This is a genomic window from Streptomyces sp. NPDC048288 (assembly GCF_043201555.1).
Taxonomy (GTDB): Bacteria; Actinomycetota; Actinomycetes; order Streptomycetales; family Streptomycetaceae; genus Streptomyces.
In genome coordinates this window covers 1-57,154 of the sequence record NZ_JBICZD010000012.1, presented here as the reverse complement: position 1 = coordinate 57,154, position 57,154 = coordinate 1, and the positions used below count along the sequence as shown (strand labels likewise).

Genomic DNA, 57,154 nt, shown 5'->3' with positions numbered 1-57,154 from the left:
GCCGGCCCAGACGACCTCGATCGAGTGCGCGCACAGGGCGGTGACCGCGCCCGCCGCCGAGAACAGCAGCCCGGCCTGGAAGACCTTCTTGCGCCCGTGGACGTCGCCGAAGACGCCGGCGGTCAGGATGAACGCGGCCATGGGCAGCACGAACGCGTCCTGCACCCACGACAGTTGCGCCGTCGAGGCGTTCAGCGCCGCCTGCAGGGCGGGCAGGCTCACGGAGACGGTGGTGACAGGAAGATAGGCGACGAAGACGCCCAGGCAGGCCATGACGATGGTGGCCGCCCGCCGCTCGACCGGCGCGCTCGCCGGTGTCGTCACGTTCACGGAGATTCTCCTTCGCGGCGCACCGCACCGCGGTCGAGGCCCCCGGAGAACCCGGTGGCCTGTGTCGTACGGGCCGCCGAGGGGAAACCCGCCGCCACAGCATCCGGCCTGCCCGCCCGCAACCGCCAACCAAGTGCCCCTCGGCCTGCAAAAGCCTCCAAATACACCCGCCGTCCGTGACACACTTCCGCCATGTTCGACCACGTGGACAGAAAGATCCTCCGTGCCCTGCAGTGCGCTCCCCGGCTGCCCTTCCGCAGGATCGGCGAGGTGGCCGGCGTCTCCGAGCAGACCGCGGCCCGCCGCTACCAGGCCCTGCGCCGCAGCGGCACCCTGCGCGTGCTGGGACTGGTCAACCCGCGGGTGTACGGCTCCGCGCAGTGGGTGGCCCGGATCCGCTGCCGCCCCGACCGGGTCGGCCCGCTCGCCGACGCCCTGGCCCGCCACCCCGACATCGCCTACGCCCATCTGGCCTCGGCCGGCTCCGAGATCTTCTGCGTGATCCGCGCGCCGCTCGACACGGAGCGCGACGACTTCCTGTTCCGGCAGCTGCCCAGGTCGGGCTCGGTGCTGGACGTGAGCATCGATCTGCTGCTCCACGAGTACGGCGCTCCCGGCACCGCCGAGTGGACCGGCTACGGCGACAGCCTCGACGCCGAGCAGGTACGGCGGCTCACGGCGGAACGGCCCTCGCCCGCCGCCACACCCCCGCCGGCCCCCACGCCCGAGGACGCCCCGCTGCTCGACGCCCTCGCCCAGGACGGCCGTGCCACCCACACCCGGCTCGCCGAACTCACCGGCTGGTCGCTGTCCCGGGTGGCGCGCAGGCTGGAGTCGCTGGAGAGCTCCGGCACCCTCGAATACGAGGTGGAACTGCTCCCCGAGAACCTGGGCCACCCCCTCAACGCCACCCTCTGGCTGCGGGTGGCCCCCGCCCTGCTGGAGCGGGTCGGCGAGGAGTTCGCCGGCCATGAGGAGGTGCCGTTCGCCGGGGCCGTCACCGGCGAGTACAACGTGATGGTCAGCGTCGTCACCCGCGACCCCGACGACTTCTACCGCTATCTGACCACCCGTGTCGCCGCCACCCCGGGCATCGACGCCTACAGCGTCAGCATGCGGGTCCGCCCCCTCAAGAAGGCGGTCTCCCTCATCTCCCGGGGTCGGCTGGTGCCGGTGACGCCCCTCTAGCCTCTAGGCGGAGTCCACGCCGACCGCGACGGACCGGGGGAACCCGCCGGAATTGCTTGAGCACGCTAATCTCGTGGGATGACCGCCGAGGATCCGTTGACCGCCCAGGAGCAACGCCTCTGGCGCGCCCTGATGCGTCTGATCGTCGCGCTGCCGCGGTCGCTGGACGACGATCTGCTGCGGTCCACGGGGCTGACGCTCACCGAGTACGTCGTCCTGATGAACCTCTCCGAGGCCGAGAACCAGGAACTCCGCATGGCGGAACTCGCCTCGGCCACCGCCCTGTCCGCGAGCCGCATCACCCGCGTCGTGGACGCGCTGCAGAGCCGCGGTCAGGTCGTCAAGCGGCGCTACGAGGGCGACGCCCGCGGCAACGTGGCGACGCTCACCCCGGAAGGGCTGAAGCGCCTTCAGGACGCGTACCCCGTACACCTGGCGAGCGCCCGCGGGCGGGTCGTGGACCTGCTCGACGGGCGGTCGGTGCCGGCCCTGGTGCGGCAGCTCGAAGCGGTGGTCGAGAAGCTCGACTGAGCACCACCGCCGGCAGCGGCGGCCGTGCCGCCCGCGTCAGGCCCGGCCGGATGCCACGGGCGGCGCGAAGGAGATGGTGCCCTGGGCGACCGCGCACACGCTCTCGGTGCCGTCCGCGCCGACGTTGGACACCTCGCAGCGGCAGACGGCGAGCGCCCGGCCGCGCCGGACCACCCGGGCCCGGGCCCGCAGGAGTTCGGCGCCCGCCGGGCGGACGTAGTCGATGGTGAACCCGGCCGTGAGGGGCCGGTCGCCGGGCTCGGTACCGGAGGCGAAGGCCATCGCGTTCTCCGCCACATAGGCGATGACCCCGCCGTGGACGGATCCGTAATGCTGGCGCAGCTCCGGCCGGTTCACCAGCTCCAGCGTCGCCTCGCCGCCGCCGAAGGCCGTCAGCCGCGTACCCACCAGGGCGCTGAAGGGCTGGGCCGCCAGGATCCGCTGCGCGAAGGCCATGTCGGGCATGTCGTCATCGGGCGTGTCGTTCACACTCGCCACCCCACCGAGTATTCGGTTCATTATTGAATTCACTAGTGAAGTGAGAATGGCGCGCGGCCGTGGAGTCTGTCAAGATTCCGCCCATGTCCGAGCCCGACCAGCGTCTTTTCTTCCTGCTGCAACGCGCGGCGCACCAGATGCGCACCACCGCGGACCGGCGTCTGCTGTCCGTCGCCGGGATCACCACGGCCCAGCTCGGCGCCCTGCTGGCGCTCGCCGACGAGCCCGGGATCACCCAGCAACGGCTGGCACAGGCCCTCCAGCAGCGCGAGTCCGGTATCACCGCGCTGGTGCGGCGGCTCTCGGAGGCCGGTCTCGTCACCCGGCGCAGGCACCCGGACGAGCACCGCGCGGTCGTCCTGGAACTGACCGAGCACGGGGTCGGCGTACTCGCCCTGGCCCGCCCCGAGATCGACCGGTTCAACGCCGAACTGCGTGCCCTGCTGGGCGCCGACGGCTTCACCGAGACCTCCGCGGCCCTGCACCGCCTGGCGCACTGGGAACCCTGAGGCGAGGGCGCGGGCGGGGTCAGCGCCGACGGCGCGCCTGTGCCAGCAGGGGCAGCAGGGAGAGGACGACGATCACGCCGACCAGCGGCAGCAGGTAGTGGTCGATGCCGGAGAACGACGACCCCAGGGCGTACCCCGCGAGGACGAAGCTCTGGGACCAGAGCACCCCGCCCACGATCTGCCACAGGGTGAACGTCCGCACGGGCACCCCGAGCGCCCCGGCCGCCGGGTGCAGCACCGTCCGCAGCAGCGGTACGAAGCGGCCGATCACCAGTGCCTTGCCGTATCCGTAGCGGGCCAGCAGCAGCTCCGCCCGGACGGCCGCCGCGCGCACCCGTGGCCGGGTGGTCCGGGCCAGCAGCGGACGGCCGCCGTGCCGTCCGATGAGATAGCCCACCTGCGCGCCCACGACGGCACCGACGGCCGCGCACACCAGCACCTGCCACAGCTCCAGCCGGGGTGCGCGGTCCGCGTTCGCCGCGCACAGCACACCGGCCGGGAAGAGCAGGGTGTCACCCGGCAGGAAGAAGCCGACGACCAGCAGGCCCGACTCGGCGAAGATCACCACCAGGACGGCCAGCGCCCCGAAGGCAGCGAGCAGTGAGGCGCTGTCCGTCGGATTGACGGCGATCACCGCCCTCGCCTCCATGGTCCTCGCCGGTCGCTTCCCTCAAGTGTCACGTGACACGGAGCCGCGCGCAGGCAGGGGGAGAGGCGGGAGGGGGCAGGAGGGGACGGAGTCAGGCAGCGCTGTACCCGAGCTGGCGTCTCATGTAGGGGGTCATGAGGGTCTTGGCCTTGGCGATGGCGGTGGTCCGGGTGCCCAGCACCGCGCTCTCGCCGAGCGGTACCGGCAGCACGGTCACGCCGTCGGCCGGTCCGAAGGGCACGATGAGCGGGGTGCGGTGGACGGCTCGGTAGGAGCGCGGCTTCTTGCTGTGCCGTCCCGAACTGCGCAGGTAGGACGTGATGTTGTGGGCGGCGACCTCGGCCTGGGCGAGCGCGGCGGGGGTGACCTTGAGCTCGCTGACGTCGTTCACGTCGCCGACCGCGAACACGTCCGGGCGGCCCTCGACCCGGAGCGTCCGGTCGACCTTCACGTGCCCCGACCCGGTCAGCCAGTCGCCGTGGCCGGCCAGCCGCAGCCACAGGGTGTTGGGGGTGGTGCCGGTCGCCCAGAAGGAGAGGTCGGCGGCGAGGACGGTGCCGTGGGCGTCCCGGTAGGTGCCGAAGTCGTGGCCGGGGGACATGAAGGAGTCCAGCCGTACCGCCACCTCGTGGGACTCCAGCCAGGCCCGGGCCTTGCGGCCGGCCCGGGCGCTGCCCGTGGAGTGCAGCAGCTCCTGTCCGGAGTGCGCGAGGGTCACCCGGGCGTCCGGCCGGGCCAGCCGGATCTCGGCGCTCAGCTCGACACCGGAGGGGCCGCCGCCGACGACGAGGATGTGCTCGGCGACGGCGATGTTGTGCTGGTGCTCGGCGAAGGCCTTGGCGGCCTCGTCGGGGCTGGCGCCGACGAAGCGGGCCGGTTCGGGGTAGTCGGCGCCGGTGGCGATCACCACCACGTCGTACGGCAGCCGTTCGCCCGTGGCCAGGACGGCCTGGCGCTCGACGGTGTCGACGCGGACCGCCTTGCCCACGGCGACCCGGCCGTTGGTGAGCAGCCTGTCGTAGGGGATGAACGGGGCCCCCGTCCACTCCGGGCGCACTCCCGCCCGCAGGGACGCGATGCGGTGGAAGAAGACCTCCTTGCGGTCCACGAGCGTGACATGGGCCGTCTCGTCCAGCTTCTTCGCCAGCCGTATGCCCGCGTAACCGCCGCCTATCACCACTACATTGCCGTCCCGCACAGCGATACTCCTGAGCCAGGGTGGGGGGAATGGCCGTGAGCGTAACACTTGAAACATCAAGCGTAGGGTGGGTTGTGTGAGAGTGCTGTAAAGAGCCCCCGCGCCGGGCGCGGGCCGCCCCCGGACGGCCGCGGGCCCGGCACGGCCCCGAACGCGTCCCGGATCAGGGGGTGTTGAGCGCGGCGAGCGGCGGTGGGGGTGTCGGCCGGGCGGTGTACATCCGGCGGGTGACCTCGGTCAGGTCGGCGATGAACATCCCCGCGAGTTCGGCCGTGAACCCGGTGCGGACGACGAGACGCAGGACCGACACGTCCTGGCAGGGCGCGGGGAAGGTGTACGCGGGCAGGTGCCAGCCGCGGGCGCGCATGGCCTGGGAGACGTCGAAGACCGTCGGGCCCTCGGTGCCGGGTGCCAACCGGAAGGCGAAGGCGGGCAGTTCGGAGCCGTCCGTGACCAGCTCCCAGGGCGCGATGCGCTGGATGCGGGTGGCCAGCGCACGGGCCGTCGTACGGCTCTGGGCCGCCAGGTCCCGCAGCCCGTCGAAGCCGTACCGCAGGAAGCTGTAGTACTGCGCGACGACATGGGCGCCCGGCCGGGAGAAGTTGAGGGTGAAGCTGGGGGAGCGGCCGCCGAGGTAGTCGACCTCGAAGACCAGGTCGTCGGGGAGGGCCGCGGCGTCGCGCCACAGGGCCCAGCCGAGCCCGGGGAAGACATGGCCGTACTTGTGGCCCGAGGTGTTGATGGAGGCGACGCGTTCGAGCTGGAAGTCCCAGAGCAGGCCCGGGTCGAGGAACGGGGCCACCAGGGCGCCGGACGCGCCGTCGACATGCACGGGGATGTCGGTGCCGGTGGCGGCCTGGTAGCCGTCCAGGGCCAGGCAGATGTCGGCGACGGGCTCGTAGGAGCCGTCGAACGTGGACCCCAGGACGGTCACGACCCCGATCGTGTTGTCGTCGCAGTAGGCGGTGAGCGTGTCCGGCGTGAGGTGGTAGCGCCCGGGCTCCATCGGGATGTAACGCGGCTCCACCTCGAAGTAGTTGGCGAACTTCTTCCAGCACACCTGGACGTTCGCCCCCATCACGAGGTTGGGGCGCGCGGTGTCCTTGCCCTGGGCCCGCCGGCGCTCCTGCCAGCGGCGCTTGAGCGCGAGGCCGCCGAGCATGGCCGCCTCGCTCGACCCGGTGGTGGAGCAGCCGCGGACCTGCTCCGGGTACGGCGCGTGCCAGAGCCGCGCGAGCATCCGCACACAGCGCTCCTCCATCGCGGTGATCTGCGGGTACTCGGCGCGGTCCGCGAGGTTCTTCTCGGCGGTCTCCGCCATCAACTGCCGTGCCTGCGGCTCCATCCACGTGGTCACGAAGGTGGCGAGGTTGAGCCGTGCGTTGCCGTCGAGCATCAGCTCGTCGCGCACGCGGCGGCTGACCTGTTCAGGCGGTGACGAGGACTCGGGGAGTTCGTCGACCGGCAGCAGGAGATCGTCGGCGGGCGGGCGGTCGGGCCCGGGAGGAGGGGTCGGGATGTCGAACTCGACAGCGGTCATGACGTCGGTATGCGGGATGGGCATGAGTGCCTCGATGCCTTTCTGGTACGTGCGGCCCCGTGCCCTTTGAAGCTAGATCGCTTTTCCGTCCGGCATCCGTGCAGATTCCACCGATCCAGTGATCGATTTGCGGACTGATGAACTGGATTTTCCCATCCACATACTGGCCGCTCCGGCCCGGCCGCACCCCGGCCCCCTGCCCGGCCGCGCGCGTCACAGACTGCGGGCGGTGATGTCGCCGTAGGAGGTGGTCGCGGTGATACGCAGGGGCGCGTCGGCGCCGTCGGCGTTCTTGAGGCCGTTGTCGATACGGCCGTGGCCGGTACCGGCGTCCAGCGCGGCCGAGACACCGCGGGCGGCGCCGACGGAGATGTCACCGTGCCGGGTGTCCAGCGCGACGGTGCCCCGGACGGCCTCGGTGACGGTGAGGTCGCCCTTCAGGGTGCTGATCTCCGCGGCGCCGCCGAGGCGGCCCACCGTGATGTCGCCGGCCTGGACGGTGAGACGGGCACCGGCGGTCTCGTCGAGCTTGACGGTGGCCTGCGCGCCCTCGAAGGCGACCTCGCCGAGCCGGCCGACACCCCGGAGTTCCGCGAGGGCCGCCTTCGCCTCGACCCGGGACCCGGCGGGCAACTGGACCGTCACCTCCACGGAGCCGGAGTCGCCGAGGATCCGGTTCTTCGCCTCCGGGGCCGTGATCCGCAGGACGCCGTCCCCGTAGACGACCTCGATCCGCTCCGCCGCCTTCACATCACGGCTCCGGGCCGCGTCCGAGGGCAGGACCTCGACCGTGGTGTCGGCCCGGTCGGCGGCGATGAGCCGGATGTGCCCCGCGGGGATGTCGAGGACCGCGGAGACCGGGGTGGGCGTGTCGAACTTCTGCATGGTGCGCTCCTTCGTCTTCTTGTTTCTTACATTGGAAACGCTACGTTGCGTTCGCTGATTGGGCAATTGATTCGCTGCGTCAAATCATCGTCTCTGCAGGTGGAGTGCGGAAATTCGTTGCGACGAGTGTGAATCTAATGCAACGCACACCCTCCTACTTCATTGCAATGAGCTGAGAGCGAATGCTACGACCCACCGGTCGTACGAGGGGCGAGGGGCCGTTGACAGTCCTCCGGATCGGCGCGACGGTGAGGGTTCCGCCGTGGCCCGAGACCGGAGGTCGCCCCTTGGCCGGTTCGTCAGCACCTCGTCCGGACAGCGACCTCGTCGCACGGGTACGTGAACTCCAGCCGCTCATCCGCTCGCACGCCCTGCGCGCGGAGCAGGGACGCCGGGTGACGGGTGAGGTCGTCGAGGCCCTCGCCGGCGCCGGCCTCTACCGCATGAACGTCCCCCGCCACTACGGGGGTTACCAGAGTTCGTTACGGACCCAGGTCGACGTGCTGAGCGAGGTCTCCGCCGCGTGCGGCTCGGCCGGGTTCATGGCGTTGATCCAGGCCGGATGCGCGTTCATCGCGGCCCTGTTCCCCGACGAGGCCCAGGACGAGATCTTCACCGGTCCCGACGTCCGGGTCGGCGGCACGCTCATCCCGGGCGCGAAGGCCGTCGCGGCGGACGGCGGGTACGTGGTGAGCGGCAACTCCCCCTTCGCGACCGGGTGTCAGGACGCCGACTGGCATCTGCTGACGGCGCTGTCCGACACCGGAGACGCCGGGGACACCGGGGGAGGCCCGCCGGAGATGCTCTGGCTGGCCGTCCCCATGAGCGATCTGAAGGTGCTGGACGACTGGAACGTCACCGGCCTGGCCGGGAGCGGCAGCAACACCGTCGTCGCCCAGGACGTGCATGTGCCCGCCCATCGCGTGCTGCCGCTGGGGCCGTTGCTGGCGGGTGCCTTCCCGTCCCGGCGCAACAGCGCCGACCCCTTCTACCGGATGCCGGTGCTGCTGCTCTTCTGCGTCTGGACGGCCGCCAACGCCCTCGGTCTGGCCCGGGCGGCCCTGACCGAGTTCGGCGAGCGCATCCACCGGCGGGGCATCACGTACACCTTCTACGAGCGCCAGCACGAGGCGCCGGTGACCCATCTCCAGTACGCCGAGGCCGAGATGAAGGTCTCCTCCGCGGAACTGCTCACCGCCGACTTCGTGGAGCTGATCGAGGCCAGGGCGGCCGACGGAACGCCGTACACGGCGCGGGAACGCGCCCGGATCAGGGCGCAGTGCGGCTATCTGGCACGGCTGTGCAAGGAGGCCGCCGACCTGATCGGGTCCGCCTCGGGCGCCTCCTCCCTGCACCGTGAGGTGCCCGTCCAGCGGATCGTGCGGGACCTGAACGCCCTGAGCCTGCACTCGTTCGTCAACCCCACCGCCAACCTGGAGCTCTACGGCAGGGTGCTGTCGGGACTGGACGCCGGGACGCCGTTCCTCTGAGGCCGCCCGGGAACGCCGTCGAAGCGCGCCCGCATGATCAGGGCGCGCCCGGAGGACCGACGGCCCGCGTCGGCTGCGGCCGGACCTCCCTGGCCGAGGACCGGCGGACCGGCGGGTCGGGAACTACCGGCCGGGAACTACCGGCCGGGAACTACCGGCCGGGAACTACCGGCCGGGAACTACCGGCCGGGAACTACCGGCCGGGAACCACCGGCCGGGAACCACCGGCCGGGAACCACCGGCCGGGAACCACCGGCCGGGAACCACCGGCCGGGAACCGCACCGTGGCGGGCCGCCGACAGCCGCGCGGCCGTCGGCGGCAAGTCCCCCGCAGGGCGCGGCTGCCCGACCGGGGCCACGGGGGGGAGGGTGGTACGAGCCGGAGGCCGACCCAGACCCGAGGGCGCCGGGGGAGTACCCGGAGGGGTACGGCGAGCGCGGGCAGGCGGACCGGCCCCGGAGCGCAGGATCCGGGACCCGGCCGACGCGGACGCCGGCGGCCCGGGGTCCCGGCCGATGCGGACGTCGCCGGCCGCGGCCGGTGCGGACGATGCCGAGCGACTCCGACGCCGTCAGTGCGTGATCACGGTCAGCCCCTCAGGCGCGGTCACGTTCACCGTTCCGTCGGCGGCGAGCGCGATGTCCAGCCGCTCTCCGGCGACTTGGAGCCCTGCCACGGTGAGCGGGGCATACCGGGCCGCGAAGGCGGGGGCCACGGTGACGGTGCCCGCGGGGACGTCCGCGTCCAGGCCGAGGGCGGCCTGGAGCACGAGGACCGAGGCGGCGGCGGCCCATGCCTGGGGGCGGCAGGAGGCCGGGTAGGGGGCGGGCCCGGGTCCGGCCTCGCTGCCGTGGCCGGCGAAGAGTTCGGGGAGCCGGGCGTCGAAGGCCACCGACGCGGTCAGCAGCCCGTTCGCCAGCGACCCGGCGACGTCCGGGAAACCGGCCCTGACCAGGCCGTGCACGGCGATCGCCGTGTCGTGCGGCCAGATGGAGCCCACGTGGTACCCGTACGGGTTGAAGCCCACCGCGTCGCTGCTCAGCGTCCGCAGCCCGTGGCCCGCGTCGAGGTCCGGTGCCGCGAGCCGGGCCGCCAGCAGCGCGCTCTCCCGCGCGTCCAGCAGACCGGTGCCCAGCAGGTGGCCGAAGCCGGAGGTGACCGAGTCGACCGGCTTGCCGTCGCCGTCCAGCGCGACCGCCGGGTACGGGCCCCGGTCGTCGCTCACCCAGAAGCGGTCGCGGAAGCGGGTGGCCAGCCGCTCCGCCCACTCCTCCCAGGCGTCCGCGCCCGGCCGGCCGAAGGCGCGCAGCAGGGCCGCTCCGCCCCGGGCGGCCTCGTAGGCGTACGCCTGGACCTCGCACAGCGCGATCGGCGCGTGGGCGCGGCTGCCGTCGCGGTAGCGGATGGAGTCGTCGGAGTCCTTCCAGCCCTGGTTCGTCAGGCCCTGTCCGGTCCGGTCGACGTACTTGAGGAAGCCGTCGCCCCCGGCCTCCGCCTGGGCGCCGAGCCAGCCGAGGGCCGCCTCGGCGTGCGGCAGCAACTCTTCTACCCGCGCCGGGTCGAGTCCCCAGCGCCAGGCGTCGTGGAGCAGCGTGATCCACAGGGCGGTGGCGTCCACCGTGCCGTAGTACACCGGCGGCAGCGAGCGCCGGTCCGAGAGCTGGAGGGTGCCGCGGCGGACTTCGTGCAGGATCTTGCCCGGCTGTTCCTCGGTCGCGGGATCGGTGCCGGTGCCCTGGCGGCGCGCGAGCGTGCGCAGGGTGCCGGCGGCCAGGTCGGTGCCGAGCGGGAGGAGCATCCGGGCGGCCCACAGCGAGTCCCGGCCGAACAGGGTGAGGAACCAGGGGGCGCCGGCGGCCAGGAACTGGTCCGGCCGGTCCGCGCGCGGTGACCGCGGGTCCGCCAGGCGCAGCCGGTCCAGGTCTTCGAGGGACTGGGTCAGCCATGCGTCGAAACCGCGGTCCGTGCTGCGCAGCGCGGGGACGCGCCAGGGCAGCCGGCCGGCGGGCGGAGCGGGGAACTGGTCGCCGTCCGCGTAGCGGGCCGTGCAGGTCAGCGTCACGCTCCACGACGTACCGGGCGGGAGGTCGATGTCGTACGACAGCCGGCCGGCCGGTGCTTCGAGCGTGTCCGGCGCGGGCTCGCCGGCCAGCCGGACGGTGAAGTCGTCCCCGGTCCAGGACAGCCCGGTGCCGTCGGCGTCGGCGTCGGCGGCTTGGGGCGGGGTCGCCGCCAGGGCCTGCCCCGACTTGACCTGTTCCATGGTGGCCAGGTCCGTGGCGGCGGTCACCGTCAGCCGGCAACGGACGTGCTCGCCGCCCGCGTTGGTGACCTCCAGGACCTCCTCGTACCGGCCGGCCGCCGTGCCCCGGCGGCGGTGCAGGGCGACGGCCGGATCGGGGGTCAGCTCGCCGAGGCCGCGCAGGACGGACCGGAACTCCGCGCGATCCGCGCCCCGGAAGCCTCCGGCGACGGGCGCCAACTGGATGCCCTCGACGCTGACGTCGAGCCGGGACAGTGCCCTGCGGTCGCCGTGATAGAAGCCGTCCGCACCCTCGGCGACCTGCCCGCTCGCCCGCGAGATGACGAGGCTCGGCGCGTGCAGCGTGACGACCGCGTCCTGCAGGAACGGCTGCAGCCCCGCGGCCGGGGATGTGGGTGCCGTGACCGGGCCGTCGGTGTCCTGGGTCTTGACAGTGGCGTCCAAGGAAGTAGAACCTCTCAGTGTTTTAGCGTTCCAAAAAAGCTAAGTGACTCTTCAGGGTCATGGCAATGGGTTTTGGAACGCTAAAACGAAGTCCTCACGTCCTCGTCCTGTCGGAGAGCCGCATGCCCCGCTCCAGCAACACCCCCTCGGCCAAGGGCGGCCCGGTGACCCTCGCGATGGTCGCCCGGCGGGCCGGCGTCTCGTCGCAGACCGTGTCGAACGCCCTCAACTCGCCCGGCATGCTGCGGCCCGAGACCCTGGAGCGGGTCCGCCGCGTGATCGACGAGATGGGCTACCGGCCCAGCCGCGCCGCACAGACACTGCGCAGCGGATCCAGCAAGCTGATCGGCTACGGCATCCAGCCCACCCCGCCCGGCACCGCGGGCGCGGTCATGGACCGGTTCCTGCACGCGCTGTCCGACGCGGCCGACGAGGCCGGCTACCGGATCCTGCTGTTCGCCTCCCCGACCGGCGGCCCGAGCCTGGAGGGCTACGAGGAACTGCTGGCCCAGCACGAGGTCGACGGCTTCGTGCTCAGCGGCACCGAGCGGGGTGACCCGCGACAGGCGTGGCTGGCCCAACGGGGCGTGCCGTTCGTCGGGTTCGGCCGGATGTGGTCCGGGCGGCCCGTCGGGGACTGGGTCGACGTCGACGGCGCCTCGGGCACGGACGCCGCGGTCGAGCACCTGGTCGCCCTCGGGCACCGGAAGATCGCCTTCCTGGGCTGGGGACGCGGTACCTCCGGGGCCGGCGACGACCGCGCCGAGGGATGGTCGCGGGCCATGCGCCGGCACGGACTGCCGACCCGCGGGCGCCGCGCGCAGAGCGTGAACGAGATCGACGCGGCCCGGGCCGCCGTGAAACCGCTCCTGGACGGGGGCCCGACCGCGGTGGTGGCGGCGAGCGACATGCTGGCGCTCGGCTGCTACCAGACACTGCGCGAACGCGGCGCCGTACCCGGCCGTGACATGGCTGTCGTCGGCTTCGACGACTCGCCGACCGCCGAGATCCTCTCGCCCGCGCTGACCTCCGTCGCCCAGCCGCTGGAGGACGTCGGCCGGGAGTGCGTACGGCTGCTGCTGGCGCGCATCGCCGCTCCCGAGGCACCGCCCGAGCGGCTCCTGCTGGAGCCGTCCCTGATCGTGCGCGACAGCGCCACGGCCGCTCCGCCGGCCGGCGCGTAGAGCCGGTGCGCAGACCAGGTCCGTAGGGCCGGGTCGGTAAAGGCCGGCGCGCAGAACCCGTCCGGCGGGCCGTGCCGTTCCGCCGCCCGGCCGGTGCCACCTTCCGAAACGTTTCTTCTCCTCCACCCCCACACCCCTGGCCCACGCCTTCGTGCGCCAGGGAGGAGCCGCAGGTACCACCCCGTAACCCTCGGAGGAAGCAATGCCCAACCGTTCGGCCGTCGCGGCCCTCGCCACCTGTGCGGCGCTGCTGGCCGCCACAGGCTGCTCGTCGAGCTTCGACAGCGACAAGAAGACCGCGCAGGACACCAGCTCCCGGCAGCACCTCACGGTGCTCATAGCCTCCTCGGGGGACGCGGAGACCAAGGCCGTGAAGGAGGCGGCGGCCGCGTATGCCGAGCAGTCCGGCAACACGGTCACCGTGGACGTCGCCAAGGACATCAACCAGCAGCTCGCCCAGTCCTTCGCCGGGCACAAGCCGCCGGACGCCTTCTACGTCGACTCCAGCCAGTTCGCCAACTACGCCCAGGGCGGCTCCCTCTACCCCTACGGCGACCAGATCGAGGACGCCGACGACTTCTCCGCCCAGCTGCGCGCCTCCTTCACCCGGGACGGGAAGCTGGTGTGCCTGCCCAAGGACACCTCCACCCTGGCCCTGGCCGTCAACGCGGACCTGTGGAAGAAGGCCGGGCTGACCGCGCGGGACTACCCGACCACCTGGGCCCAGCTGAAGACCGTCGCCGCCAGGCTGACCAAGGGCGACGTCACCGGGCTGGTCGTCAACGGCGAGTACGCGCGCCTCGGGGCCTTCATGAGAGAGGCCGGCGGCTGGATCACCGACAGCGCCCAGAGCAAAATGACCGCCGACAGCACGCAGAACACCGAGGCCCTGGAGTACGTGCGGTCGCTGCTGAAGGCCGGCTCCCTCAAGTACGCCAACCAGGTCGACACCAACTGGGGCGGCGAGGCCCTCGGCAAGGGCAAGGCCGCCATGACGATCGAGGGCAACTGGCTCACCGGCGGCATGAAGGCCGACTACCCGGACGTGAAGTACACCGTGGTCCCGCTGCCCGCCGGACCGGCCGGCCAGGGCACCCTCGCCTTCAGCCAGTGCTGGGGCGTCGCCCAGGACAGCGCCCACCGCGAGGCGGCCGTCGACCTGGTCAAGTACCTCACCACCGGCACGCAGATGCTGAAGAACGCGGACGCCTTCGGCGTGATGCCCTCCCGCACCAGCGCCCTCGCCGAGTACGCGAAGAAGTACCCGTCCGCCAAGGCCTGGGCCGACGCCACCGGTTACGCGCAGGGCCCGGTGACCGTCGCCGGATTCGACAAGGTGCTCACCCAGTTCAACACCGACCTCGCCGCACTGGCCACCGGCGACCCGAAGAAGATCCTCGCCGACCTGCAGAGCAACGGCGAACAGGCCCTCACGAAGGGCGACTGAGCCGCCATGTTCCCCCGCACCTCACCGACCCCCCGCCCGGCCGCGCGCTCCCGCGCGGGCGGGGGTCCCCGAACGGCCGTCCCGCCGGGCGAACCTGACACGCCCGGCGGGGCGGCCCCGGCCGCGGCGCCCCGCACCCCGCACGCCCCGCGCGTGGGGCGCCGCGCCGAAGGAGCCTGGGGCTGGCTCTTCGTCAGCCCCATGGTGATCATCCTCGGGCTGTTCCTGGTGCTGCCGACCCTGATGGCGCTGTGGGTGAGCCTGCTGCACTGGGACGGCCAGTCCAACCCCTTCGGCGGCCAGGCGGACTTCGTCGGACTCGACAACTACCGCGCCCTGCTCACCCGCCCCGGCCTCGACCGCACCCTCTTCGCCACCTCCTTGCGCAACAACCTCTACTACGTCCTGCTGACCGTGCCGCTGCAGACGGTCCTCGCGCTGACCCTGGCGCTCATCGTCAACCAGCGGATGCTGCGCGGCCGCGGCGCCCTGCGCACCGCGTTCTTCTTCCCCTCGGTCACCAGCTCGATCGCGGTCTCCACGGTCTTCCTCTTCCTGTTCCAGGGCAGCGGCGCCGTCAACACCGCGCTCTCCTGGATCGGGGTCAAGGGCCCGAACTGGTTCAACGACTCCCGGGGCGTGCTCTCCCTCGTCCTCGGCGGCCTCGGTGTCGTCGACACGAACCACCCCACGGGCGCCCTCGCCGACCACTCCTTCATGGGGCTGTCCTGGTTCGAGTGGCTGTCCGGACCGTCCGTCGCGATGTGCACGATCATCCTGCTCGCCGTGTGGACCACCTCCGGCACCTTCATGCTGATCTTTCTCGCCGCCCTCCAGGACATCCCGCGCGAGCTGGAGGAAGCCGCCGCCATCGAGGGCGTCAGCCGCTTCCAGATGCTCCGTCATGTGACCCTGCCCGCGCTGCGGCCGGTGCTCTTCCTCGTCCTCACCCTCGGCCTGATCGGCACCTGGCAGGTCTTCGACCAGGTCTACGTCATGAGCCAGGGTGCCCCCGGCAACACCACCCTCACCCCGGCCTTCCTCTCCTACTCCTCCGCCTTCGGCGACGCCGACTTCGGGCAGGGCGCGGCCATCGCCTTCATCCTGCTCACGCTGATCCTGACCATGACCGCCGTACAACGCTTCCTCTTCCGGGAGCGCGGCCCCCGCACCCGGAGGACCCGATGAGCGCCGACACCCAGGCCGCCGCCCGGGCGCAGGGGCGCCCCGTGCTCGGCCGTTTCGCCCTGCCGCTGCGCGTCCTCGGCTACACGGCCGTGGCCGCGCTCGGCCTCCTGTACCTCGTGCCGTTCCTGATCCAGCTGGTCACCGGCTTCAAAACCGACCCGGACGCGGCCGCCCACCCCCTCGGCCTGCTCCCCACCACCCCCACGACAGCCGCCTACCAACGCCTGTTCGGCCTCGGCCGGGCGGACGACGGCGTCCCCTTCCTGCGCTGGCTCGGCAACTCCGCCTTCGTCGCCGTCGTGGTCACCGCCGGACGCGTCCTGTTCGACTCGATGGCCGGCTACGCGCTGGCCCGGCTCCGCTTCCCCGGCCGCACCCTGCTGTTCGGCTTCGTCCTCGCCGTGCTGGCGGTGCCGAACGTGGCGCTGCTGATCCCGCGCTTCCTGGTGCTCAACACCTTCGGGCTCTTCGACACCTACACCGGCATGATCCTGCCGCTCATGGTGGACGCGGCCGGCATCTTCATCATGAAACAGTTCTTCGAGTCCATCCCCCGGGAAGTGGAGGAGGCCGCACGCGTCGACGGCGCCGGCGTCCTGCGCACCTTCTGGTCCGTCGTCCTGCCCATGGCCCGGCCCGCCCTGCTCACCCTGACCATCCTGTCCTTCCAGGGCTCGTGGAACGAGTTCACCCACTTCCTCGTGGCCACCCAGTCGAGCCAGTACGAAACCCTCACCACGGGCCTCGCCCGCCTCGTCTCCGGCGGCCTCGGCGGCGGCACCCAGTACCCCCTCAAACTGGCGGCGGCCCTGCTGGCGACCCTCCCCGTCGCCGCACTCTTCTTCTGCTTCCAGCGCTACTTCGTCCAGGGCGCCAACGCCGGGGCCGTCAAGGAGTAGCCCGGCACGCCCGCGCACACATCCAGGCCCAACTGCGCGGCTTCATCGGGCAATTGACGCGATGGTCGGGGACTGCTTCACTGGTCCGGTGGCTCAGCCACTGGACCAGTGAAGCAGCCGAACCACTCACCGAAGCCTGGGAGATCCTCCGTGGCCGTCGAGAGCATTCCGCGCCGAACCGTGGTCGACCTTCTGGAAGCACGCCTGCGTGACGACATCCTGAGCGGCACGCACGAACCCGGATCCCTGCTGCCCCCCGAGCGGGAACTGGCCGCCGGGTACGGGGTCACCCGCACGACGTTGAAGCACGCGCTGACCCGGCTGGAGCAGGCGGGACTGCTCAGCACCCGGCACGGCATCGGCACCCGCATCCTGGACTACCTGCGGGTCGGCGGCGCCGACCTGCTCCCGATGCTGGCCGCACAGGACCCCACGTGGCTGCGGGAGGTCTTCGAGGTACGGCGCCAGATCGGCACCCTGATCGCCGGCCGCGCGGCCGACCGGCGCACGCAACGCCAGGCCCGACGGCTGGAACACCTGCTGCGCCAGGTCGCGGACGGCCCGGACGCGGACGCCGTCCAGCTCGCCGACGTGGAAGTGCATCGCGAACTGGCGCGGGCCACCGGGAACCGGGTCTATCTGCTCCTCACGAACACGCTGTTCAACGCCTACCTTCCGGTACGGGCCGCACTGCGCGCGCCGTTCGAGGACGCGGCGCACGCGGCGGACCGGCTCGCGCCGGTGGTACGCGCCGTCGTCGACAAGGACGCCGAGGCGGCGCGGCGCGCGGCGGAGACGTACCTGGCCGGCACCGAGAAGATCATGCTCGGTTCGCTGGGCCGTCCGCGCGGGCGGCGGGCCGCCGACAGCTCCCGGTAGCGGGGCTTCCCGGCACCCTCGACCCGATTCCTTTCTTGTCATGGCTATGTCAATCCTCAGTGTCGAACACAAGGAGCATGGTGAGCAGATCCAGGAAGAGACGCGGCCTCCTCATCGGCGTGATGCTGTCGGCGGTCGTCGGCGGCACCGTCCAGCCCGCGATCGCCGCGCCCGTACGGGACGCGGGGGACCGGGCCACACCGTTCGGGCGGTCCCCGGTGCGGTCGGCCGAGCAGGAGATCGCGCGGGCGCTGTCCGCCTCGCTGGCCGACCCGGGGTGGCGCGAGCAGGTCCGCGCCGCCGCGCTCGGCACCGAGGACGTCGACCTCCAGGCGCTGACGGGCAGCACCGCCGCCGCGCAGGGCAGGAACCTGTTCGCCTCCGTCTCGGCCGCGGACCGCCGTATCGCGGGCCTCAAGGGCCTGCCCGCCTCGACCGGATCGCTGCTGCGCGTACGGCTGGCCGCCCCGTCCATGCGGTTGCACCTGAACGCCGACGTCACCCCCTGGATCGCCGTCGCCGCGGCCGACGACGACGCCGGCAGCATCACGGCGTACGACCGTCAGGGCCGCGCCCACTCCGTCGACACCGCCCGTGTCCCCGACCGCCCGCTGTACATCCTGGACATCGACGTCAGCAAGGCGCACCGGGCCGGTCTGAAGGTGCTGCGGAAGACCTTCGCCGACAAGGGGCTGACCCCGCTTGTGAACTCTGCGAGTGGCGCGGGCTGGTGGGCGACCAAGGTCACGGCCGTCGAGGTCAACGACGACCAGGAGCCCTGGTTCAAGGGCGCCGCCGAGATGTTCTCCCTGGTGACCGGCTTCGGCCAGGACGGCACGGCGCGCGTCGACTCGGTGGACATGCCCTACCTGGACTACGACGGGACCGTCTACTACCCGAACCAGATCCTGGTCAACTGGTCGAACTACAAGTACAACCTGGCCGACGTCGTCATGATGGAGGACGACGACGGCACCAACTACCGTGCGCTGGCGCAGGCGATCACCACGGCGCTGCTCACCGTGACCGACCAGGGTGCCTACATCCCGCTGGTGAACGCGGTCCTGAGCGCGATCCCCGACAGCTGGTTCACCGACGACCCCGACTACGTGGAGTCCTGGTACACCCTCGCCCGGAACTCCTCGGGCCGGCTGAACGGGGCCTCGGGCAACGGCTGGATGACCGTCGAGCCCTACTTCGTCGAGGAGTTCTAGACGAGGAGTTCCAGATGCGGGGCGATGTCACGGGGAGCCTTCCGCGGGGCCGGTGCGCTGGTCGTGGGCCAGGGCGTGGGTGACCGCCGCGGTGCTCTCGTACAGGTCCCGGTACTGGGTGAACCGGCGGTCGTGGACTGCCGAGGTGGCGGGGTCCGGCCGGACCACGGATTCGGCCGGATTCCAGACCGTGATGTCCGGCCGGCCGATCAGTCCGGCGGCGAGGAAGGCGGCACCGTAGCTGGCGCCGATCGTCGTGCGGGCGACGATCTGTTCGAGACCGGTGACATCGCTGACGATCTGGGGCCACAGCCCGCCCCGGGTGCCGCCGCCGACCGCGACGATCCGCCGGATGTCGGCACCGGCCGCCAGCATCGTCTCGACGTTGTGCCGGACACCGTGGGCGGTGGCCTCCAGCGCCGCCCGCATCAGATCGCCCCGGGTGTGACCCAGCGTCAGGCCGGCGATCACCCCTCGGGCGTCCGGGTCCAGGACGGGGGTGCGCTCCCCGGCGAAGTACGGCAGCATCACCAGGCCGTTCGCACCCGGAGGCGAGCCGGCCGCCTCGTCGAACAGCGTGCCGGGGTCGACGCCGCCGAAGAGACGGCCCAGCCAGTCGGTAACGGCCCCGGAGGTGGCCATGCCTCCGGCCAGGCAGCGGGTGCCGGGCAGGGCGCCGACCGTGGCCCACATCGAGGGGCTGGTCACCAGCCGGTCGACGGTGTTCACCAGGAACATCGTGGTGCCGTACATCAGCATCAGGTCGCCGACGCCGTGGCCGCCGACGCTGATGGCCTCGCTCCAGGCGTCGATCGTCCCCACGATGACCGGCGTCCCGGCCGGGACGCCCGCGACGGGCGTGTTCACCCGCCCGGCCTCCTCGCCCGGCCAGCGCAGCGGGGGGAGTTCGATGCCGGGGGCGACGCGCTCGGCCCATTCGGGGATCCAGCGCTGCTCGTGGATGTCGAACAGCGGGGTGCACTGGCTGGCGGAATGCAGGTCCAGCGCATAGGCGCCGGTCAGCCGGTGGGCGAGCCAGGAGGCGGGCATGAGGAGGCGGCGGGCGCGGGCCCACGCCTCGGGCTCCCGCTCGCGGATCCAGGCGAGTTTCGGCCCGACGGCCTGCGACGACAGGGCCGACCCGCACCTGCGGAAGATCGTCTCCGGTCCCAACTCCCGGTTCAGCCGCGCGATCTGCCCCTCGGCGCGGGTGTCCACGCCGTACAGCACCGCCGGACGCACCGGATCTCCCGCGTCGTCGACCAGAAGGGTGCACGGGCCCATCCCGCTGACGCCGACGGCCCGGACGGCGATGTCCTCACGGTCGAGCAGTTCGGCCGCGAGCGAGACGAACTCGTCCCACCACACCCGCGCGTCCATCTCCACGTGCCCCGGCCGGGGACGGTCGACCACGTGACCGCGTACGGCCTCGCCCAGGATGCGGCCGGCGGTGTCCACCACCACGCCCTTGGTGCTGGAGGTGCCGACGTCAACTCCGAAGACGACATCGATCATGTGCTGCCTCCTTCGGCGCCGGGTGCGCCACCGTGGGTTGTCGCTCACATCTGTACCGCGGGCGAGGTTGCGGCAGTCGTTGACATGCCCCTGCCCTGTGGCTAGCTTCACCCACAGTTCCCGCTCTGCTCCCCGGACGTCAGCGGCCCGGGGTCCCATCGAAGCGTTCGTATCTCAGGCACCTCGTCTCCATGGTTGGACAACGTTGTCAGTCTTTGGTGATCAAGACATCCGGGCGCGTCGTCCCTCACCCGGGTTCTCGTTCCCGACGCCGGGACAACGTTGTCGGACCTCCACTTCCGAGTAGAGGAGCAAACCCCGTGATCACACGACTGTCGAGACCGCCCGGAACCATGGCGATCGGTCTCCTCGCCGCCGCGGCGCTCGCCGCGGCCGGGCTGTGCACACCCGCCTGGGCGGCCGGGAAGGCCGCGCTCGTCACCTCACCGGCCACGCTGGTCAATCCGTTCATCGGCACGTCGAACCAGGCCGACGACTTCCCGGGCGCCGATGTCCCGTTCGGCATGGTGCAGTGGAGCCCGGACACACCGTCGCGTCCCGACGGCGGGGGCTATGAGTACAACGACTCGTCGATCACCGGTTTCAGCCTGACCCACATCGCCGGACCCGGCTGCGGCGCGGCCGGTGACATACCGGTGCTGCCCACGGTGGGAACCGTGAACACCGGCGCCACGGACGCGTTCTCGCACGCCGCCGAGTCCGCGTCCGCGGGGTCGTACAAGGTCGCGCTGAACACCCAGGTGACCACCGAGCTGACCGCCACGACGCGCAGCGGCATGGCCCGCTTCACCTTCCCCTCGACCAGCCAGGCCAACCTGATCTTCAAGTTGACGGGCAGTCAGAACGGCGCCAGTTCCACGCAGTTCACCAAGTTGTCGAGCACCGAGGTGAGCGGACAGGTGACCAGCGGCCGCTTCTGCGGCGCCGCGAACACCTACACCGTCTACTTCGACATGGTCTTCGACCAGCCGTTCGCCTCGCAGGGCAGCTCGGTCGCCAAGGCGTCGAGCGCCGGCTCCCCGCCGTCGGCCAAGGCGTCGAAGAACGCCGCCGAGAAGTCCAACGCGCCGGTGCTGCACGGCAGGAGCCCCAGCGCCTCCGCCGCCCCGGCTGCCGCCGCCTCGAACGGCTACGTCACCTTCGACACCACGTCCAACCCGGTCGTGCAGGCCAAGGTCGGCATCTCCTACGTCTCGGTCGCGGGCGCCGTCGCCAACCGGACCGCGGAGAACACCGGTTGGGACTTCGACGCGACCCGCACCGCCGCGCAGAACGCGTGGAACAGCGCGCTCGGCAAGGTGCAGATCGCCGGCGGGACGGCCGCCCAGCAGCAGACCTTCTACACCGCGCTCTACCACTCGCTGCTGCACCCGAACGTGATCAGCGACACCAACGGCCAGTACTACGGCTTCGACGGCAGGACGCACACCGTGGACGCCGGCCACAGCGCCGTCTACGCGAACTACTCCGGCTGGGACATCTACCGCTCGCAGGCCCAGCTCGAAGCCCTGGTCGCCCCCCAGGTCGCCTCGGACACCGCGCAGTCGATGGTCGACGACTACACGCAGACCGGGATCTTCCCCAAGTGGTCCGAGAACAACGGCGAGTCGTACGTCATGGTCGGCGACCCGGCGGACGCCATCCTCGCCGACTACTACGCCTTCGGCGCCCGCGACTTCGACACCACGACCGCCCTGGCCGACATGGTCAGGCAGGCGAGCACCGCCAACAACGACCGCCCCGGCCTCGCCTACCTCGACTCACCGGGATACATGCCGCACGACGGCAGCTACGGCTGCTGCAACTTCTACGGCCCGGTGGCCACCACCCTGGAGTACGACACGGCCGACTTCGCGATCTCCGCGCTGGCCGGAGCGCTCGGCGACACCGCGAACCAGAAGACCTACGCCCACCGCGCACAGGACTGGCGCAACGTGCTCAACCCCGCCTCCGGTTTCGTCGAGCCCCGCAATGCCAACGGCTCATGGACCGGCGGCTTCGACCCCACCAGCGGCACCGACATGGTCGAGGCCGACTCGTGGATCTACACCGGGATGGTCCCCTTCGACATCGGCGGCCTGGCGCACGCCAAGGGCGGCAACACCGCGATGAACCACTACCTGGACACCGTGCTGCGCAGCTACACCGGCGCGAACGGCTACGCCTGGGTCGGCAACGAACCGAGCATCGAACTGCCCTGGGAGTACGACTACACGGGCCGGCCCGACAAGACGCAGGGCACCGTCCGGGCGATCCAGGACCAGATCTGGTCGAACACCCCGGGCGGCCTGGCCGACGGCAACGACGACCTCGGCGCGATGAGCGCCTGGTACGTGTGGTCGGCGCTCGGCATGTTCCCCGAGACACCCGGAACCTCCGATCTCGCCCTCGGCTCACCGCTGTTCACCCAGGCCGTGGTCACCCTCCCCTCGGGCAGGACACTCACGGTCAACGGCGACGGCGCCGCCGACAACGCCCCCTACGTCCAGTCCGCGGCGTGGAACGGCACGGCGTGGAACAACGCCTACGCCCCCACGACAGCGATCACGGCCGGCGGCACACTGGACTTCACCCTGGGCACCACCGCCAACACCTCATGGGCGACGGCGGCCACCGCCGCACCGCCCTCGTACGCGGGGGACACCACGGCACCGGCCTCGCCCCGGATCGGTCCGCTCACCTCAGCGGTCTCCTCCACCCTGTGCGCCGACGACGCGTCCTCCGGCACCGCCGACGGCACCCATGTCCAGATCTGGGGCTGCAACAACACCTACGCCCAGGACTGGATCGTCGCCGGCGACGGAACGATCCGCGCCCTCGGCAAATGCCTGGACGCCGACCACAGCGGAACCACCAACGGCACGCTGATCCAGCTGTGGACCTGCAACGGCACCGGCGCCCAGCAGTGGACCGCCGGCGCCAACGGGTCCCTGGTCAACCCCCAGTCGAACCTGTGCCTCGACGACCCCAACTCCTCCACCACCAACGGCACCCAGCTCCAGCTCTACACCTGCAACGGCACGGCGGCCCAGAACTGGAAACTCCCGAGCTGAGCCGTCGGCGGGGGAGCCGACGGGTTCGTCGGTCCTCCGGAGTAGGTCCCGCGCCCCAGGCGCACCGCGTGCCGCCTGGCTAGGGTCGGTCGTCATGGAGACCACGGGAATCGTCCGTCGCCCGGCGGCGGAACGGATACGCGACGCACTGGAGCGGCTCGTCACCGAGCGGGACGTATGGCTGTCGACGGCCCACCCGGATCACGGGCCGCACCAGGTGCCGCTGTGGTTCCTCTGGGACGGGCGGGCGGTGTGGCTGTGCACCGGCGCCACGTCCGTGACGGCGCGGAACATCCGCAAGGAGCCGCGGGTGCGCCTGGCCCTCCCGGACACCTTCGACGTGGTGCTCCTCCAGGGCGAGGCCGAGTGCTTTCCCGACCAGGAGGTCCCCGCGGCCGCGGCGGAGGCCTTCGCCGACAAGTTCGGCTGGGACCCGCGCGCGGAGGAGGGCTCCTTCGTCTACGTACGCGTGCTCCCGAGCACCGTGCGCGCATGGCGCGGCGAGCCGGAGCTGCGCGGGAGAGTCATCATGCGCGACGGAGCCTGGCTGGACTGACGGCCGCGGCGCACCGACGGCACGCGATCTGCGGCCGTTTCCGGCTGTCACCGCGAGCCGGTGGCCACCAGGGTCGCGGTGATGGGTTCGAGTTCGGTGATCAGTTCGTCGAGTTCGGCGGGGGACAGGGCGTCGTAGGGCGCGGTGGCGAGTTCGTCGGTGAGGGTTTCGACGCGTTGTCCGGTCGCGCGGCCGGCATCGGTGAAGTGGCCTTCGGCGTCGACGAGTCCGCGTTCGCGCATGCCGTCCATGACCGCGGCGAGGCGCTCTTTCGGCAGGTGATGGATGCGTCCGAACGACTCCGGCGGGTGGATGCCCTGCCCCAGCGCGGAGAGCACGTGGGCCTCGGTGCCGCCGATCCGCGCGCCGACGAGGGCCGCGATGTGCCCGTCGCCGCGGTGCTCGCGGAGCATGGTGGCGGAATGCCACAGCCGGGCGACCGGGTCGCCCGGCACCGCGAGGGTGCGCATCCCCGCGTACATCACCCGGCCTTCGGTGGGGGCGCTCGTCGCGGCCTTGGTGGTCAGGTCGGCGGCGCGCACCAGGCCCGGGGAGCCGGCCAGTTCGGCGCCGAGGATGCGCCGCAGGGAGGCCGCGCTGCCCCGCTCCCGCGCGGCGACGGAGGCCTCGGGCGGGATCGTCTCCCAGGCGCTGGGAATGTGCCGTGCGGCTTCCCCGTCGGCGAAGTTGTAGAAGGCCGCGTGCACGACCTGCGCCGGTACCCGCCCCAGCGGCGCGGCACGGCTGGCGAAGTAGCCGTCCCAGTAGGTGCGGTGGCCGAGCGCGGCCAGTTCCTCGTTGCACTCGTCGGCGAAGAACGTGACCAGGCAGATCGGCTCCAGGAGCTCGAACATGCGACGGGCGATGTGAGGCGTCGAGTGCGAGCGTGTCTTGTCCATCGGCTTCTCCCTTGGTCCGGTGTGCCGACTCGGACCGTCCGGCACACCGAAACTCATCGGCGGCCGAAAGTGGCTCAACGACGTGAGAACAGCCGGAGCATGGCGAGGCCGGGCGCCTGATCGGGGTTTGTCGGTCAGGCGCCCGGCGGCGAGTGGACGGGTGGGGGCTACTTCTTGGTGACGGTCGCCACCCAGCTGATGAAGTTGGTCGTCGAGTCGCCGGTGCGCTCGGCCTGGGTGTGGCCCTGGGCCCAGACGGTGGCGAAGTCGACGTCGCGGATGCCGTAGTTCCGCAGGGCCAGCGCGATGTTGATCTCGGTGGTGTTGGCGGTGTCGCCCTGCATGATGCCGGTGCGGATGCGCCAGTGGCGCGCCGGCCGCGAGCGGCGGTAACCGTCGAAGGCGGGCGAGAGGAAGTACAGGGGGTTGTACGCGTCGGCCCGCCAGGCCATGTCCTTGCCGACGCTGTCCTTCTTGGCGAAGTCGCTGTCGTACGCCGAGGAGCCGTAGCCGGAGTCCCAGTCGGAGTACGTGGCGTACGTCGACTCGTTCGCCTTGATGACGTCACGGGTGAGCGGCGCGAAGTGCGCCGGGGCGTTCAGCCCCATGGCGAAGACGCCGTTCTCGGTCTGCCCGCGGGAGTACCCGTCGAACGCGCCGACCGGCTTGTTCGCGTTCTTCTGGCTCTTGGCGAAGCCCGCCAGACCGGACACCGTGGCGGTGTTGGTCGTGGCGTCGTAGGTGACCCAGGTGCTGTCGGTGTTGAGGTAGGCGATGTAGTCGTCGACCGTCTGGTACGTGGTGGAGGACCCCGTCTGGCCCGATCCGGGCGGGCCGCCCATCGTGGTGATGGTGTACGGGAAGGTGTTGTCGGACAGGAAGTTGTTCAGCGAGGTGGTGATCACCTCGATCAGGTGGTCGTAGTAACCGCCGGCCAGGTGGATGCCGTCGTCGGACCCGGTCAGCTCCAGGCGCCTGCCGTGCTCGTCGCGCAGCCCCAGCCGGTTGACGTACTTGGGCCAGGCCTTCGCGAGGTCCGTGGAGTAGGCACTGGTCCAGGTGCCGGACGCGCGCGTGCCGGTCGAGGCGAACTGGCCCATGTTCCACTCGTAGGACAGGTTGGCCTCGTGCAGGCTGGTGATCGGGCACCACGCCATGACGCCGGCGACCGCGTCGCTGAGGGGGCGGCCCTCGGCGTCCTCCATCGCCGCGCCGATCGTGCGCAGGTAGGGGTGGTACAGGGGGCTGTCGCCGGACGCGCCCGCCACGGTGTCCTGGGCGCCGCCGCCGCTCATGCCGAACAGGACGATGTCGTCCGTGCTTCCGGGCAGCACGCTCCGGTTGTACCGGAGGAAGCGGACCGCGGCCTTGAGGTCGGTCACACCCCAGGGTGCCGCGTCGGAGCGGGTGCTGGTCGAGGTGTCCCGGCCGCGCAGGCCCGGCCACACGTAGATGTGCCCGGCCTGCAGATACTGCGACACGCTGCTGTAGTTGTACGACGTGGCGGGCTTCTGCGCGGCGTAGCCGGGGGTGTTGACGGGGATCACGATCGGTGCCGTGCGTCCCGAGTACTCGCCGACGGTGCCCTTCGGGTCGACCGTCGCGGTGTACGTGGTCCCGTCACTGTTCGCCGTGGCCCTCAGGTACGCGCCCGGCACGTAGATCGACAGGCTCTCGATGTCCGTCGCGGCCGGGGCGGTGACGTACACCTTCCCGATCTGGTAGTACACGTCGTTGGTCGCGTCGTACGACCAGGCGGTGGAATCGAACTCCAGCGAGTACGCCGAGGACGCGCTCGACGAACTGCTCGACGACGCGGTGTCGGCGAAGGCCGCGCCTGCCGTGCCCTCGGCGATGCCGAACGCGGCTATGGCCGCGGCGCCTCGGACAACGGTTCTGCGGTTGATGTCCACCCGTGGACCTCCTTGTGGGGCGGGTTGCGTGGATCACAGCCGTGCCCGCGCACCGCCCGGGCGGTGCCGGGGGCAGGTCCGGCTGTGCGGCTCGTCCGAGTCCCCGACTGTAGGCAAGGCGCCCGATGATTGTTAACAATTTGGATGATAATTTTGTTAGAAGCCCGCCCCGCCCTGGCGTCAGCCGGTCATGTCGACCTCCTGAGCCGTGGGATGTGCCGCCCGCGCGGGCGGTTCGGGGTACGGGATCTTCTGGGCGAGCTTGTCGCCCTCGACGTCCAGGTCGGGCAGCAGCCGATCGAGCGGGCCGGGGATCCACCAGGCCCTCTCTCCGGCGAGGGCCATCGTGGCCGGGATGAAGGTCATGCGGATGACGAAGGCGTCGATGAGGATGCCCGCGGCCAGGGCGAATCCGGCCTGCTTGATCATGGGCTGGGCGTTGAAGACGAACCCGGCGAAGACCGAGACCATGATGGTGGCCGCGGCGACGACCACGGTTCCGGCCCGCGCGAAGCCGGTGACGGTGGCGTCGGACGGCGTGGCCCCGTGGAGGTGTGCCTCGCGCATCGAGGTGACCAGGAACATCTGGTAGTCCATGGCGAGCCCGTACAGAACGCCGGTCACGATGATCGGCAGCAGGCTGACGACGGGTGCGGTGGCGTCCAGTCCGATCAGGCTCTGCAGCCGGCCCCACTGGAAGACGGCCGTGGTGAGGCCGAAGGTGGCGCCGATGGTCAGCAGGAAGCCGAGCGTGGCCGTCACGGGGACCAGGAGGGAGCGGAAGACCAGGAGCAGGACGATCAGGGAGAGCCCCAGGACGGTCGCCACGTAGAGGGGCAGGACGTCGGCCAGCCGGTCGGAGACGTCGATCGCGAGCGCGGTGAAGCCGGTGATGCCCAGAACCGTCCCGGTGCTCTCGCCGATCCGGGCGCTCTTGTCCCGTACGGCCGTGACGAGGGCCTTGGTCGCTTCGTCGTTCGGACCGCTGCGCGGGACGAGCGTGAGGACGGCCGTGGTGCCGGAGCCGTTCATCCCGGCGAGTGACACCGAGGTCGCGCCGTCGGTGTCGAGCAGCGCGGAGGTGATCGTGGCGAGCGTGCCCGGAGACAGCGGGCGCCCCTCGGCGGAGGAGTCGACGGCGATCATGAGCGGGCCGTTGTAGCCGGGGCCGAACGCGTCACTGACGAGCTCGTAGCTCTGGCGCTGGGCGGTGCCGGTGTTGTAGCTGGCCCCGGAGGGCAGCCCCATCCTCATGTCGGCGGCGGGGACCGCCAGGACCGCGGGGACGAGGAACGCCGCCGCCAGCGCCGGCCACCGGTGGCGGACCAGACGTGCTCCCCAGCGGGCCGTCCGGGTCCGACGGCCGGCGTCGGCTGCTTCCTCGGACGATCGCCGCTGTGCCCGGCGTCGTACCCGGGAGGGGCAGATACGTCCCTTGACCAGCCCCAACAGCGCCGGGAGCAGGGTCAGGACCAACAGGACGGCGACCGCGATGGTGGCGGCCGCGACGATCGCCATCGTGCTGAGCAGGGTGATCCCGACCACCAGAAGTCCGGCGAGGGCGATGATGACGGTGCTGCCGGCGAAGAACACCGCGCTGCCCGCGGTGCCGATGGCGCGGCCGGTCGCTTCGTGCGGATCCAGGCCGTGTTCGAGGATGAGCCTGCGCTCCCGGCTGATGATGAACAGGGCGTAGTCGATGCCGACGGCCAGTCCCAGCATCAGTGCGAGGACCGCGGCGAGCGAGTGGATCTCGAAGACGGTGGAGAGGGTGAAGGCGCCGCCGACGCCCACCACGACCCCGATCAGGGCTATGACCAGGGGCAGGCCCGCCGCGGCGATCGACCCGAGGGTGATGAGCAGGACGACGGCGGCGACGCCGACGCCGACGATCTCTCCGGCCCCGATGATCTCCGGGATCTCCATCATCGAAGCCGACGGCAGGACCCGCAGACCACCGCGCGCGGCCTGTCGCTCGGCGGCCGCGACGGTGCTGTCGATGGTCCCGGAGGGCAGTTCGTAGGTCTGTTCGTCGAACTGGAACTGCATCAGGGCCGTCCTTCCGTCCGCGGAGACGGCGACTCCGGGCACTGCCCGACCCTGCACGGTCAGAGGTGCGGGGGTCTTGCCGGACGCCGGCCCACCCGCCGCCCCGGCCACTGCCCGCTGGGCCCGCAGGAGAGGGCTTTTCGCGCCCTTGGCCGCCTCCGCCGCGAGAGCCTTCCGGACGTCGATCACATGGTCATGGCGGTAGACGGCGTCCACGGCCGCCAGGAGGGCGGCCTGGGCGCGGCGGTCGTCGATCCGGGCGCCGTCGGTGGACTCGAAGACCAGCATTCCCTGGCCCCCGGACGCTTCCGGCAGGGACCTGGCCAGATCGTCGATGACCTTCTGGGCCGGGGTGCCGTCGATGCGTACGTCGTTGCTCAGTCGGACCGGGCTGGTCGCGAGCACCCCCAGGACCACGGCGAGCACCGTCAGCCAGCCCCCGACGAAGTACCAGGGCCTGCCGTAGGCGAGCCTTCCCAGCCGGTATAGCAGCACGGACATGCGTCTCTCCCATCCACACGTCTCCCGGACGGCCTCGGTGAAGCCGCGGAGTGTGTTGAGAGGGTACTATCAAAGCGATAGGTAACTATCAAAGCGAGGGGGTGCTACCGACGGACGCGGAGGCGGATAGCCTTCGGTCAGGGCAGGAAGGAGCCGTAGATGCGAGCAACAGAAGGCCGCGCTCCGAGGCGCAGGGTCGACGCTCGCTCCACCGCGGAGCGCATCACCGTCGCCGGGCGGGTCGTCCTCGGTGCGGGCGAGGGGTCACTGGAGCAGATCGCGGCCGAGGCCGGGGTGGGCATCGCCACGCTCTACCGGCACTTTCCCAACCGGGAGGCGATCGTTCGCGCCGTCCTGGAGGACATCCTCGAAACCGATCTCCTTCCGCTCATCGAGCGCGCCGCCGACTCCCCGCATCCCCGGCAGTCCCTCCATGGCGTCGCCACCCGCCTGCTCGACCTGATCGCCGAGGAGAAAGGGCTGGTCACCTTCGCCAGCAACTTCGCCGACGTGGCGGTGGACATCCTCCAGCGCTTCAGCGAGTCGTTGCACCCCCTGCTCCTGCGCGCGCAGGAGCAGGGTGAGGTCCGCCGCGACCTCACCCAGGACGACATCCCGCGCTTCCTCGTCATGGCGGTCGCCGGGCTCGCGATCCCCGGCTCCACGCCCGCGCTGCGGGCCCGCTTCACCGCCCTGCTCTTCGACTCCCTCAATCCCGCCAACGCGACCACGCTCCCTCCGGTGGTTCCCGAGGAGGGCGACCTGCGCACCGCGGTCGGCAACATCGCCCGCACCTGACCGGACGCGGCGTGAACCGGTCGGCGAGGCGTCAGTGCCCGGGTTCAGAGGCTGCCGAGCAGGTGCAGGCGCTCGGCGCTGGGTGAGCCCTGGTCGGCGTGGTAGACGACGAGGAGTTGCTGTGCCTCCGGCCTGAGGAACTTCTCGTAGCGCAGCTCCAGCCGCCCGACCACGGGATGGTCGAACCGCGTGTAGCCGGCGGCGCGGCGGCGCACCTCCCGTCTGGCCCACAGCGTGCGGAAGCGTTCGCTGGCGACCGTCAACTCGCCGATCGTCTCCAGGAGTTCGGGATCGGCGTCGTCGATGCCGAGGGTCGAGCGAAGTCCGGAGACGGCCTTGGCGGTCACGTCGTCCCACTCGGGATAGAGGCCGCGCATCTCGGGTTCGAGGAACACGGCCCGCAGGGGGTTGCTCCCCACGGCGAAGAACGGACACAGGGCCACGGCCAGGCGGTTGGCGGCGACGACGCGGCCGGCTGTCCCCTGGGCGTAGGCGGGCGTGAGGGGCCAGCCGTCGAGCAGGGGCTGGAGGTCGGGCTGGCCCGCCGGGGAGCGGGGACGGCGGCGCCGGGCCGGGGGCGTGGGATGGGCGAGGCGGTGCAGGTAGGCGACGGCGTCGTCGTCGAGTTGCAGCGCCGCGGCCAGGCTTTCGAGGATCTGGTCGGAGGGATGCTGGTTGCGGCCCTGCTCCAGCCGCAGGTAGTACTCGGGGCTGATGCCTGCGAGGTGGGCCACCTCCTCCCGGCGCAGCCCCGGGACACGGCGGCGCTCGCCGGCGGGCAGGCCGGCCTCCTGGGGGCTGAGCCGCTCCCGCCGGGCCCGCAGGAAGTCACCGAGGGTGTCCGCCACGTCGTTCACCCCTCGACGTTAGTCGGCGAGCAGGCCGAGCCGCACCAGACTGTGTGCACTCGCGACCACACTCTCCTCGTTCGAGCGCGGTGCCCAGCCCAGCTGCGCACGGGCCTTGGCGTTGTCGGCCCGGCGGACCACGCCCAGCTGCGGCACCGTCTCGCGCAGCTGCGGGCTGACGGTGGACAGCAGCCGCAGCAGCCAGGCGGGGGCCGACCGGGTGGGGGCCTTCGCAGCCGCTTCGCCCAGCTCGGAGCGGAGGGCTAGCGCGATCTGCCCGAAGGAGACCGGCTCGCCTGCCAGCGCCAGGTACCGCTGCCCGGCGGCAGCCGGCGAGGTCATCGCCTTGATGTGCAGATCGGCGACGTCCCGGACGTCGACGGTGTTGGTCCAGATCGGCGGCGCGGCGCGCATGGCACCGGTGAGCATCGCGTGGATGACGCGGATCGAACTGGAGTAGTCGGAGCCGAGTACCGGACCGAAGATCCCGACCGGGTTGACCGTGGTGAGTTCCAGACCGTTGCCCTCGGCGGCGACGAAATCCCACGCCGCGCGCTCGGCGACAGCCTTCGACTTGACGTACGGGGTCACGCCGGGCCCGTCCGGGTTCGTCCAGTCGGCTTCCGTGAAGACGCGGTCCGTCGGGCCGTGGCCGTAGCCGACCGCGGCGAACGAGGACGTCAGGACCACCCGCCTGACGTCGGCGTCCCGCGCGGCCCGCAGCACCCGCAGCGTGCCGTCGCGGGCCGGGACGATCAGTTCGTTCTCGTCCTTCGGACGGGAGCCGGGGAACGGCGAGGCGATGTGCAGAACATAGTCGGCCCCCGCCGCGGCCCGGTCCCAGCCGGCGTCGGAGGCCAGGTCCGCCTCGACGTAGGAGACCCCCTCCCACCCCGGCGCCTCGGCCACGGAGAGCATCCTCTCGACGTCAGGCTGCCGCTTCGACGAGCGCAGCGTGGTCGTGACCTTGTGTCCCGACGCCAGGAGCCGCGCGATCGTGTGGGAGCCCAGGAAGCCGGTCCCACCAGTAACGAGTACATGTGCCATGACCGCAGGATCACCCTGCGCGACCGCCCGGTTCCAGATCCCGCCGTTACTGGTACCCGCAGGGACAGGCATGACGGCCAAGGCCGTGGACGAGCTCGCCGTCGACCCGTCGTACGACACCGTCCTGGCCGGTCACGGTCTGCCCGCCGGTCCCGAGGTCCTCGGCGACGACGGTGCGGCGTACGAACGGGTTTACGGGCCGCCGCTCGACGCCGAGCCTGCCGTTCCGGTACGCGGCGGCGTACCGTCGCCGGCTCCCGCGGCTGGTGGTCATGGTGCGTGTGCCCCCTGACAGTTGTCGTCGCGCGGCCCGACGATCAATCGTGCGCGGGGATCACGAAGGTGGTGTCAGGGCAGTCTGTCCATGCGGGGGGCCGGACGGGCGCGGCAGCGCGGGCCGGGGCTGTTCCCGGCCCGCGCTGTGTGGATGGGCGTCAGCCGAGCAGCTTGCTCGCGAGGGTTGCGGCGTTGTACGAGCCCCAGCCGGTGGTGAAGTCCCAGCCGGTGGCCGCGGAGTAGGCGCCGTTGCTGCCACTGGTGATGTCGTGGAAGCCGGTGCCCGAGGCCGTGTAGAGGGCGGGGTCGGCGAAGCCGAGGTTGGCCTTGCCGGCCGCCGCGGCCTGCTGGTTGTAGAGGGCCGCGAACGCCGCCCACTCGGGCGCGGCGGCGCTGGTGCCGCCCACCGAGGACCATGAGCCCTGCGAGTAGATGGAGACGCCGGGGCTGGGGTTGGCGTGCGCCGAGACGTCCGGGACCTGGCGGTAGCCGCCGCCGGTGCTCTTCTGGACCGCGGTCTGCCAGCTCGGGATCTTGAAGACGGAGGACTTGCCGCCACCGCCGCCGGACCAGGCCACCTCCTTGCTGAAGGCGTTCGCGGAGGTGACGGTCAGCTTGGTGCCGCCGACGCCGGTCACGTACGGGTCGCTGGCCGGGTAGTCGACGGAGGTGCCGCCGTCGCCCGCGTCGTCGGAGCCGTCGTCGCCGGACGCCGCGTAGAAGCCGAGGCCCTGGGCCGCGCCCGCCTTGAAGACGGCGTCCACCGCGTTGATGTTGGAGGTGGTGCGGGCGCTCTCGGCGGCACCCCAGCTGATCGAGGTCGTCGGGATGCCGCTGTCGACGATGGCCTGGTAGGTGTCGACCTCGCCGGCGTCGGAGTTCGGGCCCTCGAAGACGGTCACGTTCGCCTTCGGGGCGATCGCGTGCAGGACCTCGATGTCCAGCTCCACCTCGACCTGGCCGTCACCGAGCGAGCCGGAACCGCCGTCGACCTTCTGCACGGTCGGGGTGGGCGAGCCCAGGCTGTAGTTGGTGTCGTACTTGGTGATGTTCGACTGCTGGAATCCGTCGAACTCCAGCAGCGCGATCTTCTGGCCGCTGCCGGTGTACGTGCCGGAGACGTTGTAACCGCCCTTGAGCTGGGCCGGGGTGTAGCCGCCGCCGGGGCCGTTGTGCGGGGAGACGGTCCGGGAGACGGCCTGGTGGTGCAGCTGGACCCGGTTGTTGAGGCCGGCCACGTCGCTGACCAGGGAGGCGAGGGCGGCCGGCAGCGTCGGCGCGCTGTCGTTGGCGTAGAAGGAGCGGCCCGACGCGGTGTCCTTCCAGGTCGACAGCTTGGTGCCGAAGGCCTTCTCCAGCTGTGCGGCGGTACCGCCGGCGTCGATCAGCAGGTTGCCCGAGTGGACCTTGCCGACGGTGAGGCCCTGCGCGCGCAGGTAGTCCTTGAGCCGCTTCACCTCCGCGTCGGTCCGGCCGAACCGTGCCGCGAACTGGCTCTTCGTCAGGTAGTGGCCGTAGGAGGCCGAGTGCGGGTCGCTCACCTTCGCGACGAAGGTGTCGAGTGCCGAACCGCCCCTGGGGGTGAGGCTGATCGCCACCGCTATGCGCTTGCCGGCCGCGACCTTGCCGGTGCGGGCCGCGGACTGCTTCAGGCTGGGCAGGACGTCTCCGGCGATCGCGGCGCGCGCGGTGTGCGGGGCGTCGGACGCATAGGCGGCGGGCACGGCCGCCGTGATCAGGGCCGGCACGGCGACCAGGCCGAGCAGCTTCAGGCGTGACTTCACTGAGGTCCTCCGGACCGTGGGGGGTGGGGAGTTGTCCCGGAAACGGGACGGCTTCACCGTAGGAACTCCGGCCCCACCCCCATAAGCGGGGGAACCCTTGCGTCACGTGTTAACGGCTGATGACTCGTCAACGCCGTATGTCGAGAGCGCGACGGCTCTGCGTACGGCCGGCCGGAGCGACGGCCACCGCCTGCTCCGGTGCCTTGCCCTGGCCGTCGTCGCCGGAGTCGACGGCCGCCCCGGAGGCGATGACGGCGACCGCCATCGCGTGCGCGAGCGCGGTGCGGGAGCGGACGCCGATCTTGCGGTAGACCCGCGACAGGGTGCCCTCCACCGTCTTCACGCTGATGAACAGCTCGGCCGCGACCTCCCGGTTGGTGGCCCCGCCGCCGACCAGCTCGGCGATCCTGGCCTCGGCCGGGGTGAGTTCGGGCCCCGCCTCGCCGCTGCCGGCGTCGAGCCGGGCGAGTTCGTCCCGCGCCCGCGCCGCCAGGGGAGCGGCACCGATCCGGGTGGCCGTCTCCAGCGCCTCGCCGAGGACCGTGCGGGCCGCGCTCCGGCGACGGGAGCGCCGCTCGACCGTGCCGAGCGCGATGAGGGTGCGCGACAGATCGACGGGGAGGGGGAGTCGGCGGAGCCGGTCGACGGCCGCCCGGAGCCGCTCCGCCCCCTCCTTCGCCCGGCCCGCCCCTGCCTCCAGCAGCCCCTGCGCCCGCTCCAGAGCCGCCACCGCGCCGCCCGGCGTGTCACGGGACACCCGGTCACGGGCCTCGCGGAGTACCACCTCCGCCTCGTCCGTCTCGCCCAGCACGACGAGGGCCTCCGCCAGGTCGGCGTACCAGTGCAGCACGGGCGGATCGGCGGCGCACATGGCCGTGCCCAGCTCCCTGACCCGCCGCAGCGCCTCGACGGCGGCCGCCGCGCCGCGCCGGTCGCCGCCCAGCAGCTCCGCCTGCCCGAGCACCGCCAGCGCGCGCAGCAGGAACAGCCGGTCGCCGTCGGCCTCCGAGGCGCGTACCGCCTGCCCGGCCAGGCGCCGGGCCTCCTCGGCGGTACCGCCCGCGGTCGCCGCGAGCGCCGCCGCGTACAGCGCCGGCGCCGACTCGGCCATCGTGTGCGAGCAGCGGGCCGCGGTGCGCAGGGCCTCGCGGCACAGCCCGGCGCGCACCTGGATGCGGGTCAGTGACACCAGGGTCGCCAGCAGCTCCTCGACCCCGGCGAACTCCCCGATGGCGGACAGGAGTTCAGCGGTTTGCTGGTGGGCCTCGGTCACCCGGTCGGCGTCCAGGGCGAGGATCGCCCGCATCCGGATCAGCCGCCAGCTCTGCGGACCGCCGCCCGCGCCGCCGGCCAGGGCGAGCGCCTCCTCCAACGCGGCGTCGGCGTCGACCGGTTCGCCCGCCAGGGACCGCACCCGGGCGAGCGTGGCGAGCGCCCCGATCCGGGTCTCCGTGTCACCCGCCACCGCCGCCTGCCGGGCGGCCCGCCGGGCCCGCCGCGCCGCCTCCTCCAACTCCCCGCACAGCAGGCCGCGTACGGCCGCCCAGTGGTGCAGCCACGCCTCGGCCTCCGGATCGCCGTCGGCGTCCCGCAGTCCGTCCTCGATCAGGGCCCGGGTGCCCTCCAGCGCCTGCCCCGCGTTCCGCAGCAGGACCAGCCGGGCCCGCACCCGTCGGCGCGCCGAGTCCGACTTCGCGAGGACGGTCGCGGCGGCCTCGCCCGCCTCCGCCGACTGCCCGGCGTCACATGCGTACTCGGCCGCCACCAGCAGTCGTTCGGCACGGTCCGCGGGCCGGTCGCCGGGGGTGCGGCGGGCGGCGAGCCCGGCCAGTTCACCGGCGGCCGCGAGGGCGCCGTCGCGGCGCGCGGACTCCGCCGCGGACATCAGGGTGCGGGCCGTCTCCTCGTCCTCGTGCGGACGGGCGTGGGCGAGATGACGGGCCCGTTCCACGGGTTCGGTGACCACGCGGGCCAGCAGGGCGTGCGCCTGCCGGCGGCCGCTCTCGGGGGCGTCGGCGTGGACGGCGGCCCGGATGAGCGGATGCCGGAAGCGTACGGTCCCGGTGGTGTCGGCCGTCGCGACACCGAGCCGTTCGGCCTCCGCGAGGTGCGCGGCCGGGTCGGGGAGACCCGCGGCGCGCAGCAGGGTGAGCGTGGGGCGGTCGGCGGCGCTCGCGACGAGGAGGGTGTGCCGGACCGGCTCGGGCAGCGCGCGGGCCCGGTCCAGCAGCAGGGCGCGCAGTCTCCGGGGTATGCGCAGTGCGCGGCCGGAGTCCGGCGACGGCGGGCCGAGCAGGGCGGCTCGGGCCAACTCCAGTGCGTACAGCGGGTTTCCGGCAGCGGTCTGCTGGATCGCACGGAGGACCGCGGGCGGCAGGCCGGCGTCGACGCCGGTGCGCACGAGCCGGGCCACCTCGGCGTCCGTCAGCGGCGGCACCGGCAGCTCGACGGTGCCCGGCGGGCAGCTGCGCAGCCGCTGCGGCTGCTCGCCGTCGGCCACCCGTTCGGAGGCCACCGTCCGGACGTCCGGACCGTCCAGGCGGCGCAGGGCGAAGGCGAGGGCCTCGGCGGTCGGGTCGTCGAGCGCCTGGAGCCCGTCGACGACGAGCAGGAGCGGACCGGCGGCGGCCAGCGCGCGCAGCACGTCCAGGACGGCGAGCCGCACCGCGAGCAGGCCCCGGCCGTCCTCCGGTTCCGCGCCGCGCAGCAGGGCGGCCCGCAGCGCCGCCCTGGGCTCGGGTGCCAGGGCGTCGAGGCGGCTGTCCGGGACCCGTGAGAACAGGTCGACGAGTCCGGCGAACGGGAGCCGGGTGTCCTCGTCGGCGGGCGAGCAGCGCAGCACGGTGCCGGTCGCGTCGCCGGTCAGGGCCGCCACCAGCGTGGACTTGCCGATCCCGGCGGGACCGTGGAGGAGGACTCCCGGCCGGGTCCGCAACTCGGCCCGGGCGGCGGCGAGCAGTTCGGTGCGCAAGGTCAGCGACCGCGCTCCCGCGGCAGCCGCACACCCTCTGCCCGGTGGTCTCCAGGACGTGCTTTCATGTGCTCATGACAACCTTGCCGGATTCCGGTTGTCAATGACCTTTGTCACGCCGGTTCACGAGGCGCCCGGCCCAAAGGGCTTGACCGACCGGTGGCCCGGGGAGCCAGGGCGGCGGTCCGGCATCCGGGCGCTGCTTGACGAACAGCGCGACCGACTGCTGAATTGGTCGCATGAACGCCCAGCAGCGCTTGGTCTCGCGCCCCCACATCGACCTCGGTCGGGTGTGGTCCGCGGCGTGTTGCGTCTGACTCGGCGACGGGCCGGCTGACCGGCCCCACCCTCCAGCGGCCCCCCGCGCGGGCCGCGTTCCCGCTTCGTGCGCTGTCGCCGCCCTGCCCGCACCGACCCGTCCGTGCGGCGAACCCGTCACCCACCCGTCCCGCGCGCACGGTCCCCTTGCCCTGCCCCGCGTGCGGTCTCCCGTGAAAGGCCACTCCCGTGCCCGTGGAATTCCTCGGCATCGCCGCCACCAACGACGGCTCGGAAACCACCCCCCGCTCCGGCGCCGCCTTCGACAAGGAGTACACGCTCCGCCTCGCACGCGCGCACGAGGACCACGGCTGGGACCGGGTGCTGTTCGCCTACGGCTCCGGATCCCCGGATCCCGCACCGGCCGCCGCGTACATCGCGAGCCGGTTGGACCGCCTCCAGATCCTCCTCGCCCACCGGCCGAACGTCTCCTACCCCACCTTCGCCGCCAAGACCTTCGCCACCCTCGACCAGATCAGCGAGGGCCGGCTGACGGTGCACTTCATCACCGGCGGGAACGACCACGAGCAGGGCCGCGAGGGTGACACCCTGACCAAGGACGAGCGCTACGCCCGCACCCTGGAGTACATCCGGATCGTCAAGAAGATCTGGACCACCCGCGAGCCCTTCGACCACGAGGGCGAGCACTACCGCTTCCACGACTTCGTCAGCGACGTCTTCCCTGTCCAACAGCCGTGCCCCGGCGTCTCGTTCGGCGGTTCGTCACCGGCCGCCAACGCGGCCGGGGGCGCCGAGGCCGACATCTACTGCCTGTGGGGCGAGCCGCTGGCGAGGACCGCCGAGCAGATCGAGGCCGTGCGGGCCGCGGCGAAGGCGGCGGGCCGCACCGACGTACCGCGCTTCCAGGTGGCGTTCCGGCCGATCATCGCCCCCACGGAGGAACTGGCCTGGGAGAAGGCCCACCGCACGGTGGGCGCGATCAAGGCCCGCAAGGAGAAGGGCGAGGCGGTCGGCAAGCGCCACAACGGGCACGCCCAGCCGCAGAACACGGGCTCGCAGCGGCTGATCGCCATCGCCGAGGCGGGCGAGCGCTACGACCGCGCCCTGTGGACCCCGACCGCCGCGGCCACCGGCGGCGCGGGCAACTCCAACGCCCTGGTCGGCACCCCGGAGACCGTGGCCCGGGCGCTCCTCGACTACTACGACCTGGGCGTCGACATCCTCTCCGCCCGCGGCTACGACCTGCTGGACGACGCGATCGACTTCGGCCGGTACGTGATCCCGCTCGTCCGCGAGGAGGTCGCCAAGCGTGACGCCGGGCGCGCCGCCGACGCCACGCGCGATCTCGCGGCGGTGGACGGATGACCTCGGTCGTACCACCGGCCGCGACCGAGCCGACGGTCGTTCACGTCACCGTCGCCGACCCACGGGTGGAACCACTGCTGCGCGAGCTGGGCGAGGAGTACGCCGCCCGCTACGGCAGCGAAGCCCGTGCCGAACTCGCCCGGTACCCCAGCGAGGAGTTCACGACGCCCTACGGCGGCCTCCTGCTCCTGCTGCTCGAAGGCGGTGAGCCGGTCGCGGGCGGCGCGTTCCGCCGGTACGACGAGGCCACGGCCGAACTCAAGCGGATCTGGACGCACTCCGCACACCGGCGGCGGGGTCTGGCCGGCCGTGTCGTCGCGGAACTGGAGAGCGAGGCGGGCCGCCGCGGCTACCGGCGGATCTACCTGACCACCGGGCCGCGCCAGCCGGAGGCCCGCGGCCTCTACCTCGCCACCGGCTACACCCCCCTGTTCGACACGGAGGCCGACCCGGAAACCATCGGCCCGCTCCCGTTCGAGAAGCACCTCACGGCCGAACCCGACACCGGGTCAGGAGCGGGCCCCGGTTCCGTGGATGCCGCGCCGGTCGCCGACCACCCGGGACTGCCACAGAACCCACTCCGGAGCCAGTAGCGCCAGTGACCGGCCCTCGGCGCCGTGCTGACCGTCAGGCGATCGTCAGCTCCGGATGGTGCCTGCTCACCACTGCGGGGTGGGCGCGGACCCAGCCCTTGAGTTCGTTCCAGCCGAACTCCGCGAACAGCGGGTTGTCCGGGTCGTCCGTCACACCGGCCGCGTCCGACGCGCCGGGGAAGGGGAGCGGGGCGATCCGGGCGTCGAGCCGGGGGTTGTAGAAGAACGGTGCGGAGAAGCGCTCGCGTGCTCCCGGCGGGGAGACCACGCGGTGGTTGGTCGCCTTCAGGTAGCCGTTCGTCGCGACCTCCAGCAGCTCGCCCAGGTTCACCACGAACGCCCCCGGCAGATACGGCACGTCGATGAAGCCCTGCCCGTCCGGTGTCTCCACCTGGAGTCCGGGCACCTCGTCCGTGAGCAGCAGGGTCAGGAAGCCGTAGTCCTTGTGCACCCCGACACCCTGGTCGTCGCCCACCGGGGCCCGCCCCGGGTAGCGGACCAGTTTCAGATGGTTGCGCGGGCGGCCGGCGAAGGCGTCGTCGTAGAAGTCCCCGGGACCGCCGACGGCCGCGAGCAGCTCGTGCAGCAGCCGATGGGCGACCGCGCCCGTCCGGGCCATCCACTCCAGCGCGACCTCCCGCAGCGCGGGCAGGGACTCGGGCCACTGGTTCGGCCCCTCCAGCCACCAGTACGGCGGCTCGCCCGGGGCCGGCACGTGAGGGGGCAGCTCGTTGCTGATGTCGAGTTGGTCGCGCCAGTCCCGACGGCCCTGGGTGTGCTCGTTGCCGATCCGCGTGTAGCCGCGGAAGTGCGGCGAGTTGAGGTTGTCGAGCGCGTGCCGCTCGGCCTCGGGCAGGGCGAAGAAGTCCTGGGCGGTAGCGAGCAGCCGGGCCTGTTCGGCGGGGGTGATGCCGTGCCCGACCAGCTGGAAGAAGCCGACGTCACGGGCGGCCCGGTGGAGCGCCTCACGGTCGGGGGCGGAGAGGTCGATCACCGGGAGGGCGGTGGGCTGGGGCATGGGTGGCGTTCCTTGCGCGTGGTGCGGGTACGGGGGAGGGGCGGCCCGGCGGTCGGTCTCGCGACGGCCCCTCAGCGGACTGCCGTGGCAGCTCGGCGGTCTGCCGTGGCAGCTCAGCCGTCTGCCGCGGCGGCGGCGAGGCGGTTGGCCAGCTCCCTGATCTCGGCCGGGCCGACCCGGCAGCAGCCGCCGACGAGCACCGCGCCGGCGCGCAGCCAGGAGGGTGCCAGATCCGCGATCTCGTCCTGGGCGCCCCGCCAGCTCCGGGTCCCGGGGTCCCAGACGCCGCCGCCGTTCGGGTAGACGACGCCGGGCAGCGCGGTGTTCAGGGTCAGCGCGGCGGCCGTGTCGGCGGCGGGGGCGCAGTTCACCCCCGTGGCGACGACGGCGTCGCTGCCGCGGGCCAGCGCGAAGGCCTCGGTCAGCGGCTGGCCCGCGCTGGTGGTCGTCCCGCGGATGCTGTACGAGAGCCAGGCGGGGATACCCAGGCCGTCCAGGGCGGTGAGTACGGCCTCCGCCTCCCGGAGGTCGGGAATGGTCTCGATGGCGAAGACGTCGGGGGCGGCCTCCGCGAGTGCCTCCAGCCGGGGGCGGTGGAAGCGGGTCAGCTCGGCCACGGTGAGGCCGTACCCGCCGCGGTATTCCGAGCCGTCGGCCAGCATCGCGCCGTACGGGCCCACGGACGCCGCGACCCAGACCGGTCCGGCGGCGTTCTCGGCGTTCTCGGCGGCCTCGCGGGCCAGGCGCACGCTGCGCCGCAGCAGGGTTGTGGTCTCGGTGCGGGAGATGCCCAGCCGGGCGAAACCCTCGTAGGTGGCCTGGTAGGAGGCCGTGATGGCGACCTGCGCGCCCGCGGCGAAGTAGGCCCGGTGGACGGCCGTGATCGCGTCCGGGTCGTCGCGCAGCAGGCGGGCGGACCAGAGGGCGCCGCTCAGGTCGTGGCCCTGGGCCTCCAGCTCGTTGGACATACCGCCGTCCAGTACGAGGGGGCCGGCGGACAGGGCGTCGCGAAAGGTGGTCGCAGCCGGCACAGCACTCACAGCACTCACAGCACTTTCGTCACGAAGTCGCGGGTTCGGGGGTGGTCGGGGGCCGACAGGACGCGGGCGGGCGGTCCGGACTCCAGGATCCGGCCGTCGTCGAAGAAGACGACCTCGTCGGCGACCTCGCGGGCGAAGCCCAGTTCGTGGGTGACGACGAGCATCGTCATGCCGTCGGCGGCGAGGCCCCGCATGACGTCCAGCACCTCCCCGACCAGTTCCGGGTCGAGCGCCGAGGTCGGCTCGTCGAACAGCATGAGCTTGGGCCGCATGGCCAGCGCGCGGGCGATGGCGACCCGTTGCTGCTGGCCGCCGGAGAGCTGGGCGGGGTAGGCGTCGCGCCGGTCGGCCAGACCGACCCGGTCGAGGAGCGCCAGCGCCTCCTCCGTCGCCTCGGCGCGGGGGCGGCCCGCGCCGACCGGTCCCTCGACGACGTTGGCGAGTGCGGTCAGGTGCGGGAAGAGATGGAAGCGCTGGAAGACCATGCCGATGTCACGGCGCTGCCGGGCGAGGTCACGGCGGCGCAGTGCGCGCAGCCCGTCCCGGTACGGCTCGTACCCGATCGGCGCGCCGTCCACCAGGATCCGGCCGCCGTCGGGCCGCTCCAGATGGTTCACGCACCGCAGGAAGGTGGACTTGCCCGACCCGGAGGGTCCGATCACGCAGGTGACCGTCCCGCGCGGCACGGACAGGTCGATCCCGCGCAGCACCTCTTGTCCGGCGAAGGACTTGCGGACCCCGGTGGCCTCGATCATCATCGGCTGCCGCCCTTCGCGAAGTGACGTTCGAGGTAGTGCTGGCCGACGTTGAGCAGGGTCGTGACGGCCAGGTACCAGATGCTGGCGACGATCAGCAGCGGGATCGTCTGGTAGGTGCGGGCGTACACGATCTGCACGGAGTACAGGAGTTCGGCGTAGGCCAGCACGCTCACCAGGGAGGTCGTCTTGAGCATGGAGATGGTCTCGTTGCCGACCGGCGGGATGATCACCCGCATCGCCTGCGGCAGGACGATCCGGCGCAGGGTCCGGGCCCGGGACAGGCCCAGCGCGTCCGCCGCCTCCGTCTGCCCGTGGTCGACCGAGACGATCCCGGCCCGGATGATCTCGGCGAGATAGGCCGCCTCGTTGAGACCGAGGCCGAGCAGGGCCGCGGCGAAGGTCGTGATGACGGAGTTCGCCGGGACGCTGCCGATCGCCGGCAGGAGGGGCAGGTGCAGCGACAGCGTCGGGTACAGCGCGGAGATGAACCCCCAGAACAGCAGCTGGACGAGGAGCGGGGTGCCCCGGAAGAGCCAGATGTACGCCCAACTGACGCTCCGAGCCACGGGGTTGTCCGACAGCCGCATGAGCGCCAGCGCGATACCGAGCACGAGCCCGATCGCCATGGCGGCGGCGGTGAGTTCCAGCGTGGTCAGCAGGCCGGTCATCACGGTCCGGCTGAACAGCCAGGCGCCGACCGTGTCCCAGCCGAAGCGCCGGTTGGTGATCAGCGACTGGACCAGGCTCGCGGCCAGGACCACGACGACGAGCGTCAGCACCCACCGGCCCGGCCTGCGGCGCCGGTAGACCGGCAACTCCTCGCTCATGAGGCCGCGTTGATCTCGAACGCGTCCAGGGCGCCGGACTCCAGGCCCCACTTGGCGAGGATCTGCTCGTAACCGCCGCTCGCCTTGAGGTCTTCCAGCGCCGACTTGAGCAGCCCGGTCAGCTCGCTGTTCTTCGGTACGGCGATGCCGAAGGGCGCGTTGCCGTAGGAGTCGCCGGTGACCTCCAGCTTGCCGCCGGACCGCTTGGCGGCGTAGGCGGCGACCGGCGAGTCGGCCAGGGCGGCGTCGGCACGGCCGCTGGTGACGGCGAGGTTCACCCCGGTGCCGTCCGGGAAGGTGCTGACCTTGATCGGCGTCTTGCAGGTCTTGGCGCGGGCCGGCAGGTCCACGAGGGCCTGCGTGGACCCCTTGGCCACGGCGACGGTACGGCCGCACAGCGAGTCGCCCCCGGGCTTGAGCGCCTTCGGATTGCCGGCCGGGACGATCAGGGACGTACCCGCGTCGAAGTAGGTGACGAAGTCGACCACCTTCTCCCGCTCGGCGGTGTCCGTGAAGGAGGAGACACCGAGCTGGTACTTGCCCGACTGCAGGCCCGGCAGGATCGAGTCGAAGGGCACGTTCACGATGGTGACCTTGACGCCGAGGACCGTGCCGAGAGCCTTGTCGAGGTCGGCCTCGGCACCGACGACCGTCTTGTTGTCGGCGGCGAAGAAGTCCATCGGCGGGTAGCTGACGTCACTGGCGACCGTGATCCCGCCCGCCTTCAGCGCGGCCGGGACCTTGGCGGCGAGCGTGGCGTTCCTCGCGATCGGGGCGGCCGAGGACGAGGCGCCGGACGGGGTGCCGGCGGAGGCGTCGGTCGGCTCGGAGGGGTCGGCGCAGCCCGCAAGAAGCAGCGTCGCGGAACCGAGGAGTACTAGCGGGCGCAGAGCGGACAAGACGAACTCCAGATGAGCCTGATATGCGAGGGATGGCTGGAGACTACCCGGCGATGCGTAATAGGCAAGTCCAGTTGCTCATCATGCACGCGCCTTGCAATGAACCTGCAATGTGCGCGCAACGAGGGCGCGCGGCGGTGCCACGGCCCGGCGCTATGCTCGGCCCGCGATGACCACCGACAGCAGCCTCAAACGCGGCCTGGCCGTGCTCCGACTCTTCGCCGAGCACCCGTCGCAGGACCCGCGCGGCCACACCGCCGCCGAGGTCGCCGTGCTCCTGGGCCGCGAACGCAGCCAGGTCTCCCGCATCCTGCGGAGCCTGGAGACGGCCCGGTTCCTGCGCCGGGATCCCGCGTCGCTGCGCTACACCGTCGCCTGGGAGCTGTACGCCCGCGTCCAGCAGATCACCGAGGCACGGCTGCGCCGGGACGGCCGCACCGCACTGGAGGGGGTCGCCGCCGACACGGGGGAGTGCGCCTACCTGGGCGTCCTGCGCGGTGCCAGTTCCGTGACGATCCTGGAGTCGATGCCGCCCGCGCTGTCCTCGTTCGTCTCCTGGGTGGGCCGCGCCTATCCCGCCTACTGCAGCGACGCCGGCCAGGTCCTGCTGTTCGACGCCGACGACACGGAGGTCGCGTCCGTCCTCGCCCGCACCGCCTTCGTCCGGCACGGCCCCAACACCCCGGCCGACCTCACCGACTTCCTGACCCGGCTCGCCGCGGCCCGCGAGCGCGGCTACTCGATCGTCGACCAGGAGGCCGAGCCCGGCCTCTACTCGCTCGCCGCTCCGGTCAGAGACTTCCGCGGGGAGATCGTCGCCGCCGTACAGGTCGTCGGCCCCCGCCACCGCCTGGAGCCCACGACAGCCGCCTGCGCGGACTCGGTGGTCCGCTGGAGCACCTGGCTGACCGCGGCGCTGTGCTCGACGGAGGCGGAGGCGGAGGCGGAGAGGGACATGAAGGCTGAGACGGAGAGGGACACGGAGACGGACCAGGACTGAGCGTCCCTGGTTCAGCCGGCCCCGGCGGAGTCCGCTGGCACTGCCGAGGCCCGCCGAGGTTCGCCGAGGTTCGCCGGGGTCCACCGGCACCCGTCGGCACCCGCCGAGGCCCGCCAGGATCCACCGGCACCCGCCGAGGTTCACCGGGATCCACCGGCACCCGTCGGCACCCGCCGAGGCCCGCCGGGATCCACCGGTATCCAGCGCGACCCGCCGAGATCCGCTGGGACCCCTCGGGGTTCGCCGGGGCCCGTCGAGGCTCAGCCGAGGAGCGAGGCCAGTTGGGCCGCCGCGTCACTGATCGCGGTGATGATCTCGTCCCGGTCGTCCCTGGCCGCCGCGTGCGGTACGACCGCGCTGACCGCCGCCACGACGTCCCCGTGCGGATCCCGCACCGGCGCGGACACCTCCAGCACGTCCTCGTCGTACTCGCTCTCGCAGACCGCGACCCCGCGCCCGGCGTCCGTCGTGACCCGCGCCAGCAGATCGTCCACGGTCCGCGGCGCGTAGGGGCCGCCCGCCCCGATGAAGTCCTCGCCGCCGAGGAGCCGCGTGACCTCTTCCCGCGAGTGGTCGAAGAGCAGCGCCCGCCCCGCCCCGGTGCACCAGACCGGCGTCAGCCGCCCCGCCCGCGCCCAGGAGAACTCGGCCCAGGCCGCCAGCTCGGCCCGCACCGAGAGCACCATCGCCCCACAGAGCACGTCGACGTACGCGCACGCACCGAACCGGACCACCAGCCCCCGCAACAGCGCCCGGCTCTCCACCCCCCACGGACCGGCCCCGGCCGCGACGGCCAGCAGATCTGCCCCGGCGCGGAACTCGTGCCCGTCCCGGGCGAGGGTCCCGGTGCCGACCAGATCTCGCAGCAACCGCGACGCCTGTCCCTTGTCCAGCCCGCTCTCCTCCGCCAGCCGGACCACACCGGGCCCGCCTCGGCTGTCGAGCTCCCCGCGCACCACCCGCTCCACCAGCCCGAGCCCCCGGGGCAGTGCCCCCGTCGCCACGTCCATGCGCCGGATGCTACAGACGAAAGATCGCCGCCGCCCACGCCGTGGCTTTTCCCGAGTCGTCCCGTTCGCGACGCGAAGCAGCCGCCCGATCGCCTGGGCAGGTTCCGGCCGTCCGGCACAAAGGTGGAGGCGCCGAGTGGACGCAGCGCACACGGCCGCGTCGTCACCGCTGTCCACAGTGCCGCCACCTCCACCAGGAGGGGAGTGTCCGGCTGGTCTCGAACCGAGGAGGACGGCGCACGAGTGCCGTGGAGGAAAGAAGGCGGGGACCGGGGAAGGGCGGTTAGAGGACACGCCGTTCCACCGCGTACACGTCCTCGCGGCGCTCGCGCTGTCCGTCGCGTTCGTCGGGGTCCGCCTTCGGTATCGACCAGGGCCGGATCGGCTGGATGCTGTCCACGGTGCGGTGAGTCTCCGCGCTGCCCAGCGGTCACCACGATCGGCATGGGTTTCTGACCCTGCCCGACGGCCAGACGCAGCTTGGTGGTGAACCCGCCACGCGAACGTGGAATCGACGCTCAGGTCCCACGTGATCGCACCCTCGCGGCCGGTATTCGACGGGCACGTCCCGCCACGGAACACCGGTCCGGATGTGATGGCAGCGCGATTGTGGTGACTTCCGTGCGTCACGTACGGTCGGAGGGGAGGAGGCAGGTGTTGATCGACGATCTGGACCGCGGCATCATGAGCGCCCTCGCCCGCGACGGACGCACCCCGTACACCACGCTCGCCCGTGACCTCGCGGTGTCCGAGGCGACCGTACGGCAGCGGGTGGCGAGGCTGCAGGAGAGCGGCGCGCTGCGCATCGTGGCCCTGTGCAACCCCCTCACCCTGGGCCACCAGTCGGTGCGGCTGATGATCCGGGTCCGGGACCTGACGCCCCGCGCGGTCGCCAAGAGCCTGGCCGACATGCCGATGATCAACCATGTGGCGCTGGTCGCGGGCAGCCAGGACATCTTCCTGGAGGGCACCTGCCGGGACCAGCCGCAGCTCGTGCAGCTGCTGGACGAGATCCGGATGCTGCCGGGGGTGTCCCGGGTCCAGGTGCTGCTGCTTCTGGAGCTGTTCAAGGACTACTCCTGGAACGGCCTCAACAGCTCGGTCGGGCAGGCGGTCGCGGACGGCTGACCGGCCTTCGGCGCCTCACGGTCCTTCCCGGCGCTTCACCGGGGCAGGATGCGCTGGTCCGGCCCGGCCGGCACGTCCCGGAAGCCCGCCCACAGGTAGCTGTCCTTGACTACTTCCAGGACGGTGAGCGCCTCCGCGTGCGCCACGCCGTTGACCCGGCGGACCCGCTCGGTGAGCAGCTCCGAGAGGTGGGCCAGATCCCGGCAGCGCACGTCGAGGATGAGGTCGTACGGGCCGACACAGGACGCCACGTAGCGCACCTCCGGCATCCGGGACAGCTCGCGGGCGACCAGGACCACCGGGACGTGGTGCACCCGTACGGCGAGGTGCACCTCCATCTCGCCCACCCGCACCGCGTCGGTCATGCCCACCACCTGGATCGCGCCGCGCCGCCTCAGCCGCTGGAAGCGGGAGCGCACCGAGGCCTCCGACAGGCCGATGGCCCGGCCGATCTCACCGAACGACTTCCGGCCGTCCACCCTCAGCTGGTCGATGATCTGCCGGTCCAGGTCGTCGATCACGCCGGCACCTCCTTCTGTCCCGCTCCCCCCATCATCGCCCGGCGTCTTTTCGCGCCTGTTGCGAGATGCGTGGAATTCGGTCCCTGTTTCCACTGGATTCGATTTCAACAACCCTGTTCAGGCGGTTGCTCCCCAACGGATGCTAAGGGCCACGGCACGAACGGACGATCTTCCGGACGTGCGCAGACGATCCGAGGGAGGCCCCGCACATGCACGCACCGCCACCGCCCGCCGGCCGGAGGCCGCGGTGACCGTCACCGCCGCACCGCCGCCGTCGACCGTCACGGCGCGGCCCGCGGCGCGCGCCACCCGGCTGCGGCACCGCGCGATCACCTTCGCCCTGCTGGCCCCCGCGGGGCTGACGGTCGTGGCGCTGGTGCTCGTGCCCCTGGCCCTCGTGGTGCGCAACAGCTTCGCGACGGCGGACCCCTACGGTGGCATCCGCGGCGGGTTCACCCTCTCGAACTACACCGAGCTGTTCGACCCGGTCTATCTGAAGGTCTTCGGCTACAGCCTCGGCATGGCGGCCCTCAACACCGCCGTCTGTCTGGTGCTCGGCTACGTGGTGTCGTACTACCTGGCGGGCCGGCCGCCGCGGCGCCAGGGCCTGCTTCTGCTGCTGATCATCGTGCCGTTCTGGACCGACTTCCTGGTGCGGACCTTCGCCTGGATCAACCTGCTCAGCCCCGGCGGTCCGGTGAACGCGCTCACCGACGCCATCGGTCTGACCGACGGGCGGACGCAGTGGATCCCGAGCCAGGGTGCCTCCTTCGTGGGCCTCGTCTACGCCTTCCTGCCGACGGCGATCTTCCCGATCTACGCGACGCTGCGCGGGGTCGACCCCTCGCTCGGTGAGGCGGCCCGGGACCTGGGCTGCGGCTGGTGGCGGGTGCACACCCGGGTGCTGCTGCCGTTGGCGCGGCCGGGGCTGCTCGCCGCCGCGCTGCTCACGTTCATCCCGACGCTCGGCGTGTTCGTGATCCCCGTACTGCTCGGCGGTGGCAAGAACCAGCTGGTCGGGAACCTGATCGTCACGCTGTACACCGAGTTCCGCAACCAGCCGATGGGAGCCGCGGCCTCCGTGCTGCTGCTGGTTCTGATGATCGCGTCGGTGGCGGTGCTGGGCACCGCGGCGAACCGGCTGCGGAGGAGGACGTCATGAGCGCCCGCACCCGGCTCCCCGACACGGTGACCGCCTGGCTGGCCCGCGGTGTCATCGTCTTCCTCTACATCCCGATCGTGGTCGTGGTCGTCCTGTCGTTCAACGACTCGGATGTCACCTACAAGTGGGCGGGGTTCAGCACCCGCTGGTACGGGGTGCTCGCCCAGGACACCGATCTGCTCTCCGCGCTGCGGGTGAGCGCCGAGGCCGGCGTGATCTCCGCGACGCTGGCGACGGCGGGCGGGCTGTTCGCGGCGATGGGCATGGCCCGGCTGGGTCCGCGCGGCCGGGCGCTGTTCTCCGGCGGGCTGTTCCTGCCGCTGGTGATCCCGGAGATCGTGCTGGGCGTGGCCCTGCTGTCGGTGTTCGGCACCCTCAAGGCGACCCTGGGCCTGACCACACTGGTCCTCGGCCACCTGGTGGTCACCCTTCCCTACGCGGCGCTGATCGTGCTCGGTGCGCACCGGGCGCTCGACCCGGCTCTCGACGAGGCCGCCACCGACCTGGGCTGCGGTGCCTGGCAACGGTTCCGGCTGGTGACGGTGCCCCTGCTGAAACAGGCGCTGCTCGCCTCCTGGCTGCTGTGCTTCACGATCTCCTTCGGCAACATCGTGATGTCCACCTTCACCAGCGGGGTCGGTACCACCACCCTCCCGCTGCGCGTGTACTCGCTGCTGAAGACCGGGCTGACCCCGGAGATCAACGCACTGGGCACCCTGCTCGTGCTCTTCACCTTCGTGATCATCCTGGGCGCCGGCCTGCGGCAGACGCGCCGTGTCCTGACCGGCGACGGCCGCGACTGAACCACCGGCCGCGCGTCCCCTTCTCCCGCACCCGCACCCGCACCGTCGCGCCGTACGTCCGTCCTGCCTGCTCCGGTACGTCCCTGAAAGGCCTCGCCATGTCCCGTACCACAGTTTCGAGAACGCTCGTGGGCACCTCCGTCCTGACCGTCACCGCGCTGGTCGCCACCGCCTGCGGCGGCTCCGGCTCCACCACGGCCGCCTCCTCCGGCGGCGGCAAGGAGCTCCACCTCTACGCCTGGGCCGGGGAGATCCCCGACTCCGTGGTCAAGGGGTTCGAGAAGGAGACCGGCATCAAGGTCACCGTCGACACCTTCGACAGCAACGAGACCATGACGGCCAAGCTCAGCTCGGGCTCCTCGGGCTACGACCTGGTCGAGCCCAGCCAGTACACCGTGCAGCAGCTGATCGGGCAGCAGCTCATCGAGCCGCTGGACCACAGCGAGATCGAGGGGCTGGGCAACCTCGCCGAGAAGTTCCGCACCGCGTCCTACGACAAGGGCAACAAGTACAGCGTGCCGTGGATCTGGGGCACCACCGGCTTCGCCTACAACGACACCTGCATCAAGTCGGCGACCAGCTGGAAGACCCTGTTCGACAGCGCGTACAAGGGCAAGCTGTACATGCTCGACAACATGCTGGCCGCCTACATCGCGGGCCTCCAGGTCACCGGGCACCGCGCCACCAGCACCGACAAGGACCAGATCGCCGAGGCGACGGCGGCCCTGCAGAAGCAGAAGAAGATCCTCGCCGGCTACAACTCGACCAACTACCCGCAGCTGCTGTCGACCGGTCAGGCGTGCGCGGCGGAGGCGTGGAGCGGGACGGCGATGGCGAAGGTCGTGCAGTCCAACAAGCACGTCCACTACGTCATCCCCGAGGAGGGCGGCTCGATCTGGACCGACGGTCTGGCGATCCCGAAGGGCGCCAAGAACCTGACGTCGGCGTACAAGTTCATCAACTACCTGCTGCGTCCCGAGGTCGCCGCGAAGGCCACCGACGACGGCTCCTCCGCCAGCGCCAACCAGGCCGCCCGCAAGTACATCAAGGACACGGCCGCGCTGAGCAACCCGGCGATCTACGCTCCCGACTCCTCGATCGCCAAGGCCGACTTCCTGCTCGACCCGGGCACCGCGATGCAGTACTTCCAGCAGGGCTGGACCAAGGTGAAGGCGTCCTGACATGAGCACCAGCCCAACGGTTCCCGCCGTCCGGCTCTCCGGCGTCGGAAAGGTCTTCGGAGCCCAGCACGCGGTGCGGGACGTCACCCTCGACATCCGGCAGAACGAGTTCTTCTCGATCCTCGGCCCTTCCGGCTGCGGCAAGACCACCCTGATGCGCATGATCACCGGCTTCGAGGAGCCGTCCGAGGGCACGGTCGAACTCGGCGGTGTCCCGGCGACCGGCGTGCCGGCGCACAAGCGGGACCTGAACATGCTCTTCCAGAGCTACGCCCTCTTCCCGCACCTGAGCGTCGCCGACAACGTCGCCTTCGAGCTGAAGGTCCGCAAGCTGCGCCCGAAGGCCGAGATCAAGGGCGCGGTCACCGAGGCGCTCGCCCTGGTCCGGCTTGAGGGGTACGGCGACCGGGCCGTCTCCCAGCTCTCCGGCGGCCAGCGGCAGCGGGTGGCCATCGCCCGCGCGCTCATCGCCCGGCCCTCGCTGCTGCTGCTCGACGAGCCGCTGGGGGCCCTGGACAAGAAGCTGCGCGCCGAGATGCAGCTGGAGCTGAAGAAGATCCAGCGCGAGGTCGGGGTGACCTTCGTGACGGTCACCCACGACCAGGAGGAGGCGCTGACCATGTCCGACCGGATCGCCGTGATGAACGGCGGCCGGGTCGTGCAGGTCGACACTCCGGAAGGCGTCTACGAGCGGCCGGCCAGCCGGTTCGTCGCCTCCTTCATCGGCACCTCCAACTTCCTCACCGGCACGTGCGACGGCCGGGTGGTCGATGTGGGCGGGCTGGGCGCGCTGCCGGTCCCCGAGACCGACGTCACCGGGCAGGCGCATCTGTCGGTGCGCCCGGAGAACGTCGGGCTGTGCGCCGACGAGAACCTGCTGCCGTCCGGTCAGGCCGTCCTCAGGGGCACCCTCCAGCAGTCCGTCTACCTCGGCAGCGCCGTACGCCACCACCTCACGCTGGCCGACGGCTCGACCTTCGTCGCCGAGACCTCCTCCTCCGGCACGGCCGGCCTGTCCGCGGGCGGCCCCGCCTGGGCGCACTGGCGGCCGGAGGCCTCCCGGGTCCTGGCCGATTGACCGTCCCCGCTCCGGGGCGGGCGCCCCGCACGGCGCCCGCCCGGCACCCGCATCCCGCACCGACCCATTCCAGCAAGGAGATACGACCGTGAAGGTCGCCGCCGCCCAGTACGCCCCCACCGCCGACGTCGGCGCCAATCTGGAGGTCGTCGCGTCGATGACCGCTGAGGCTGCGGCCTCGGGGGCGGAACTCGTCGTCTTCCCCGAGGAGGCGATGATCCCCGCCGAGGCCGCGGGCAAGCCGCTGCACGCCACCGCCGAGGCCCACTGGCCCGGCTTCCTCGCCGGGCTGTCCCGGATCGCCGCCGAACACGGCGTCGCCGTCATCGCCGGCGGCTACGAGCCGAGCGGTGGTTCACTGCCGTACAACACCATCGCGGCCGTCTCCGCGGAGGGTGAACTCCTCGGCCGCTACCGCAAGATGCACCTGTACGACGCCTTCGACTACCGCGAGTCCAGCGAGGTGCAGCGCGGTGACGAGGGGCCGGTCGTGGTCCGCATCGGCGAGTTCAACGTCGGCCTGGTCAACTGCTACGACCTGCGCTTCCCCGAGTTCACCCGGGCGCTGGTCGAGATGGGCGCCGATCTGCTGTCGGTGTCGGCGGCGTGGGTGCGCGGTCCGCTCAAGGAGGACCACTGGACGACCCTGCTGCGCAGCCGGGCGATCGAGAACACCTGCTGGGTGGTGGCGGCCTCGCTGACCACGCCCGACTGTATCGGGATGAGCATGGCCGTCGACCCGCTGGGCGTGGTGCGTGCCGCGCTCGGCGAGGAGGAGCGGTCGCTGTTCGTCGTCGACGCGGACAAGCACCGTACCGACCGCGCCCGCACGGTGCTGCCCGTGCTCCGCAACCGTCGCATCATCATCGGCCCGAGGTGACCCGTCATGCCCCTGGACATTCGTGACCTGACCGAAGTACCCGCCCTCGACGAGGAGTTGGCGGCCCGCCTGGCCAGGGTGGACTTCCCCACCCTCGGCCACTACCTGGAGGAGGGGTTCTGCGATCCGGCGCTGCGCCGGGTGGCCGGCGCGGGGCGGCTGGTCGGCCGGGCCGTGACCGTACGGATCACCGCCACCGACTCGACGATGCTGCACCACGCGGCGGGCCTCGTCGGCCCCGGTGACGTGGTCGTCGTCGACTGCGGCGGCGACCGCCGGCACGCGCCGCTCGGCGAGGTCGTCGTGCACGCGCTGGCCGCCCGGGGCGCGGCCGGAGCCGTGGTGGACGGCGTGTGCACCGACATCGGCGCCCTGCGCGCGGTGGGGCTGCCGGTGTACGCGTACGGCACCTCGCTGCTGACCACCAAGCTGCACGGCATCGCCGACGGCTCCCTGGGCGCGCCCGTGCACTGCGGGGGCGTTCCGGTGCGCGTCGGCGACCTGGTCCTCGGTGACGAGAACGGCCTGCTCATCGCCCCGGCCGCGGCCCTCGCCGCCGTCGTGGACGAGGCGCTGGCCGACGACGCCGAGGAACCCGACCTCATCGCCGAGCTGCACCGGGGCCACCCCCTGGGCACGCTCACCGGAGCCACGCGCACCCTCGCGGACCTCCGGACCCCTTCCCCCACCTCCGCGTGATCCGGGCCCGTACCGGGCCCCGTACACCCAACCCCCAAGGAAACACACCCATGTTCCTCAAGGCAGCCATCAACGGTGGCCGGACCCGAGCCGAGCACCCGGCGGTCCCCGTGACGGCCGAGGAGATCGCCGTCGACACCGCGGCCGTCCTCGCGGCCGGCGCCGACATCGTCCACCTGCATGTCCGCACCCCCGACGGCGGGCAGACCATCGCCCCCGACGCGCTCGCGGAAGTGCTGCGCGCGGTCCGTTCCACGGCGCCGGGCGCGGTCGTCGGGACGACCACCGGGCTGTGGACCTGCTCGGGCCCCGAGGAGCGCTACGACCTGGTCAAGTCCTGGGAGATCCTGCCGGACTTCGCGTCGGTGGCGTTCTGCGAGGAGGGTGCGACCGAGACGGCCGCACTGGTCGTGGCCCGGGGCATGGTGCTGGAGAGCGCGGTGTGGAGCGTGGACGACGTGCCCGCGCTCCTGGCGTCGCCGACCCTCGCGGACAATGTGCGGATCCTGATCGAGCCGATGGACGAGGACCCGGACACGGCCGTCGACCACGCGCGCGCGATGGCCGCGATGATCCGCTCCGCGGGTGTCACCACTCCGCTCCTCTACCACGGCGAGGCGGCCACCACCTGGCCGGTACTGCGCGCCGCACTCGCCGACGGCCACCAGGTCCGCATCGGCTTCGAGGACGGCACCCTCCTCCCGGACGGCACGACCGCCCGGGACAACGCCGAACTCGTCGCCGCGGTGCTGAACCTGGCCGGCCAGTCGGTGTGAGCGAAGGAAGACAGCACCTCGGAAAGTCGCCGTGTACATCGTCAGGGCCTCGCGCCGCTCCATGAAGTGGACAATCACCCATCGCCCCTTGGCCGCCGCGATCAGGAGCGCGCCGGTCGTCGCCACCGACGGGCCGATCGGTCCGTCCGCCAGAAGCCAGGCGGAGGCGCAGGCCAGCAGCACGAGGGCGAGCCGGACGAGACGCACACGCGCGCGATGACGGTGGCGGTCTGCGACGCCGCCGCCACCCTCGCCAACCAGGCGTGCATCACTCCGCACCCCTGGCTCAGCCACGCCGACAGCCGAGCCCCGTGCCCGGATATCCATCGCTCCGGATTCCTCCCGAGCCCGGCTGTCGGAGGCAATGACGACCTGGCGGTTGTGGAGTAGCGGCAGACTCCACGACACCAGTCCGATCCCGTCGTCACAGCAAGCACTCGTCCGAGACGCCGCCCGACCAGGTAATGAGGACGCACCCCGGCCCCGTGCAACGGGCACTCGTTCAACCGCTTCGTCGAGGGCTCAGTAACCCAGCTTCCAGAGTTGGTTTCCGCCGCCGTTGCAGCCGAGCATGTAGGCGCTTCCACTGCTGTTGCTGTCCAGGCACAAACCTTCTTGGCGGGTCTTGAACTGCACTTGATCCCAGCCCGACCCAACTCCCCACCACGTCATGAGAGCGTCGGAAGCCGCACCCGGGTGGCAGTCGCTGGTGTAGGGATACCGCCCACCGGCCAGGTTCCCCCAGAAAAGGCAGCGACCGGTTGCCTGGTTCTTGACCTCGACAATGTCGTAGTCAATGTGACCGCGAAATGTCAGGGTCCAGGTTTGGTAGCTGTTTCCCTGCTGGCAGGGATTGGTGTAAACATTGCCAGAAGCGTCGCTGTCCAGACAGCGGCCGGTCGCCCAGTTGCGGAGGAAATTCGTCCCGATTACGTCACCGAGCGTCAGGGCGGAAGCGGAACTGGTGTTGGCGAAAGAGAACGCCATGGACAGACCGAGGGCGAGGGCGGCGCCCCATCCGCGACACACGAAACGCCCCGGAACCGAATTCCCGTCCGACCCATACACCTTGAGCGTGACCAACTTCAATTTCCGGACTTTCTACTTGAGGGGTGGTTGACCTCGATGTCCCGGAGTGGGCGTATGGACAAATCCAGCTTCGGTGAATTGATCGCCAAATGGCGATGAACTCGCCTGCAGCCACAAGACCGTGGAACAGCGCCTGACACGCCTGTTCCAGCGCACCGGCTGCCGCTCCCGGGCGGAACTCGCCGCCGCCTGGCTGAACGGCACCCTCACCCGCTCCAGCACTGCCGACGATCCGGCCCGCAGCGGCCCGGCAGACGCCCGCTGACCCGGTTGCCCTTGCGGACCGGTCCAGCCGGAGGAGACCCCGCCCGTGAAGATCCGCCGGACAGGCCCTACGGGGTGAGTACGATCTTTCCCCGCGCATGCCCGGTCTCGCTCAACAGATGGGCCGCTGCCGCGTCTTCAAGGGCGAAGGCGGCGGCCAGGGGCACGGTGAAGCGGCCCTGCTGCGCGAGGCCGGCGGCCTCGGCGAGCCCGTCGACGGCCTGCGGGTCCGCGCCGGGGCCGGCCGAGCGGGACAGGTGGACCCCGTACCTGGCCGCGTTCAGGTCGGCGATGGTCACCACCCGGTCCGGGCTTTCGACGAGGTCGACCAGGTCGGGCAGCGAACCCGAACCGGCGCAGTCCAGGACGGCGTCGACTCCGCCCAGTCCCAGGGCGCCGACCCGCTCGGCCGTGCCGGGCCCGTAGGCGATCGGTATCGCCCCCAACTCCGCTACGAACGCGTGATTACGGGAGCTCGCCGTACCGATGACGGTGGCGCCGCGAGCCGCCGCCAACTGGACGGCGACCGTGCCGACCCCGCCGGCCGCGCCCTCGATCAGCAGGACCGTGCCGGTGTCGGCCTTCAGCCGGTCGAGCGCGCGGGCGGCGGTCTCGATGTTCGCCGCCGCCGCGGCCTGTTCCCAGGTCAACGCGTCGGGCTTGGGCGCCCACACCGCCAGGACCGCGTACTCGGCGTTCGCACCGCCGAGCTCGGCGAGATCGACGATGCCGAACACCGCGTCTCCCACCTGGACACCGGTGACGCCCGGACCGACCTCGTCGACCACACCCGCGGCGTCCACGCCGAGCACATGGGGCAGCGCCACCGGCATCATCGTGCGCAACTGGCCCGCGCGGAGCCTGCAGTCGGCGGGAGTGACGCCGGAGGCCCTTACGGACACCCGGACACGGCCCGGCCCGGCGTGAGGTTCCGGCACGTCAGTCACCTCAAGGACACTCGCGGGACCGTATACGGAGAAGGTCAGTGCTCTCATGCAGCCGGACGCTAACGGAACACCCCGTCCGTTTGATTAAAGTGAGAGCGGTGACGAACCGTTTGCCTCACTCCCTGCGCTCGGACGCCCGGGACAACCGTGAACGCATCCTCGCCGTGACCCGGGCGCTGTTCGCCGCGCAGGGCCTGGATGTGCCGATGCGGGAGATCGCCCGGCGTGCCGAGGTGGGCCCGGCAACCCTCTACCGGCACTTCCCGACCAAGGAGGCACTGGTCACCGAGGTCTTCACCGAGGAGATGGCAGCCTGCACGGCCATCGTCGACGAGGGGCTGGCCGATCCGGATCCGTGGCGGGGCTTCTGCCGGATGATCGAGCAGGTGTGTGAACTGCACGCGCGGAACCGGGGCTTCACCGCGGCGTTCGTCTCGGCCTTCCCCCGCGCGCTCGACTTCGCCGCGCAACGGGAGCGGGCGCTGGGCAAGGTCGCCGAACTCGCCCGCCGGGCCGGCGCGACAGGCAGGCTGCGCCCGGACTTCGTCCTGGACGACCTGATCATGGTGCTCATGGCCAACAGCGGTATCCGAACCACCACGCAGGACCTTGCCGTGGCCGCCGCACGACGCTTCGCCGCCCTGCTGATCCAGGGCATGCGGGCCGAGCCGGCCATGCCCCCACTGCCACCCGCGGTTCGTCTGCCACTGACGGTGACGAACGTCCACCCATGACCCACAGGCCCCGGCGGACCGGCTGCACCCCGGGAATTGCCGCGGCCGTGAGGCTGACCGGCGGGTTCACCCTCCGGGCCTGCTCGCATCCCATGCCGTCCAGCGAGCCGCGGACCCGGAAAGCCATCTCCGCGATGCACCGGGCCGCCGGTCACGCCCATGACGGCCCGGGCTGCCTGAGACGGCCCCTCGTCGGCGGGAAACATGCTCGATCACCAGCGTCCGGGACAGCTTCGACTGGCCGGCGTACTCGACCCTCTTCGCGTTCGACCCGCTGACGCTGAAGGGGGAAGGCGGTCGACGCCTGCGCGGTGCTCTACCAGTACTTCCGGCCTCGCCCGGCCGCGCGGAACTGACCCGCAGCTTCCCGTACGGTCCCACCGGCCGCTCGGCAGTGTCCCGGTTGCGTCGGCCCACTCGCGTCAGGTTTCCCTGCGTTTAGACGCCATTTCATTTGGTGAGTCGGCGGTGACATATGAGGGTCGCGGCGATGGCGGTGAAGGCGAGGAAGTGTTCCGGCTTGCGCTCGTAGCGG

At 71.7% G+C, this 57,154-nt stretch carries 51 protein-coding genes (1 of these 51 cut by a window edge); 26 read left to right on the top strand and 25 right to left on the bottom strand.

All coding sequences use genetic code 11. The features are described from left to right. Positions 1–330, bottom strand: partial view of an MFS transporter gene (locus ACGFZS_RS36460; protein ID WP_393798704.1) — the start only. It extends 1,263 nt beyond the left edge of the window; the window shows 330 of its 1,593 coding nt (coding positions 1–330); its start codon is at positions 328–330; its stop codon lies off the left edge, out of view. A 192-nt stretch (positions 331–522) separates the two neighbouring features. On the opposite strand from ACGFZS_RS36460, the gene ACGFZS_RS36455 reads away from it, so the two are divergent. Next, entirely contained in the window at positions 523–1,518 is a 996-nt protein-coding gene (locus tag ACGFZS_RS36455) for an Lrp/AsnC family transcriptional regulator (protein WP_393798703.1), read from the top strand. Positions 1,519–1,596: 78 nt separating this feature from the next. Then, positions 1,597–2,049: a MarR family winged helix-turn-helix transcriptional regulator gene (locus tag ACGFZS_RS36450; RefSeq protein WP_393798702.1), complete on the top strand. Its 453-nt coding sequence runs from the start codon at positions 1,597–1,599 to the stop codon at positions 2,047–2,049. A 36-nt stretch (positions 2,050–2,085) separates the two neighbouring features. On the opposite strand, the gene ACGFZS_RS36445 is transcribed toward ACGFZS_RS36450, so the two are convergent. Next, entirely contained in the window at positions 2,086–2,514 is a 429-nt protein-coding gene (locus tag ACGFZS_RS36445; protein WP_393798883.1) for a PaaI family thioesterase, read from the bottom strand. A 116-nt stretch (positions 2,515–2,630) separates the two neighbouring features. Here ACGFZS_RS36445 and ACGFZS_RS36440 point away from each other — a divergent pair, with 116 nt between their 5' ends. Further along, the gene (locus ACGFZS_RS36440) at positions 2,631–3,056 is read left to right on the top strand and encodes a MarR family winged helix-turn-helix transcriptional regulator (RefSeq protein WP_365687911.1); all 426 of its coding nucleotides are present in this window, start codon (positions 2,631–2,633) and stop codon (positions 3,054–3,056) included. A 19-nt stretch (positions 3,057–3,075) separates the two neighbouring features. On the opposite strand, the gene ACGFZS_RS36435 is transcribed toward ACGFZS_RS36440, so the two are convergent. The 4 genes from ACGFZS_RS36435 to ACGFZS_RS36420 form a co-directional block, all read right to left on the bottom strand. Next, positions 3,076–3,690, bottom strand: a complete 615-nt coding sequence (locus tag ACGFZS_RS36435; RefSeq protein WP_359222367.1) for a DedA family protein — start codon at positions 3,688–3,690, stop codon at positions 3,076–3,078. Between the two features lie 106 nt (positions 3,691–3,796). Continuing rightward, positions 3,797–4,903, bottom strand: a complete 1,107-nt coding sequence (locus ACGFZS_RS36430; RefSeq protein ID WP_393798701.1) for an NAD(P)/FAD-dependent oxidoreductase — start codon at positions 4,901–4,903, stop codon at positions 3,797–3,799. Positions 4,904–5,066: 163 nt separating this feature from the next. Then, complete coding sequence (locus tag ACGFZS_RS36425) at positions 5,067–6,443, bottom strand: glutamate decarboxylase (RefSeq protein ID WP_393798700.1); 1,377 nt, start codon at positions 6,441–6,443, stop codon at positions 5,067–5,069. 213 nt (positions 6,444–6,656) lie between these two features. Continuing rightward, on the bottom strand, positions 6,657–7,328 hold the full coding sequence (locus ACGFZS_RS36420; RefSeq protein ID WP_393798699.1) for a DUF4097 family beta strand repeat-containing protein: 672 nt from the start codon (positions 7,326–7,328) through the stop codon (positions 6,657–6,659). A 287-nt stretch (positions 7,329–7,615) separates the two neighbouring features. On the opposite strand from ACGFZS_RS36420, the gene ACGFZS_RS36415 reads away from it, so the two are divergent. Further along, the gene (locus ACGFZS_RS36415; protein WP_393798698.1) at positions 7,616–8,818 is read left to right on the top strand and encodes an acyl-CoA dehydrogenase family protein; all 1,203 of its coding nucleotides are present in this window, start codon (positions 7,616–7,618) and stop codon (positions 8,816–8,818) included. A gap of 572 nt (positions 8,819–9,390) precedes the next feature. Here the strand turns inward: ACGFZS_RS36415 and ACGFZS_RS36410 are convergent. Further along, on the bottom strand, positions 9,391–11,526 hold the full coding sequence (locus ACGFZS_RS36410; RefSeq protein WP_393798697.1) for a glycogen debranching N-terminal domain-containing protein: 2,136 nt from the start codon (positions 11,524–11,526) through the stop codon (positions 9,391–9,393). 122 nt (positions 11,527–11,648) lie between these two features. On the opposite strand from ACGFZS_RS36410, the gene ACGFZS_RS36405 reads away from it, so the two are divergent. The 6 genes from ACGFZS_RS36405 to ACGFZS_RS36380 all read left to right on the top strand — a co-directional run bounded on the left by ACGFZS_RS36405 (position 11,649) and on the right by ACGFZS_RS36380 (position 18,337). Next, positions 11,649–12,710 (top strand): LacI family DNA-binding transcriptional regulator, encoded by a 1,062-nt coding sequence (locus ACGFZS_RS36405; protein WP_393798696.1) that lies wholly within the window; start codon positions 11,649–11,651, stop codon positions 12,708–12,710. Positions 12,711–12,912: 202 nt separating this feature from the next. Continuing rightward, positions 12,913–14,157 carry an extracellular solute-binding protein gene (locus ACGFZS_RS36400; RefSeq protein ID WP_393798695.1) on the top strand — a complete coding sequence of 415 codons (1,245 nt, stop codon included), beginning with the start codon at positions 12,913–12,915 and terminating at the stop codon, positions 14,155–14,157. Between the two features lie 201 nt (positions 14,158–14,358). Further along, the gene (locus ACGFZS_RS36395) at positions 14,359–15,345 is read left to right on the top strand and encodes a carbohydrate ABC transporter permease (protein WP_393798882.1); all 987 of its coding nucleotides are present in this window, start codon (positions 14,359–14,361) and stop codon (positions 15,343–15,345) included. Continuing rightward, a complete protein-coding gene (locus ACGFZS_RS36390) occupies positions 15,342–16,244 on the top strand; it encodes a carbohydrate ABC transporter permease (RefSeq protein ID WP_393798694.1) in 903 nt (300 codons plus the stop codon). Before ACGFZS_RS36395 ends, ACGFZS_RS36390 begins: the two co-directional genes overlap by 4 nt. Before the next feature lie 150 nt (positions 16,245–16,394). Further along, a complete protein-coding gene (locus tag ACGFZS_RS36385; protein ID WP_393798693.1) occupies positions 16,395–17,123 on the top strand; it encodes a FadR/GntR family transcriptional regulator in 729 nt (242 codons plus the stop codon). Between the two features lie 77 nt (positions 17,124–17,200). Beyond that, positions 17,201–18,337: a DUF3103 family protein gene (locus tag ACGFZS_RS36380; RefSeq protein WP_393798692.1), complete on the top strand. Its 1,137-nt coding sequence runs from the start codon at positions 17,201–17,203 to the stop codon at positions 18,335–18,337. Positions 18,338–18,364: 27 nt separating this feature from the next. On the opposite strand, the gene ACGFZS_RS36375 is transcribed toward ACGFZS_RS36380, so the two are convergent. Further along, positions 18,365–19,852, bottom strand: coding sequence for an FGGY-family carbohydrate kinase (locus ACGFZS_RS36375; protein WP_393798691.1), 1,488 nt, complete (start codon positions 19,850–19,852; stop codon positions 18,365–18,367). 320 nt (positions 19,853–20,172) lie between these two features. Between ACGFZS_RS36375 and ACGFZS_RS36370 the strand changes: the two genes are divergently transcribed. Together ACGFZS_RS36370 and ACGFZS_RS36365 are read left to right on the top strand one after the other, a co-directional pair. Continuing rightward, positions 20,173–22,926 carry a lectin gene (locus ACGFZS_RS36370; protein ID WP_393798690.1) on the top strand — a complete coding sequence of 918 codons (2,754 nt, stop codon included), beginning with the start codon at positions 20,173–20,175 and terminating at the stop codon, positions 22,924–22,926. Positions 22,927–23,020: 94 nt separating this feature from the next. Beyond that, the gene (locus tag ACGFZS_RS36365) at positions 23,021–23,482 is read left to right on the top strand and encodes a pyridoxamine 5'-phosphate oxidase family protein (protein WP_393798689.1); all 462 of its coding nucleotides are present in this window, start codon (positions 23,021–23,023) and stop codon (positions 23,480–23,482) included. Between the two features lie 47 nt (positions 23,483–23,529). On the opposite strand, the gene ACGFZS_RS36360 is transcribed toward ACGFZS_RS36365, so the two are convergent. From ACGFZS_RS36360 to ACGFZS_RS36350, 3 genes are all read right to left on the bottom strand, one after another. Continuing rightward, the gene (locus tag ACGFZS_RS36360; protein WP_393798688.1) at positions 23,530–24,381 is read right to left on the bottom strand and encodes a MarR family transcriptional regulator; all 852 of its coding nucleotides are present in this window, start codon (positions 24,379–24,381) and stop codon (positions 23,530–23,532) included. A gap of 167 nt (positions 24,382–24,548) precedes the next feature. Continuing rightward, positions 24,549–26,294 carry an esterase gene (locus tag ACGFZS_RS36355; RefSeq protein WP_393798687.1) on the bottom strand — a complete coding sequence of 582 codons (1,746 nt, stop codon included), beginning with the start codon at positions 26,292–26,294 and terminating at the stop codon, positions 24,549–24,551. Positions 26,295–26,474: 180 nt separating this feature from the next. Continuing rightward, positions 26,475–28,844 carry an MMPL family transporter gene (locus tag ACGFZS_RS36350; RefSeq protein ID WP_393798686.1) on the bottom strand — a complete coding sequence of 790 codons (2,370 nt, stop codon included), beginning with the start codon at positions 28,842–28,844 and terminating at the stop codon, positions 26,475–26,477. A 159-nt stretch (positions 28,845–29,003) separates the two neighbouring features. Here ACGFZS_RS36350 and ACGFZS_RS36345 point away from each other — a divergent pair, with 159 nt between their 5' ends. Next, entirely contained in the window at positions 29,004–29,642 is a 639-nt protein-coding gene (locus ACGFZS_RS36345; RefSeq protein WP_393798685.1) for a TetR/AcrR family transcriptional regulator, read from the top strand. 44 nt (positions 29,643–29,686) lie between these two features. Here ACGFZS_RS36345 and ACGFZS_RS36340 read toward each other — a convergent pair whose 3' ends face one another. The 5 genes from ACGFZS_RS36340 to ACGFZS_RS36320 all read right to left on the bottom strand — a co-directional run bounded on the left by ACGFZS_RS36340 (position 29,687) and on the right by ACGFZS_RS36320 (position 36,568). Beyond that, the gene (locus ACGFZS_RS36340) at positions 29,687–30,499 is read right to left on the bottom strand and encodes a helix-turn-helix domain-containing protein (RefSeq protein WP_393798684.1); all 813 of its coding nucleotides are present in this window, start codon (positions 30,497–30,499) and stop codon (positions 29,687–29,689) included. Between the two features lie 9 nt (positions 30,500–30,508). Then, the gene (locus tag ACGFZS_RS36335; protein WP_393798683.1) at positions 30,509–31,537 is read right to left on the bottom strand and encodes an SDR family oxidoreductase; all 1,029 of its coding nucleotides are present in this window, start codon (positions 31,535–31,537) and stop codon (positions 30,509–30,511) included. Between the two features lie 46 nt (positions 31,538–31,583). Beyond that, positions 31,584–31,811 carry a hypothetical protein gene (locus ACGFZS_RS36330; protein ID WP_393798682.1) on the bottom strand — a complete coding sequence of 76 codons (228 nt, stop codon included), beginning with the start codon at positions 31,809–31,811 and terminating at the stop codon, positions 31,584–31,586. A 160-nt stretch (positions 31,812–31,971) separates the two neighbouring features. Then, entirely contained in the window at positions 31,972–33,597 is a 1,626-nt protein-coding gene (locus ACGFZS_RS36325; RefSeq protein WP_393798681.1) for a protease pro-enzyme activation domain-containing protein, read from the bottom strand. Positions 33,598–33,724: 127 nt separating this feature from the next. Next, a complete protein-coding gene (locus ACGFZS_RS36320; protein ID WP_393798680.1) occupies positions 33,725–36,568 on the bottom strand; it encodes an AAA family ATPase in 2,844 nt (947 codons plus the stop codon). A gap of 507 nt (positions 36,569–37,075) precedes the next feature. On the opposite strand from ACGFZS_RS36320, the gene ACGFZS_RS36315 reads away from it, so the two are divergent. Both ACGFZS_RS36315 and ACGFZS_RS36310 read left to right on the top strand, forming a co-directional pair. Beyond that, positions 37,076–38,212: an LLM class flavin-dependent oxidoreductase gene (locus tag ACGFZS_RS36315; protein WP_393798679.1), complete on the top strand. Its 1,137-nt coding sequence runs from the start codon at positions 37,076–37,078 to the stop codon at positions 38,210–38,212. Then, positions 38,209–38,805, top strand: a complete 597-nt coding sequence (locus tag ACGFZS_RS36310; protein WP_393798678.1) for a GNAT family N-acetyltransferase — start codon at positions 38,209–38,211, stop codon at positions 38,803–38,805. The genes ACGFZS_RS36315 and ACGFZS_RS36310 overlap by 4 nt, the downstream gene beginning before the upstream one ends. 34 nt (positions 38,806–38,839) lie before the next feature. Here the strand turns inward: ACGFZS_RS36310 and ACGFZS_RS36305 are convergent, their stop codons facing one another. The 5 genes from ACGFZS_RS36305 to ACGFZS_RS36285 all read right to left on the bottom strand — a co-directional run bounded on the left by ACGFZS_RS36305 (position 38,840) and on the right by ACGFZS_RS36285 (position 43,347). Further along, on the bottom strand, positions 38,840–39,823 hold the full coding sequence (locus ACGFZS_RS36305) for an isopenicillin N synthase family dioxygenase (protein ID WP_393798677.1): 984 nt from the start codon (positions 39,821–39,823) through the stop codon (positions 38,840–38,842). 113 nt (positions 39,824–39,936) lie between these two features. Next, entirely contained in the window at positions 39,937–40,863 is a 927-nt protein-coding gene (mmuM, locus tag ACGFZS_RS36300; RefSeq protein WP_393798676.1) for a homocysteine S-methyltransferase, read from the bottom strand. A gap of 5 nt (positions 40,864–40,868) precedes the next feature. Beyond that, positions 40,869–41,618 carry an amino acid ABC transporter ATP-binding protein gene (locus tag ACGFZS_RS36295; protein ID WP_362589862.1) on the bottom strand — a complete coding sequence of 250 codons (750 nt, stop codon included), beginning with the start codon at positions 41,616–41,618 and terminating at the stop codon, positions 40,869–40,871. After that, a complete protein-coding gene (locus ACGFZS_RS36290) occupies positions 41,618–42,448 on the bottom strand; it encodes an amino acid ABC transporter permease (protein WP_393798675.1) in 831 nt (276 codons plus the stop codon). The genes ACGFZS_RS36295 and ACGFZS_RS36290 overlap by 1 nt, the downstream gene beginning before the upstream one ends. Continuing rightward, positions 42,445–43,347, bottom strand: a complete 903-nt coding sequence (locus ACGFZS_RS36285) for an ABC transporter substrate-binding protein (RefSeq protein WP_393798674.1) — start codon at positions 43,345–43,347, stop codon at positions 42,445–42,447. The genes ACGFZS_RS36290 and ACGFZS_RS36285 overlap by 4 nt, the downstream gene beginning before the upstream one ends. 169 nt (positions 43,348–43,516) lie before the next feature. Here ACGFZS_RS36285 and ACGFZS_RS36280 point away from each other — a divergent pair, with 169 nt between their 5' ends. Beyond that, a complete protein-coding gene (locus tag ACGFZS_RS36280) occupies positions 43,517–44,347 on the top strand; it encodes an IclR family transcriptional regulator (RefSeq protein ID WP_393798673.1) in 831 nt (276 codons plus the stop codon). 260 nt (positions 44,348–44,607) lie between these two features. Here the strand turns inward: ACGFZS_RS36280 and ACGFZS_RS36275 are convergent, their stop codons facing one another. Then, positions 44,608–45,357, bottom strand: a complete 750-nt coding sequence (locus tag ACGFZS_RS36275; RefSeq protein WP_393798672.1) for an IclR family transcriptional regulator C-terminal domain-containing protein — start codon at positions 45,355–45,357, stop codon at positions 44,608–44,610. Positions 45,358–46,014: 657 nt separating this feature from the next. Between ACGFZS_RS36275 and ACGFZS_RS36270 the strand changes: the two genes are divergently transcribed. Beyond that, the gene (locus ACGFZS_RS36270) at positions 46,015–46,485 is read left to right on the top strand and encodes an Lrp/AsnC family transcriptional regulator (RefSeq protein ID WP_362323837.1); all 471 of its coding nucleotides are present in this window, start codon (positions 46,015–46,017) and stop codon (positions 46,483–46,485) included. Between the two features lie 35 nt (positions 46,486–46,520). On the opposite strand, the gene ACGFZS_RS36265 is transcribed toward ACGFZS_RS36270, so the two are convergent. Next, complete coding sequence (locus ACGFZS_RS36265) at positions 46,521–47,006, bottom strand: Lrp/AsnC family transcriptional regulator (protein ID WP_362579192.1); 486 nt, start codon at positions 47,004–47,006, stop codon at positions 46,521–46,523. A gap of 247 nt (positions 47,007–47,253) precedes the next feature. On the opposite strand from ACGFZS_RS36265, the gene ACGFZS_RS36260 reads away from it, so the two are divergent. From ACGFZS_RS36260 to ACGFZS_RS36230, 7 genes are all read left to right on the top strand, one after another. Further along, positions 47,254–48,168 (top strand): ABC transporter permease, encoded by a 915-nt coding sequence (locus ACGFZS_RS36260; RefSeq protein WP_393798671.1) that lies wholly within the window; start codon positions 47,254–47,256, stop codon positions 48,166–48,168. After that, positions 48,165–48,971 (top strand): ABC transporter permease, encoded by an 807-nt coding sequence (locus ACGFZS_RS36255; RefSeq protein WP_393798670.1) that lies wholly within the window; start codon positions 48,165–48,167, stop codon positions 48,969–48,971. Before ACGFZS_RS36260 ends, ACGFZS_RS36255 begins: the two co-directional genes overlap by 4 nt. 128 nt (positions 48,972–49,099) lie before the next feature. Continuing rightward, the gene (locus ACGFZS_RS36250; RefSeq protein ID WP_393798669.1) at positions 49,100–50,152 is read left to right on the top strand and encodes a PotD/PotF family extracellular solute-binding protein; all 1,053 of its coding nucleotides are present in this window, start codon (positions 49,100–49,102) and stop codon (positions 50,150–50,152) included. A gap of 1 nt (position 50,153) precedes the next feature. Next, positions 50,154–51,230 (top strand): ABC transporter ATP-binding protein, encoded by a 1,077-nt coding sequence (locus tag ACGFZS_RS36245; protein WP_393798668.1) that lies wholly within the window; start codon positions 50,154–50,156, stop codon positions 51,228–51,230. Between the two features lie 88 nt (positions 51,231–51,318). Then, positions 51,319–52,110, top strand: coding sequence for a carbon-nitrogen hydrolase family protein (locus ACGFZS_RS36240; protein WP_393798667.1), 792 nt, complete (start codon positions 51,319–51,321; stop codon positions 52,108–52,110). Positions 52,111–52,116: 6 nt separating this feature from the next. Further along, entirely contained in the window at positions 52,117–52,809 is a 693-nt protein-coding gene (locus ACGFZS_RS36235; protein WP_393798666.1) for an RraA family protein, read from the top strand. 50 nt (positions 52,810–52,859) lie between these two features. Then, positions 52,860–53,585 (top strand): 3-keto-5-aminohexanoate cleavage protein, encoded by a 726-nt coding sequence (locus ACGFZS_RS36230; RefSeq protein ID WP_393798665.1) that lies wholly within the window; start codon positions 52,860–52,862, stop codon positions 53,583–53,585. Between the two features lie 522 nt (positions 53,586–54,107). Here ACGFZS_RS36230 and ACGFZS_RS36225 read toward each other — a convergent pair. Next, the gene (locus tag ACGFZS_RS36225; protein WP_393798664.1) at positions 54,108–54,572 is read right to left on the bottom strand and encodes a ricin-type beta-trefoil lectin domain protein; all 465 of its coding nucleotides are present in this window, start codon (positions 54,570–54,572) and stop codon (positions 54,108–54,110) included. Between the two features lie 223 nt (positions 54,573–54,795). Here ACGFZS_RS36225 and ACGFZS_RS36220 point away from each other — a divergent pair, with 223 nt between their 5' ends. Then, on the top strand, positions 54,796–54,939 hold the full coding sequence (locus ACGFZS_RS36220) for a hypothetical protein (RefSeq protein WP_393798663.1): 144 nt from the start codon (positions 54,796–54,798) through the stop codon (positions 54,937–54,939). Positions 54,940–55,006: 67 nt separating this feature from the next. On the opposite strand, the gene ACGFZS_RS36215 is transcribed toward ACGFZS_RS36220, so the two are convergent. Continuing rightward, positions 55,007–55,933, bottom strand: a complete 927-nt coding sequence (locus tag ACGFZS_RS36215) for an NADP-dependent oxidoreductase (RefSeq protein ID WP_393798662.1) — start codon at positions 55,931–55,933, stop codon at positions 55,007–55,009. 50 nt (positions 55,934–55,983) lie between these two features. Between ACGFZS_RS36215 and ACGFZS_RS36210 the strand changes: the two genes are divergently transcribed. After that, on the top strand, positions 55,984–56,619 hold the full coding sequence (locus ACGFZS_RS36210) for a TetR/AcrR family transcriptional regulator (protein ID WP_393798661.1): 636 nt from the start codon (positions 55,984–55,986) through the stop codon (positions 56,617–56,619). Positions 56,620–57,154 lie beyond the last annotated feature (535 nt).

Coding starts and splice junctions, on each gene's coding strand:
- ACGFZS_RS36440 (WP_365687911.1), top strand. CDS start 2,631: ATGTCCGAGCCCGACCAGCGTCTTTTCTTCCTGCTGCAACGCGCGGCG.
- ACGFZS_RS36245 (WP_393798668.1), top strand. CDS start 50,154: ATGAGCACCAGCCCAACGGTTCCCGCCGTCCGGCTCTCCGGCGTCGGA.
- ACGFZS_RS36295 (WP_362589862.1), bottom strand. CDS start 41,618: ATGATCGAGGCCACCGGGGTCCGCAAGTCCTTCGCCGGACAAGAGGTG.
- ACGFZS_RS36405 (WP_393798696.1), top strand. CDS start 11,649: ATGCCCCGCTCCAGCAACACCCCCTCGGCCAAGGGCGGCCCGGTGACC.
- ACGFZS_RS36235 (WP_393798666.1), top strand. CDS start 52,117: ATGCCCCTGGACATTCGTGACCTGACCGAAGTACCCGCCCTCGACGAG.
- ACGFZS_RS36360 (WP_393798688.1), bottom strand. CDS start 24,381: ATGGACAAGACACGCTCGCACTCGACGCCTCACATCGCCCGTCGCATG.
- ACGFZS_RS36345 (WP_393798685.1), top strand. CDS start 29,004: ATGCGAGCAACAGAAGGCCGCGCTCCGAGGCGCAGGGTCGACGCTCGC.
- ACGFZS_RS36375 (WP_393798691.1), bottom strand. CDS start 19,852: ATGATCGATGTCGTCTTCGGAGTTGACGTCGGCACCTCCAGCACCAAG.
- ACGFZS_RS36380 (WP_393798692.1), top strand. CDS start 17,201: ATGGTGAGCAGATCCAGGAAGAGACGCGGCCTCCTCATCGGCGTGATG.
- ACGFZS_RS36305 (WP_393798677.1), bottom strand. CDS start 39,823: ATGCCCCAGCCCACCGCCCTCCCGGTGATCGACCTCTCCGCCCCCGAC.
- ACGFZS_RS36230 (WP_393798665.1), top strand. CDS start 52,860: ATGTTCCTCAAGGCAGCCATCAACGGTGGCCGGACCCGAGCCGAGCAC.
- ACGFZS_RS36455 (WP_393798703.1), top strand. CDS start 523: ATGTTCGACCACGTGGACAGAAAGATCCTCCGTGCCCTGCAGTGCGCT.
- ACGFZS_RS36290 (WP_393798675.1), bottom strand. CDS start 42,448: ATGAGCGAGGAGTTGCCGGTCTACCGGCGCCGCAGGCCGGGCCGGTGG.
- ACGFZS_RS36450 (WP_393798702.1), top strand. CDS start 1,597: ATGACCGCCGAGGATCCGTTGACCGCCCAGGAGCAACGCCTCTGGCGC.
- ACGFZS_RS36420 (WP_393798699.1), bottom strand. CDS start 7,328: ATGCAGAAGTTCGACACGCCCACCCCGGTCTCCGCGGTCCTCGACATC.
- ACGFZS_RS36400 (WP_393798695.1), top strand. CDS start 12,913: ATGCCCAACCGTTCGGCCGTCGCGGCCCTCGCCACCTGTGCGGCGCTG.
- ACGFZS_RS36335 (WP_393798683.1), bottom strand. CDS start 31,537: ATGGCACATGTACTCGTTACTGGTGGGACCGGCTTCCTGGGCTCCCAC.
- ACGFZS_RS36215 (WP_393798662.1), bottom strand. CDS start 55,933: ATGAGAGCACTGACCTTCTCCGTATACGGTCCCGCGAGTGTCCTTGAG.
- ACGFZS_RS36425 (WP_393798700.1), bottom strand. CDS start 6,443: ATGACCGCTGTCGAGTTCGACATCCCGACCCCTCCTCCCGGGCCCGAC.
- ACGFZS_RS36350 (WP_393798686.1), bottom strand. CDS start 28,844: ATGTCCGTGCTGCTATACCGGCTGGGAAGGCTCGCCTACGGCAGGCCC.
- ACGFZS_RS36330 (WP_393798682.1), bottom strand. CDS start 31,811: ATGACCACCAGCCGCGGGAGCCGGCGACGGTACGCCGCCGCGTACCGG.
- ACGFZS_RS36275 (WP_393798672.1), bottom strand. CDS start 45,357: ATGGACGTGGCGACGGGGGCACTGCCCCGGGGGCTCGGGCTGGTGGAG.
- ACGFZS_RS36445 (WP_393798883.1), bottom strand. CDS start 2,514: ATGCCCGACATGGCCTTCGCGCAGCGGATCCTGGCGGCCCAGCCCTTC.
- ACGFZS_RS36225 (WP_393798664.1), bottom strand. CDS start 54,572: ATGGCGTTCTCTTTCGCCAACACCAGTTCCGCTTCCGCCCTGACGCTC.
- ACGFZS_RS36255 (WP_393798670.1), top strand. CDS start 48,165: ATGAGCGCCCGCACCCGGCTCCCCGACACGGTGACCGCCTGGCTGGCC.
- ACGFZS_RS36365 (WP_393798689.1), top strand. CDS start 23,021: ATGGAGACCACGGGAATCGTCCGTCGCCCGGCGGCGGAACGGATACGC.
- ACGFZS_RS36395 (WP_393798882.1), top strand. CDS start 14,359: ATGGTGATCATCCTCGGGCTGTTCCTGGTGCTGCCGACCCTGATGGCG.
- ACGFZS_RS36390 (WP_393798694.1), top strand. CDS start 15,342: ATGAGCGCCGACACCCAGGCCGCCGCCCGGGCGCAGGGGCGCCCCGTG.
- ACGFZS_RS36310 (WP_393798678.1), top strand. CDS start 38,209: ATGACCTCGGTCGTACCACCGGCCGCGACCGAGCCGACGGTCGTTCAC.
- ACGFZS_RS36280 (WP_393798673.1), top strand. CDS start 43,517: ATGACCACCGACAGCAGCCTCAAACGCGGCCTGGCCGTGCTCCGACTC.